This window comes from Streptomyces sp. NPDC051909 (genome assembly GCF_040681095.1).
In the GTDB taxonomy this organism is placed as follows: Bacteria; Actinomycetota; Actinomycetes; order Streptomycetales; family Streptomycetaceae; genus Streptomyces.
This window is the reverse complement of the sequence record NZ_JBFAYA010000011.1, coordinates 109,577-164,754: the sequence shown is the minus strand read 5'-3', so window position 1 is coordinate 164,754 and position 55,178 is coordinate 109,577. Positions and strand designations below refer to the sequence as shown.

The window sequence follows — 55,178 nt, the reverse complement described above, 5'->3', positions numbered from 1 at the left end:
CGGCCGTCCTGTCGTACGCGCACGGCAAGGGCCGCGAGGTGGTGTTCCGGGCCGCCGGGACCAGCCTCAACGGACAGGCGCAGGGCGAGGACATCCTGGTCGACGTGCGCCGGCACTGGGCGGGCGTCGAGGTCCTGGACGGCGGCGCCCGGGCCCGGATCCGGCCCGGCACGACCGTGGTGCGGGCGAACGCGGCGCTCGCGCCGTACGGCCGGGTGCTCGGCCCCGATCCGGCGAGCGCCATCGCCTGCACGGTCGGCGGGGTGGTCGCCAACAACGCCTCCGGCATGACGGCCGGCACCACCCGGAACGCGTACCGGACGCTCGCCTCGCTCACCTTCGTGCTGCCGAGCGGCACCGTGGTCGACACCGCCGACCCCGCGGCCGACGAGGAACTGGCCAGGGCCGAGCCGCGACTGTGCGCCGGGCTGCTCGCCCTGAAGGCGGAGATCGAGGCGGACCCGGAGCTGACGGCCCGGATCCGCGCCAAGTACGCGATCAAGAACACCAACGGCTACCGGCTCGACGCCTTCCTCGACGGCGCCACCCCGGTGGAGATCCTGCGCGGTCTGATGGTGGGCTCCGAGGGCACCTTCGGCTTCATCGCCGAGACCGTCTTCGACACCGTCCCCCTGGACCGGATGGTGTCCACGGCGCTCCTCTTCTTCCCCTCGCTGCCGGCCGCCGCGGCCGCCGTGCCCCGCTTCAACGCGGCGGGCGCGCTTGCCGTGGAGCTGATGGACGGCAACACCCTGCGCGCCTCCGTGAGCGTGCCCGGGGTGCCGGACGACTGGGCGCAGCTGCCGAAGGAGACCGCCGCGCTGCTCGTGGAGTTCAGGGCGCCCGACGAGGCCGGGCTGCGGGCGTACGAGGATGCGGCTGCCGCGGTCCTGGCGGACCTGGCGCCGGTCGCGCCGGTGGCCTCGGTGGACAACGCCTTCACCCGCGACCCGGGCACGATCGGCGGGTACTGGAAGGCACGCAAGGCCTTCGTGACGGCGGTCGGCGGCTCCCGCCCGTCGGGCACGACACTGATCACCGAGGACTTCGCGGTGCCGCCGGAGCGGCTCGCCGAGGCCTGCGCGGAGCTCCTCGACCTACAGGCCCGCCACGGCTTCGACGCAGCCGTGGCCGGGCACGCCGCACACGGCAATCTGCACTTCCTGCTCGCCTTCGACGCCGGCGACCCGGCCGACGTCGAGCGCTACGCGCACTTCATGGACGACTTCTGCAAGCTCACCGTGGAGCGCTTCGACGGCTCGCTGAAGGCCGAGCACGCCACCGGCCGCAACATCGCGCCGTTCCTGGAGCTGGAGTGGGGCGCCAAGGCGACCGAGCTGATGTGGCGGACCAAGGAGGTCATCGACCCGGACGGACTGCTCGCCCCGCGGATCGTCCTGGACCGCGACCCGCAGGCCCATCTGCGCGGCCTGAAGACGATCCCCACGGTGGAGCGGGTCGCGGACCCGTGCATCGAGTGCGGCTTCTGCGAACCCACCTGCCCCAGCCATGATCTGACGACGACACCGCGCCAACGGATCGTGCTGCGCCGGGAGATGATGCGGCAGTCGGACGGATCGCCCGTCGAGACCGCCCTGTTGGGGTCGTACGGCTACGACGCGGTCGACACCTGTGCCGGCGACTCCACCTGCCGTCTCGCCTGCCCGGTCGGCATCGACACCGGCGCGATGATGAGGGAGTTCCGGCACGAGCGGCACTCCCCGCGCGAGGAGCGCGTCGCGGCGCTGGCGGCGCGGAACTTCAAGGCCGTGGAGGCCTCGGCGCGGCTCGCGGTGGCGGCGGCCGCGCGGATGGGCGACGGGTTCCTGGAGTCGGTGACGGGCCTGGCGCGCAAGGCGGCGCGGCCCGACCTGGTGCCCGAGTGGCTGCCCGAGATCCCCGGGGCGGCGCGCGGTCGGCTGCCGCGCACCCACCGGCCGGCCGCGGTCGCCGTCTACTACCCGGCCTGCGTGAACCGGATCTTCGGCAATCCGCGGGAAATCGACGGCCCGTCACTGCCGGAGGCGATGGTGGCGCTGTCGGCCCGCGCCGGGCGGCCGGTGTGGATCCCGGACGACGTGGCGGGCACCTGCTGCGCCACCATCTGGCATTCCAAGGGCTACGAGCGCGGCAACGAGGTGATGGCCAACCGGATCGTGGAGGCCGCCTGGGGCTGGACCGCCGGGGGCCGGCTGCCGCTGGTGGTCGACGCCTCCTCCTGCGCCCTGGGCATCGCGCACGAGGTCGTGCCGTACCTCACCGACGACAACCGCGAACTGCACGCCGAACTCACCGTCGTGGACTCGCCGGTGTGGGCGGCCGACGAACTGCTGCCGCGCCTGGACGTGCGCCACCGGGTCGGGTCCGCGGTGGTCCACCCGACGTGTTCCATGCGGCATCTGGGCGACGAGGAGAAGCTGACGGCGCTCGCCGGCGCCTGCGCCGAGGAGGTCGTCGTCCCGGCCGACGCGGGCTGCTGCGCCTTCGCCGGCGACCGGGGCATGCTCCATCCGGAACTGACGGCCTCGGCCACCGCGCGGGAGGCCGCCGAGGTGACCGCCCGGCCCTTCGACGCCCATCTCTCGGCCAACCGGATGTGCGAGGTCGGCATGGACCGGGCGACGGGCCGCACGTACTACTCGGCGCTCATCGCGCTGGAGCGCGCGACCCGCCCGTGAATCCGCGGGCCGACGAATCGTTGGTACAGTTCCGGGTCTCGTCCCTGCGTACGGCTGTTCGACGCCCAGGGGACCACAGCGAGGAGAGACCGACCGTGGGGACTGACGTCGACGACGCCGCCTCCGTGGAGTTCCATGCCTTCTTCGAGCGTCACTACGCCGAACTGGCCCGCCTCGCCCATCTGTTGACGGGCGAGGCGGACGCCGCCGACGACCTGGCGGCGGACGCGCTGCTCGCGCTGTGGCACCGCTGGGACCGGGTGCGGGCGGCCGAGCATCCGGTGGCGTACGCACGCGGGGTGGTCGCGAATCTGGCCCGCACCCGGATCCGCGGCGCGGTGCGCGAGCGACGGCGGATCGCCCTCTTCTGGTCGCAGCGCGAGGAGAAGACCGAGAACCCGGACGTCGCGGGGGTGGTCGACGTGCAGGCCGCGCTGCGCAGGCTGCCCTTCCGCAAGCGTGCCTGCGTGGTGCTGCGGCACGCCTTCGACCTCTCGGAGAAGGACACGGCGCTGGCCCTGGGCGTGTCGGTGGGTACGGTGAAGAGCCAGACCTCGAAGGGGATGGCCGAGCTGCAGCGGCTGCTCGGAACACGCGGAGCGCCGCAGCAGCTGCACGCGGCGATGGCGCGCGGCGGCGAGGCCGGAGGAAGGGACCGATGACGCGGGACGTGGACGACGAGCTGCGTGCCCGGCTGCACGAGGCGGCCGAGGCGCATCGGCCGGACCGCGCCCGCATCCTGGCCAGGGTCGAGCGCGGCATGGCCGAGCGGGCCGGGGCGGACGGTCGCGCGCCCCGCCGCCCCGCTTCCCCCCGGCCCGCGTTCGGGCGGCTGCGGATCGCGGGCGTCACGGCCGCGGTCGCGGGCGTGCTCACGGTCGGCGGCTTCGCGGTCGCCGCCGCGGTGCGGGAGGAGCCCCGCACGCCGCAGAGCACGGTCTCCATGCCCCCCGCACCCGCACCGACGGCGACGAGCCGCCCGCCCGTCTCCCCGGCGACACCGACGACCGGCCCCGAGGACGAGCCGACGGACGGCGCGCAGCGGCCCGGCCCGACCACCGCCGCACCCCCCTCGAACGGCCCGGCCCCGGGCCCGTCCGCCCCGTCCGCGCCCTCGAACCGAACCTCCGGCGCCACGGACGGCCCGCTGTGGTCGGACGGCTCCGTGGACCCGCACAGCAACGAGTTCTGGGCGCAGAGCAACGTCACGCTGAAGACGACCGCGGCCCTCTCCGCGCTCACCGTGCGGCTCCAGGTCGCCCAGAACGGCCAGGTCGCCTCGACGGGTGCCTGGCGCTCGCTGCCGGAGCAGGACTTCACCCTCACGGTCGAGGAGCGGGACGGGTTCCTGGTCTACACGTGGGTGCTGAAGGAGGGCCGTACGGTCCCGGCGGGCGAGTGGGTGTTCGCGGGACAGTACGACCACCGGCGTGGCGCACGGGACGCGGCGGACGACCGCTACACGGCGACGGCTACAACGGCCGCCGGGGCCGAAAGTCTGGCCGTGTCCGGTGACTTCGCGCCCCACGGCGACGACTAGGCCGTGTCTTTCGGATCAGGCCGGATCAGGGAGCGGCGGCTGGTGCGTGCGATCGCAAGGCGGAGGAGGGAGTCCATGCGGTGGGGGCACCTCCCCGGCCGCAAGGCCGAGGGGGACATCGGCGACCGACGACAACGCGGCGAGCGTGCGTGCCAGGCGTCGCGAGCCCGGCAAGATCCGGAAGACACGGCCTTAGACGCCGGGGTGCTCAGCAGCGCCGCAGGTCCTCGACCAGCGTGCCCTGGACGGTCTTCAGGGACCGGTCGTAGCAGCCGGCGGAGCCGTGGCTGCGGTAGCGCTCGGCGCTGGTGCCGACCGCGTGCCGCTGCTCGCGCGGGACGCCGAGGGTGAAGGAGGCGTCGCCGGTGTAGGTGTCGTCGAGCCGCGACCAGGACAGCCGCTCACCGCCGCGGACGACGTCGACGGAGGCGCGGTCGCCGATGGTGAGGACGGTCCGCAGCCGGTTGTCGGCGTCGACGGTGATCTCGCCGTCCATCGTGTACGCGCGGTGGGTGCGGGTCGCGGTCCGGCCGACGGTGACCGTCTCGTCGTCGGTCCAGGAGGCGGTGAGCGCGTCCGGGTTCTCGTCGGCGCCCCAGCGGTGCGCGGAGGTGTTCTCGACGGTGCGGGTGACTGTGGTGGCGACCCGGCCGTGCGAGGTGTTCAGGTGCCCGGCGACGGTGAGCGTGTGTCCGCCGCCCGCCTCCAGGACGTCCGGCGAACCGGGCTTGTACACCGCGGAGTTGCGCGGGGTTCCGGCCTCGTGCCGGTCGAGGGCGCCGGTGACGACCTTGCTGCCCTCGTCCTGCCACAGCAGGACGTTGGCGGGCACGCTCCAGCCGCTCTGCCCGGCGGGGACGCCGGCGACGGAGACCTCGACACGGTGGGCCCGCCCGTCGTTGAGGACGGCCGCGAAGGGGGTGAGGTCGTAGACGACCGGCTGCACGTCGAAGGCGCGCGGGGCGGGCGTCACGTACCAGAGGAACGGGTTGGACCAGCCGCCGGTCCACACGTGCGGGAAGGGCGCGGCGATGCCCGCGAGCCTGCCGTCGACGGAGATCCGGACCTCGCGGTACGGGCCGTCGGCGGCCTTGCACGAGTAGGGCGCCGCGTCGGGGACGGTGAGGTACCAGAACTCCTCGCAGCCGCCGCCCGAGCCGGTGGCGTACACCTCGGCGAGGACGCGTTCGGTGTTGCGCGGGGTGGTGAGGGTGCCGTCGGTGAGCGGCAGCACCCGGTCGGGGGTGCCGGCGGCGGGCTTCACCGGGCCCTGGGCGGTGTGGAAGGTGAGGGTGACACGGACGTCGATGACGCCGGTGTACGTCTCGTTGACGACGTTGCCGATGAGCATCTCGACGGGCTGGGGGCGGCTCAGGAGGTCGCGGTAGCGGGTGACGTCCTTCTCGACCGTCCAGGCGATGCCGTCGGGCGAGGGTTCCGGGGTGGAGGTGCGGAAGATCTCCACGCCGCCGACGCCGAGGTGGCCGAGGCGGTCGTACTGACGTCCCTTCACCTTCCCTTCCAGGCGCAGCACGACCTTGTTCCAGCGGGTGCCGCACTCCTTGGGCGGCGCGTAACTCCCCTGGTACGGCGTGAAGTCGCGGAACTGTGCCTCGGCGAGCGTGACCTGGCAGCTGCGGGTGCCGGGGACGGCGACCGGCGGGGCGGCGGTGACCGGGTCGTGCCAGTCGGTGGTGAACTCGGCCGGCGGGGTGGGCGCCTCGTCCGCGTGTGCCGCCGGGGCGGCGAGCAGCAGTCCGGCGGCCAGGGTGAGGCCGCTGATCATGCTCATGATCTTCCGTTGTCTCATGGGTCGGCAGTGAAGCGCGGGTCGGCTGGGGCGCGCCAGAGGGCGTGGGCCCGCCTTGGCGGGATCTGTTCGGAGTTGCGGGAAAATGAATTGCCGGGATGGGGCGCGCGGCGCAAGCCTTGCAGGGTCCGGGGTTCCAAGGCCCCGTCGCGACCGTTGGGGCGTCATGCAGATCAAAGACCTTCCGTACGCCGACCCGGGGGTGCCGGATGTCCGATCGGGCTTCCGCTTCCTCCTCTGGCTCGGCCGGAGACAGCTGGGCGGGCAGCTGAAGTGCCTGTTCTGGGGCCTGCTGCTGCAACTCGGCATCGCCGGGCTGCCGCTCGGCGTCGGACTGTCCGTGCAGGCGGTGGTGGACCGCGACGGCGCCGGGTTCGCCCTCGGGGTGGGCCTGCTGATCGCCTGCGGCCTCTCCATCGCGGTCGGCGACACGATGGTCCACCGGGTGGCCGTGACCAACTGGATCACCGCCGCCGCCCGGGTCCAGCAGCTGCTCGCCCGCAAGACCGCGGAGCTCGGCTCGGTCCTGACCCGCCGGGTCGCGGCGGGCGAGGTCGTGGCCGTGTCCACGGGCGACGTGGAGAAGATCGGCTGGTTCGTCGAGGCGGCCTCGCGCTTCGCGTCCGCCGCCGTCGCCCTCGTGGCCGTCTGCGTCGGCCTGGTCCTCTACCAGCCGGAACTCGGCCCGCTGGTCGCGCTCGCCGTGCCCGTGCTCGCCCTCGCCGCGCTGCCGCTGCTCCCCCGCGCCACCCGGCGGGCCGACGAGCAGCGCGAGAAGGCCGGGCGGGCCACCGAACTGGCCTCCGACACGGTCGCCGGGCTCCGGGTGCTGCGCGGCATCGGCGGCGAGGAGCTGTTCCTCGGCCGCTACCGGGCGGCCTCCCAGGAGGTGCGCCGGGCCGCGGTGCACAGTGCCCGGATGTGGGCGCTGATCGCGGCCCTCCAGGTGCTGCTGCCGGGCCTGCTGCTCGTCGGTGTCGTGGTGTACGGCGCGGGGCTCGCGCTCGACGGACGGATCTCGGTGGGCGCCCTGGTCACGGTGTACGGCGCGGTGGCCCTGACCCACCACCCGTTGCGCACCTTCGAGGAGATCGCCATGGCGTACTCCTTCTCACGCCCCTCGGCCAGGCGCGCCGCCCGGGTGCTCGCCCTGTCCCGTACGGCCTCCGTGCGGGCCGGGACGGCCGACGAGGTCCCGGACGGGGACCTGTACGACCCCGTCACCGGGGTACGGGCGCCCGCGGGCGCGTTCACGGCGATGGTGTGCGGCGACCCGGACGCGGCCGGCCGGCTCGCGGACCGGCTCGGCGGGCATCCGGCGGAGCCGGACGAGAGGCACACCTCCGTCCTGCTCGGCGGGGTCGCGCTCGACACGCTGCCCCTGGACACCGCGCGCCGTGCCGTCCTGGTGCAGGACAAGGACCCGGTGCTGCTCTCGGGCACCCTCGCCGAGCTGCTCGACGTGCCGTCCTCCGGCGCGGTGTCGGCGGCCGACGCGCTGGACGCGGCCCGCTGCGCGGACGTCCTGGACGCCCTCGCGCAGGCCTCCGTGGACACCGGCGGCGACCCGATGCGGACCCGGATCACCGAGCGCGGGCGGTCGCTCTCCGGCGGGCAGCGGCAGCGCCTGGCGCTTGCCCGTTCGCTGGTCACCGACCCGGCGGTGCTCGTCCTGGACGACCCGACCTCGGCGGTCGACGCGCACACCGAGGCACGGGTGGCGGACGGGATCAAGCGGCTGCGGGCGGGCCGGACCACCGTGGTCCTCGCCTCCTCTCCGCTGCTGCTCGACCTCGCGGACCGGGTGGTCCTGGTCGACGACGGCACGGCCGTCGCCGTCGGCACCCACCGCGAGCTGCTCGCCGGCGAACCCCGCTACCGGGCGGTCGTGACCCGCGAGACCGACACCGAACCCGCCCCCGACGACGCGCCCGCGGACGGCCTCGACGACACCCTCGACGACGGCCTCGTCCCCCTCGGCGAACTGGAAGGAGAGAGCGCGTGATCCGCGTGGCACCGCCCGCCTACGACCCGGCCGCGCCCCGGTCGGCCACCACCCTGCCGGTCGCCGGCGCGGTCACCGTCCGCGGCTACGTACGGGAGCTGCTGCGCCGTCACCGGCGCGCGTTCGCCGCGCTCGTCGCGGTCAACGCGGTCGCCGTGACCGCGTCGATGGCGGGGCCGTATCTGCTCGGCTCGGTCGTGGACGGGCTCACCGCCGGCGCCTGGGAGCTCCATCTGGAGCGCACCGCCGCCCTGTTCGCGGTCGCTCTCCTTGTCCAGGCGCTCTTCACGCGCCTGGTCCGGCTGCGCGGCGCGATGCTCGGCGAGGAGATGCTCGCCGACCTGCGCGAGGACTTCCTGGTGCGTTCGGTGGCCCTGCCGCCGGGCGTCCTGGAGCGGGCGGGCACCGGCGATCTGCTGTCCCGGATCACCACCGACATCGACCGGCTCGCCAACGCGATGCGCGAGGCGGTGCCGCAGCTCGTCATCGGCGTGGTGTGGGCGGGCCTGCTCGTCGGCGGCATCGCGGTCACGGCACCGCCGCTCGCCCTCGCGCTGCTGATCGCCGCACCGCTGCTGATCACCGGCTGCCGCTGGTACTTCCGGCGGGCGCCCGCCGCGTACCGCTCCGAGGCCGCCGGTTACGCGGCCGTGGCCGCCGCCCTCGCGGAGACCGTGGACGCGGGCCGCACGGTCGAGGCGCACCGGCTCGGCCGGCGCCGGGTCGAGCTGTCGGACCGCCGGGTGTACGAGTGGACCCGGTGGGAGCGGTACACCCTGTATCTGCGCTCGGTGCTGTTCCCGGTCGTCACGCTCACCCACACCGTGGTGCTGACCGGGGTGCTGTCGATCGGCGGGCTCCTCGTCTTCTGGGGCCGGATGGACGTGGGGCAGCTGACCACGGGCGCGCTGCTCGCGCAGATGCTGGTCGACCCGATCGGGATCGTGCTGCGCTGGTACGACGAGCTCCAGGTCGCCCAGGTGTCGCTGGCGCGCCTGGTGGGCGTGCGGGAGATCGAGCCGGCGGCGGGCGAGGAGTCCGTACGGCCCGAGGGGCGTGCGGTGCGGGCGGACGAGGTGCGCTTCGGCTACCGGGAGGGCGTGGACGTGCTGCACCGGGTGTCGATGGACGTCGCCCCGGGCACCCGGCTCGCCCTGGTCGGCCCGTCCGGTGCCGGGAAGTCGACGCTGGGCCGGCTGCTCGCGGGCGTGTACGCACCGCGCGCGGGCACGGTCACCCTCGGCGCGGCCGAGCTGGCCCGGATGCCGGCCGAGCGGGTCCGCGAGCACGTGGCCCTGGTCAACCAGGAGCACCATGTCTTCGTGGGCTCGCTCCGGGACAACCTGCTGCTCGCCCGGGCGGGCGCCGGGGACGCCGAGCTGTGGGCGGCCCTTGCGGCGGTCGACGCCGAGGACTGGGCGCGGGCCTTCGAGTCGGGCCTGGACACCGAGGTCGGCTCGGGCGGCCAGGCGCTCACCCCGGCCCAGGCCCAGCAGGTGGCGCTGGCCCGGCTCGTCCTGGCCGACCCGCACACCCTGGTCCTGGACGAGGCGACCTCGCTCCTCGACCCGCGCGCGGCCCGGCATCTGGAGCGCTCGCTCGCCCGGGTGCTCGACGGGCGCACGGTCGTGGCCATCGCGCACCGGCTGCACACGGCGCACGACGCGGATCTGATCGCCGTGGTGGAGGACGGGCGGATCAGCGAGCTGGGCAGCCACGAGGAGCTGGTGGCGGCGGAGGGCGCGTACGCGGCGCTGTGGCGTTCCTGGCACGGCTGAGGTGCCGGTACGGGAACGGGGCCGCACCGGATCGTCCGGTGCGGCCCCGTTCCCGTGCGGCTAGGGCGTGTGTCGAAAGTCCCGTCTGCCGGCGGGCGGACGACGCTACTTTCGACACACGCCCTAGAAGAAGCCGAGTGCCGAGGCTCCCCCGACCCCGCCGAGCAGCATGAAGACCGGCATGAGGACCTTCAGCTCGACCCAGCTGCCGGCGCGGAAGCGGATCGCCTTCGGCGGGCCGATCGGGTACCAGCGCTTGCGGCCGACGGGGATCGGCCACAGGATCGGGCAGCCGGAGACGGTCAGGGCGTCGCCGATGTCGTGGACGAGGGCGCCCAGCACGATCGGCAGGCCCAGCCACAGGTACTCCTGGCCGGGCTGGGTGAACAGCCAGTCCGAGCCGTTGCCGGGCTGGTCCAGGACCCCGGCGAGGATCCAGGCGCTGGTGGCGCCGAGCAGCCACACCAGGACGTCGCTGGACATCCGCGCGGCCCGCCACAGCAGGCCTTCGACGGCGAGGACCAGATGCACGAAGAGGATCGCGAGGACCGCCCAGCGGCCGCCGGTGACGGCCGCGACCGAGCAGCCGCCGCCGATCAGAACGGCCCACACCCAGGTGTGGGTGAGGGTGCGGTGCCCGCCCGAGCGCCGAGGGTCGGCGGTGGAGCGGGTGGACTTGTAGACGGCGTACGACAGCTTGTCGACGATCTCGCACAGCCACCGGGAGACCGGCCCGAAGGCCCGCGAGATGGTGGCCGCCTTGTGGTCGAGGTCGGGCGCGAGGGCCGCGCCCGCGCAGATGAGCGCGCCGACGACGAGAACCGGCCACGGCATCGGGTGGTCGAAGGCCGCCGCGGCCGCTCCGACCCCCAGCCAGGCCGCCGCTCCGGACAGCGAGTGCGCCGGTCCCATCATGGTCGTTTCCCGCCCCGTCTCTCGCCGTGATTCGCCGTTTCTGGTGCCCCGGCGCCCAGTTGACGCCCGGTCGGCAGTCCGGCCGCACGGCCGGCCGACGCGTCAGCCTATCCTCCGTGATCTTCGATCCGATGGCCGGTTCCCTCATCCGAGGGGAATCCAGGCAAGATGGGGTCGTGACCCTTATCGATCAGCTGCCGCCGACCGCCGACCCCGACGCCCTCTTCGAGGCCTTCTCCTCATGGGCGGAGGGCCGGGGCATCAACCTCTACCCGGCCCAGGAGGAGGCGCTGATCGAGGTGGTCTCCGGGGCCAACGTGATCCTCTCCACCCCCACCGGCTCCGGAAAGTCGCTGGTCGCGGCGGGTGCGCACTTCACGGCGCTGGCCAATGACCAGGTCACCTTCTACACCGCGCCGATCAAGGCGCTGGTGTCGGAGAAGTTCTTCGAGCTGTGCAAGATCTTCGGCACCGAGAACGTCGGCATGCTGACCGGCGACGCGTCGGTGAACGCGGACGCGCCGGTCATCTGCTGCACCGCCGAGGTGCTCGCCTCGATCGCGCTACGCGACGGCAAGGACGCCGACATCGGCCAGGTCGTCATGGACGAGTTCCACTTCTACGCGGAGCAGGACCGCGGCTGGGCGTGGCAGATCCCGATCCTGGAGCTTCCGCAGGCGCAGTTCGTCCTGATGTCGGCGACGCTCGGCGACGTGTCGATGTTCGAGAAGGACCTGACCCGGCGCACCGGCCGTCCCACCTCGGTGGTCCGCTCGGCGACCCGGCCGGTCCCGCTCTCGTACGAGTACCGGCTCACGCCCATCACGGACACCCTCACCGAGCTCCTGCAGACCAGGCAGGCGCCGGTCTACATCGTCCACTTCACGCAGGCGCAGGCGGTGGAGCGCGCCCAGTCGCTGATGAGCATCAACATGTGCTCGCGCGAGGAGAAGGACGCCATCGCCGAGATGATCGGCAACTTCCGCTTCACCACGAAGTTCGGCAAGAACCTCTCCCGTTACGTGCGGCACGGCATCGGCGTGCACCACGCGGGCATGCTGCCGAAGTACCGGCGCCTGGTGGAGAAGCTGGCGCAGGCTGGCCTCCTGAAGGTCATCTGCGGTACGGACACCCTGGGCGTCGGCGTCAACGTGCCGATCCGCACGGTGCTGTTCACCGCCCTGACCAAGTACGACGGCAACCGGGTGCGCACGCTGCGGGCCCGTGAGTTCCACCAGATCGCGGGCCGGGCCGGCCGGGCCGGCTTCGACACCGCCGGTTTCGTGGTGGCGCAGGCGCCCGAGCACGTCATCGAGAACGAGAAGGCGCTCGCCAAGGCCGGCGACGACCCGAAGAAGCGCCGCAAGGTGGTCCGCAAGAAGGCCCCGGAGGGCTTCGTCGGCTGGACCGAGAGCAGCTTCGAGAAGCTGATCGCCGCCGAGCCGGAGCCGCTGACCTCCCGCTTCCGGGTCACCCACACCATGCTGCTCTCGGTGATCGCGCGTCCCGGCAACGCCTTCGAGGCGATGCGCAAGCTCCTGGAGGACAACCACGAGCCGCGCCGGAACCAGCTCCGGCACATCCGCCGGGCCATCGCGATCTACCGCTCGCTCCTTGACGGCGGCGTCGTGGAGCAGCTCGACACCCCGGACGCCGAGGGCCGCACGATCCGGCTGACCGTCGACCTCCAGCAGGACTTCGCGCTCAACCAGCCGCTGTCGACCTTCGCGCTCGCCGCGTTCGACCTGCTCGACCCGGAATCCCCCTCGTACGCCCTCGACATGGTGTCGGTGGTCGAGTCGACCCTCGACGACCCGCGGCAGATCCTGCACGCCCAGCAGAACAAGGCGCGCGGCGAGGCGGTCGGCGCGATGAAGGCCGACGGGGTCGAGTACGAGGAGCGGATGGAGCGGCTCCAGGAGGTCACGTATCCGAAGCCGCTCGAAGAGCTGCTCTGGCACGCGTACAACGTCTACCGCAAGTCGCACCCGTGGGTCGGCGACCACCCGGTGTCGCCGAAGTCGGTCATCCGCGACATGTACGAACGGGCGCTGTCCTTCACGGAGTTCACCTCCTTCTACGAGCTCGCGCGCACCGAGGGCATCGTCCTGCGCTATCTCGCGAGCGCGTTCAAGGCGCTCGACCACACGATCCCGGACGACCTGAAGACGGAGGACTTGTCGGACCTGATCGCCTGGCTGGGCGAGATGGTGCGCCAGGTGGACTCCTCGCTGCTCGACGAGTGGGAGCAGCTGGCCAACCCGGAGCTGGAGTCCGCGGAGGAGGCGCAGGAGAAGGCCGACCAGGTCAAGCCGGTCACCGCGAACGCGCGCGCCTTCCGGGTCCTGGTGCGCAACGCGATGTTCCGGCGGGTGGAGCTGGCGGCGCTCGACAACGTGGACGAGCTGGGCGAGCTGGACGGCGAGGCCGGCTGGGACGCGGACGCGTGGGGCGAGGCGATGGACGCGTACTGGGACGAGTACGACGACCTGGGCACCGGCCCGGACGCGCGCGGCCCCAAGCTGCTCGCCATCGAGGAGGACCCGGCGCACGGCGTCTGGCGCGTCCGGCAGACCTTCGCCGACCCGAACGGTGACCATGACTGGGGCATCAGCGCGGAGGTGGACCTGGCCGCCTCGGACGAGGAGGGCCGGGCGGTCGTGCGGGTGACCTCGGTCGGCCAGCTGTAGACGCCCGTAGCCGTTTCCAGAGGAGGACCAAGGTGACCAACCCCGCCGAGAGGCTCGTGGATCTGCTCGACCTGGAGCGGATCGAGGTGAACATCTTCCGCGGCCGCAGCCCGCAGGAGTCGCTCCAGCGGGTCTTCGGCGGGCAGGTCGCCGGCCAGGCCCTGGTGGCGGCCGGGCGCACCGTGGAGGACGACGAGCGCCCGGTGCACTCGCTGCACGCCTACTTCCTGCGGCCGGGCCGCCCGGGCGTGCCGATCGTCTACCAGGTGGAGCGGGTGCGCGACGGGCGGTCCTTCACCACCCGGCGGGTCACGGCGGTGCAGGAGGGCCGGACGATCTTCAATCTGACGGCCTCCTTCCACCTCCCGGAGGAGGGCGCCTTCGAGCACCAGCTCCCGCCGCGCCACCTGACCGACCCGGAGAGCCTGCCGAGGCTCCCGGACGAGATCCGCGACCACCTCGGCTCCCTGCCGGAGGCCCTGGAGCGGATGGCCCGCCGCCAGCCCTTCGACATCCGCTATGTGGACCGCCTGCGCTGGACGAAGGACGAGGTCACCGGCGCGGACCCGCGCAGCGCGGTCTGGATGCGCGCGGTGGGCCCGCTGGGCGACGACCCGCTGGTGCACACCTGCGCGCTCACCTACGCCTCGGACATGACCCTGCTCGATGCGGTCCGGATCCCTGTCGAGCCGCTGTGGGGCCCGCGCGGCTTCGACATGGCGTCCCTGGACCACGCGATGTGGTTCCACCGCCCCTTCCGCGCCGACGAGTGGTTCCTCTACGACCAGGAGTCCCCGATCGCCACGGGTGGGCGCGGACTGGCGCGGGGGCGGATCTACGACCGCGAGGGGCGGCTGCTGGTGTCGGTGGTGCAGGAGGGGCTGTTCCGGAAGCTGTAGGGGCTGCTCAGGTCCCCGGCAGGGTGTCCTGCTCCACCTCGTGGCGGCGGGTGCGGATGTCCGGGCCCGCCGGGTGCAGCTTGGCGTCGCAGGCCGGGCCCAGGCCCGTACGGCGGGACTCAGGGCCGGTCAGGGGGCGGCCGCAGAGGCGGCAGCGCACGGGGCGGATTTCGGCGGGGGCGGAATCGATGTCGATTGCCAGTGGTTCGTCTCCCATGCTGAGATCAAACCCCATCGGTGTGACAAGGAGCTCCCATGAGCCTGTACGACATCCCGCTGACGACCCTGACCGGTGACCCGGTCTCGCTCGCCGACTTCCGCGACAAGGCCGTCCTGGTGGTCAACGTGGCCTCCCAGTGCGGTCTGACCCCGCAGTACGCGGGCCTGGAGCGGCTGCAGAAGGAGTACGGGGAGCGCGGCTTCACCGTGCTCGGCGTGCCGTGCAACCAGTTCGCGGGCCAGGAGCCGGGCAGCGCCGAGGAGATCGGGACGTTCTGCTCGGCGACGTACGGGGTGAGCTTCCCGCTGCTGGCGAAGACCGAGGTCAACGGGGACGGCCGGCACCCGCTGTACGCGGAGCTGACCAAGGCCGCGGACGCCGACGGCGAGGCCGGTGACGTGCAGTGGAACTTCGAGAAGTTCCTGATCGGGCGGGACGGCGCGGTCACCCGCTTCCGTCCGCGCACCGAGCCGGAGGCCGCGGAGATCGTCAGCGCCATCGAGGCCCAGCTTGCCTGACCCGGGGGTGGTGGAGCGGCTGCGGGCCGCGGGCTGCGTCTTCGCCGAGGAGGAGGCGGAGCTGCTGCGCGCGGCGGCGGCCGGTCCGGACGCGCTCGACGCGATGGTCGAGCGGCGGGCGGCCGGCCTGCCGCTGGAGCACGTGGTGGGCTGGGCCGAGTTCGGGGGGCTGCGGATCGAGGTCGACGGCGGGGTGTTCGTGCCGCGGCGGCGTACGGAGTTCCTGGTGGCCCAGGCGGTGCGGCTCGCCCGGCCCGGCGCCGTCTGCGTCGACCTGTGCTGCGGCTCCGGCGCGGCGGGGGCGGTGCTGCTGGCGTCCGTCGAGGACGCCGAGGTGCACGCCTCCGACATCGAGCCGGCGGCGGTGCGCTGCGCCCGCCGCAATGTGGAACCGCGCGGTGGCCGGGTGTACGAGGGCGACCTCTTCGACCCGCTGCCGGCCGCGCTGCGCGGCCGCGTGGAGGTCCTGGTCGCGAACGTCCCCTACGTGCCGACCGAGGACATCGCCCTCCTCCCGGCCGAGGCCCGCGAGCACGAGCCGCTGGTCGCCCTCGACGGCGGCACGGACGGCCTGGACGTGCTGCGCCGGGTCGCGGCCGGCGCCGCGCAGTGGCTGGCCCCCGGCGGGCACCTGCTGTGCGAGACGAGCGAGCGCCAGGCGGACCGGGCGCTCGCCGCGGTCGCCGCGCACGGCCTGACGGCCCGGGTCGTCACGGACGAGGAGCTGTACGCGACGGTCCTGGTGGCGACCCGCCCGTAACGGCGCGGATCCCGTGACGGCGCGGATCAGGAGTCACGGCGCTTCAGGCGGCAGCGGGCCGGGCCCAGGGCCTGGAGGGTGATCGCGGAGTCGAGCGGCACATGGGTGTCGATCGCCTCCAGCTCGTGGCCCTGGAGGATCATCGCGAGCGCGATCACCGACTCCAGCATGGAGAAGTGCTGGCCGATGCAGGCGCGGGGGCCGCCGCCGAAGGGGAAGTACGCGTAGCGCGGGCGGGCGGCCTCGGCCTCGGGGGTGAAGCGGTCGGGGTCGAAGCGCTCCGGGTCGTCCCAGTAGCGCGGGTGCCGGTGGGTGACCCACGAGGAGACGATCACGTCGGCCCCGGCGGGGATGGTGTGGCCGCCGATCTCGGTGGCCGCCACCGCCCGGCGGCCGATGGCCGGGGCCGCCGGGAAGAGCCGCATGGCCTCCTTCAGGACCTGGGTGAGATACGGCAGGGCGTCCACGTCGGCCGCGCCCGGGGTACGGCCGGCGAGGACCCGGTCGAGTTCCTCGTGGGCGCGCGCCTGGTGCTCGGGGTGGCGGGCGAGCAGGTGGAGCGCGAAGCCGAGCGAGGTCGCGGTGGTCTCGTGGCCGGCGAGCAGGAACACCAGGACCTGCTCGCGCAGTTCGGCCGGGTCGAAGCCGCTGCCGTCCTCCTCGCCGGCGGCGACGAGGAGGGTGAGCAGGTCGCGGCCCTCGCCCGCCGTGCCGGCCGCGCGCCGCTCGGCGATGATCCGGTCGCAGACGGCGTACAGCTCCTCGTGGGCGACGGCGGCCCGCCGGTTCGACGGCGTCGGCCAGGAGCGGGGCGGCTTGCGGGGCGAGTAGCCGCGCCGGGACACGTACGCGCCGAGCACCGGGAAGCAGCGCTCGACGATGCCGACGGCCTCGTCGACGTCGGTGCCGAAGAGGATGCGGGCGACGGCGCGCAGCGCGAGTCCGGTCATCTCGTGGACGACGTCGACGGTCTCGGCGCCACGGGCGCGCCAGCCGTCGGTGAGCCGGGTGACCTCGTCGGCCACGGCGGAGGCGTAGGTGTCGACGCTGCGGCGGGTGAACAGCGGCTGGACGAGCCTGCGTTGGCGCAGGTAGTCCGCGTCCTGGCTGGTCAGCAGGCCGTTGCCGAAGGACTCCCGGATCTCCTGGTAGAAGGCGTTGTCCTTGCGGAAGTTGGCGGCCTCGCCGGCCAGCACCTGCTGGGCGCCCTCGGCGGAGAAGACGCAGTGCACGGTGGCCCGCATGCCGGGTGGTCCGGCGGTGATCCGGACGACGTCCCCGTGGTCGCGGCGGGCCTTGAGGAAGGTGCCGAGCGAGTCGTTCTTGAGGTCGAGCAGCGAGCCGAGCAGCGGAAGTCCGGTGAGTTCGGGAATCGCGGACGTGGTGCCGGTGGTGGTACTGGAGTGGATCGCCATCGTGCCGTCTCCCCCTTGTGAGCTTCGGTGGCGCGTCGATTCTGCCCCAGGCGGGCGGCGCTGTCCGCCCGGTTGTCAGTGGTGTCTGCGAGGCTTCCCGCATGAACGCGAACGAGGCAGAAGGACCGGAGCCGGTCCTGCAGCTCACCATCGACTGCGCGGACCCGCGCCGACTGGTCCCCTTCTGGGCCGCTGCGCTGCGGTACGTGCCGGAGCCGCCGCCGGAGGGGCATGCGACGTGGACGGCGTACTGGCGGGCGATCGGCGTGCCCGAGGAGGAACTCGGGGACGGCGCGGGCGAGTTGCCGGAGTCGATCGTGGACCCGAAGGGCGTCGGCCCGCGGGTCTGGTTCCAGCAGGTCCCCGAGCCGAAGACGGTGAAGAACCGGCTGCACCTCGACCTGAAGGTGGGCGGGGGCCGGGCGGTGCCGCTCCCCGTCCGCCGGGCCCGGGTGGACGGGGAGGTGGCGCGGCTGACCGCTCTCGGCGCCTCGGTGCTGCGCACGATGGACGAGCCGGACGGGATGGACTACTACGCGGTGGTGCTCCGGGACCCGGAGGGCAACGAGTTCTGCGTCGTATGAGCCCTCCGGGCCCGGGCGGCCCGGGGCCTGGACTCCCCGGGGGCCGGTGCGCCGGGTGCCGCGGGTCAGCGGATCGGCATGCCGGAGAGGGTGCGGGCGATGACCAGGCGCTGGATCTCGCTCGTGCCCTCGAAGATGGTGTAGATCGCGGCGTCGCGGTGCATCCGCTCGACCGGGTACTCGCGGGTGTAGCCGTTGCCGCCGAGGATCTGGATGGCCTGGGCGGTGACCTTCTTGGCGACCTCGCTCGCGTAGAGCTTGGACATCGAGCCCTCGGCGGAGGTGAACGGCTTGCCGGCGGTGGCCATCCAGGAGGCGCGCCAGACGAGGAGGCGGGCCGCGTCGATCTGGGTGCGCATGTCGGCGAGCTGGAAGGCGACGCCCTGGTTGTCGATGATCGGGCGGCCGAACTGCTCACGGGTCTTGGCGTAGTCGAGGGCGACCTCGTACGCGGCGCGGGCGGTGCCGACGGCCATGGCGCCGACGGCGGGGCGGGAGGCCTCGAAGGTGGCCATGGCCGCGTTCTTGACGCGCTCGCCGTTGCCGGCCTGCTGGGCCTTCTCGCGGGCCCGGGCGAGGCGCTCGTCGAGCTTCTCCTTGCCGCCGAGCAGGCAGTGGCCGGGGACGCGGACGTTCTCCAGGACGACCTCGGCGGTGTGCGAGGCACGGATGCCGTGCTTCTGGAACTTCTGGCCCTGGGAGAGGCCGGGGGTGTTCGGCGGCACGATGAAGGAGGCGTGGCCCCTGGAGCCGAGCCCGGGGTCGACGACGGCGACGACGACGTGGACGTTGGCGATGCCGCCGTTGGTCGCCCAGGTCTTGGTGCCGTTGAGCACCCACTCGTCCTTGGCCTCGTCGTAGACGGCGCGGGTGCGCATGGAGGCGACGTCCGAGCCGGCGTCGGGCTCGGAAGAGCAGAAGGCGGCGACCTTGACGTCGTCGGCGTCTCCGTACATCTGCGGGACCCAGGTGCCGATCTGCTCCTCGGTGCCGTTGGCGAGGACGCCGACGGCGGCGAGGCCGGTGCCGACGATCGACAGGGCGATGCCGGCGTCGCCCCAGAAGAGCTCCTCCATGGTCATCGGGATGCCGAGGCCGGTCGGGTCGAAGAACTGCTGCGCATAGAAGTCGAGGGAGTAGATTCCGAGCTTGGCGGCTTCCTGGATGATCGGCCAGGGGGTCTCCTCGCGCTCGTCCCACTCGGCGGCCGCGGGGCGCATCACGTCGGCGGCGAAGCCGTGGAGCCAGTCGCGCACCTGCTTCTGGTCGTCGTTGAGTTCGAGCGTGAACTCGGCCATGATCCCTCCCGGCGGTGTGTTACTTGCGGTAACACTATCTTGTTACCGACGGGTACAGCGTGTCAACCAGCAACGGAGCGTTCCTGTCCGGCCCTCTCGGGCAGCGGCCGGACGGCACCGGGTGCCGTCCGGGTGTTACGTTGCGACAGCCTCAGGAATTTCGTACGGGCGGGGAGACACGCTGATGACCACCACACACCGGAGCACCACCGAACAGCAGAAGCCGGCCGACCAACGGCGGCGGGAACTGCTGGAGGCGGCGGACCGCGTGGTGCTCCGCGACGGCCCGCAGGCCTCGATGAACGCGATCGCCGCCGAGGCGGGGATCACCAAGCCGATCCTCTACCGCCACTTCGGCGACAAGGGCGGCCTCTACCGGGCCCTCGCCACCCGCCACACCGACGCGCTGCTCTCGGCCCTGCGGGCCGCGCTCGACGCGCCGGCGGACCGGCGGCAGCGGGTCGAGTCGACCCTGGACACGTATCTGGCCTCCATCGAGGCCATGCCGCAGGTCTACCGCTTCCTGATGCACCCGGCCGAGGAACCGCACCAGGCCGAGCAGGGCTTCGACGTCGGCCGGCACTCCGCGCCGCTCCTTCGCCGGATGGGCGAGGAGCTCGGCCAGGTCATCGCCGAGCGCATCGACCTCGGCCCGGGCGGCGAGGCCCAGGCACGCATCTGGGGCCACGGCATCGTCGGCATGATGCACGCGGCCGGCGACTGGTGGCTCGGCGAGCGCCCCTGCTCCCGCGCCGAACTCGTCCGCAGCCTCGCGGACATCCTCTGGGGCCGCCTGGCCCAAGCCCAGGACCGCGCCGACGGGCCCGGTTTCTGAGAGGCTCTGCCCGCCGGCCTGACCGGGGTGCCCACGACCAGAGCCGAGGCCTCAAAGAAATCAGCCCTCCAGCACCTCCACGCCTCCCTGTCCCCACGGCTCCTTGCGGATCTTCCGCAGCAGTCTCCGCCGCGACCAGCCCGTCACCAGGTCCGCGTAGACGCCGCCCGCCAGGTGGTCGCATTCGTGCTGGAGGCAGCGGGCGAAGAAGCCGGTGCCCTCGACGCGGACCGGGGTGCCGTCGACACGGACGCCCTCGACGACCGCGTGGTCGTAGCGCGGGGTCGGGGCCTCCAGGCCCGGGAGGGACAGACAGCCCTCGGGGCCGCGGAACACGTCGCCGTCGGCCTCGACCAGGCGCGGGTTCACGACATGGCCCAGGTGCCGGACGTCCTCGTCGTCCGGGCAGTCGTAGACGAAGACCCGCAGCCCCTCGCCCACCTGGTTGGCGGCGAGGCCGACGCCGTTCGCCGCGTACATCGTCGCGAACATGTCCTCGACGAGCCGGGCGAGTTCCGGGCCGAAGTCGGTCACGGGCTCGCAGGGGGCGTGCAGCACGGGGGCGCCGAGGAGGGTCATCCCCCGGACGCGGCCGGAACTGCCGGGGATCGGGCGGTTTCGCATGGGCGCAAGGGTACGTTCAGGGGTCGATGTGGCTGGTCGGCGGTGCCGCGGTTCGGGCTGCTGGCCGGATCTCGATAGGCTGAGCCCGGACCGACGCAAGGAGGAACAAGGACGATGTCAGGGAACGCCGCTAATCCAGAGCCGCTGTCGGCGCGCGCCAAGCTCGCCGTGACCGCGGGCAAGGCCGCCGCCGCGGTGTCGCGTGCGGCCGGCCGCGGCAGCGGATCGGTGATCGGCGGCCGGGTGGCGCTGAAGCTCGACCCCGATCTGCTGGGACAGCTCGCGCAGCACCTCGATGTCGTGCTCGTCTCGGCGACCAACGGCAAGACCACCACGACCCGCCTGATCGCCGAGGCCCTGCGGGCCGCGGGTCCGGTGGTGTCGAACGCGCTCGGCGCCAACATGCCCGCCGGTATCACCTCCGCCCTGGCCGGCGGCTCGGAGTCCAAGTACGCCGTGATCGAGGTCGACGAGAAGTACCTGGCCGGTGTGGCCCGGGACACCTCGCCCAAGGCGATCGCGCTGCTCAACCTCTCGCGCGACCAGCTGGACCGCGCCGCCGAGACCCGGATGCTCGCCGAGAAGTGGCGCGAGGGCCTCAACGGCAGCAAGGCCGTGATCATCGCCAACGCCGACGACCCGCTGATCGTCTGGGCCGCGTCCTCCTCCCCCAACGTGGTGTGGGTGGCCGTCGGGCAGGAGTGGAAGGACGACGCCTGGTCCTGCCCCGCCTGCGGCGGTGTGCTGCAGCGGCCCGGTGACGACTGGTTCTGCGGCGAGTGCGGCTTCCGCCGCCCCGCGCCGAGCTGGGCCCTCAACGGCGACCACGTGCTCGACCCGCACGGCTCCGCCTGGCCGATCCGGCTCCAGCTGCCCGGCCGCGCCAACAAGGCCAACGCCGCCACCTCCGCCGCGGTCGCCGCGGTGTTCGGGGTGCCGCCGCAGGTCGCCCTCGAGCGCATGTACCAGGTGCAGGCCGTCGCCGGCCGCTATGACGTGGTCACCTTCCAGGGCCGTGAGCTGCGGCTCCTCCTGGCCAAGAACCCGGCGGGCTGGCTCGAAACGTTTTCCCTGATCGACCAGCCGCCCGCCCCGGTGATCCTCTCCGTCAACGCCCGCGGCGCCGACGGCACGGACACCTCCTGGCTGTGGGACGTGGACTACGGGCGCCTGGCCGGCCACCCGATCATGGTGATCGGCGACCGCAAGCTGGACCTGGCCGTGCGTCTGGAGGTCGCGGGCGTGGACTTCCGGGTCTGCGAGACCCTCGACGAGGCCGTCACGGTGGCCCCGCCCGGGCAGATCGAGCTGATCGCCAACTACACCGCCTTCCAGGACGTCCGCCGCCGCGTCGGCAACTGACCCCGGCCCCGACACGACTCGCAGAAGGACTTGCAGCATGAGTGACAGCAGCCTGCGGGTGGTCTGGGTCTACCCGGACCTCCTCAGCACCTACGGCGACCAGGGCAACGTCCTCGTCGTCGAACGCCGCGCCCGTCAGCGCGGCCTCAGCGTCGAGCGCCTCGACGTGCGCAGCGACCAGCCCATCCCGACCTCCGGCGACATCTACCTGGTCGGCGGCGGCGAGGACCGCCCGCAGCGGCTGGCGGCCGAGCGGCTGCGCCGCGACGGCGGTCTGAACCGCGCGGCGGCCAACGGCGCGATCATCTTCTCGGTGTGCGCCGGCTACCAGATCCTGGGCCACGAATTCATCAACGACCTGGGCGAGCGCGAGCCGGGCCTCGGCCTGCTCGACGTGACCACGGTCCGCGGCGAGGGCGCCCGCTGCGTCGGCGACGTGCTCGCCGACATCGACCCGCGGCTCGGCCTGCCCCAGCTCACCGGGTTCGAGAACCACCAGGGCGTCACCCACCTCGGCCCGACCGCCCGCCCGTTCGCCCGGACCGTGTTCGGCAACGGCAACGGCACCGGCGACGGCACCGAGGGCGCGTACAACGACACGGTCTTCGGCACGTACATGCACGGCCCGGTCATGGCGCGGAACCCGCAGATCGCGGACCTGATGCTGAAGCTGGCGCTCGACGTCAACGCGCTGCCGCCGACCGACGACCGGTGGTACGAGGCGCTGCGCGCCGAGCGCATCACGGCGGCCTCGCAGCCCGCCTGACGCTCCACCAGGCCCGCACGTCTGAGCGGGCTAGCGCACATTGGATTCGTAAGTAAAGACGGTGTCCAATCTGCGGACATCCGGTTCGGCCCCGCCACTTTCCACCGATAGGGTGGCGGGGATCCAGCCGGACGACGTGGTCCGGGAGTCGGCCCACGTTGCAAAGGTTTTTGGGCTATGCGCATTGGTGTGCTCACCTCCGGCGGAGACTGCCCCGGTCTGAACGCCGTCATCCGGTCCGTCGTGCACCGCGCCGTCGTCGACCACGGTGACGAGGTCATCGGCTTCCACGACGGATGGAAGGGCCTCCTGGAGGCGGACTACCGCAAGCTCGACCTCGACGCGGTGGGCGGCATCCTCGCCCGCGGCGGCACCATCCTCGGCTCCTCCCGGGTCCAGCCGGCCCACCTCGTCGACGGCGTGGAGCGGGCCAAGGGTCATGTCGCCGACCTCGGCATCGACGCGATCATCCCGATCGGCGGCGAGGGCACCCTCAAGGCGGCGAACCTGCTCTCCGAGGCCGGGCTGCCGATCGTGGGCGTCCCGAAGACCATCGACAACGACATCGCCTCCACCGACGTCACCTTCGGCTTCGACACCGCCGTGACCGTCGCCACCGAGGCCCTGGACCGGCTAAAGACCACCGCCGAGTCCCACCAGCGCTGTCTGGTCGTCGAGGTGATGGGCCGGCACACCGGCTGGATCGCCCTGCAGTCCGGCATGGCGGCCGGCGCGCACGCCATCGTGGTGCCCGAGCGTCCCTTCGACATCGACGAGCTGACCGCCCGGGTCGGCGCCCGCTTCGAGGACGGCAAGCGCTTCGCGATCGTCGTGGTCGCCGAGGGCGCCAAGCCGCGCGAGGACGGCTCGATGGACTTCAAGACCGCCGGCACCGACATCTACGGCCACGAGCGCTTCACCGGCGTGGCCAACCAGCTCTCCGTGGAGCTGGAGCGGCGGCTCGGCAAGGAGGCCCGCCCGGTGATCCTCGGCCACGTCCAGCGCGGCGGCACCCCCACCGCGTACGACCGGGTCCTCGCCACCCGCTTCGGCTGGCACGCGGTCGAGGCGGCGCACCGCGGCGACTTCGGCAAGCTGACGGCGCTGCGCGGCACGGACATCGAGCTGGTGCCGCTCGCGCAGGCCGTGGAGACCCTGAAGACGGTCCCGGCCGACCGCTACGCCGAGGCGGAGAACGTGCTCTGACGGAGACCGCGCGGGGGCTTCCTCGCCACGAACCGCCCCCGGTCGCGATCGCGGCCGGGGGCGGTTCTAGTCTGGTCCGGACATCAAGCGCGACAACAGCGCGAATCGGGCGCCAGGAGTAGATAAATGGATCACAGCGGGCACGGCATGCCCATGGATCTGCCGCCGTTCACGCTGGGGCGGGGCCTGGAGTTCTCCCCCGACCTGTTCTTCCTGATCGGCTGTGTCGTCGGGCTCGGCCTCTACGGCTGGGGCGTGGCGCGGCTGCGGAGGCGCGGGGACGCCTGGCCGGTCGGCCGGACGGTGTTCTTCACGGTGGGCGTGCTGACCATCGCACTGGTGATGTGCACCAGGCTGAACGACTACGGCATGGTCATGTTCAGCGTGCACATGGTGCAGCACATGGTGATCTCCATGCTGTCGCCGATCCTGCTGCTGCTCGGCGCGCCGGTGACGCTGGCGCTGCGGGCGCTGCCGGTGGCCGGCCGGGGGTCCCTGGGCCCGCGCGAGCTGCTGCTCAAGCTGCTGCACAGCCGGTACATGCGGATCATCACGCACCCGGCGTTCACCATCTCGATGTTCATCGCGAGCCTGTACGCGCTGTACTTCTCGCCGCTCTTCGACTTCCTGATGGGCTCCAAGACCGGTCATGTCGCGATGATGATCCACTTCCTCGCGGTGGGCCTGGTGTTCTTCTGGCCGATCATGGGAGTCGACCCGGGTCCGCACCGGCCGGGCTATGTGATGCGGATGCTGGAGCTGTTCGCCGGCATGCCGTTCCACGCCTTCTTCGGCATCGCCATGATGATGGCCGGCGAGCCGCTGGTCGAGGTGTACACGAACCCGCCGGCCTCGCTCGGCATCGACGCCCTCGCCGACCAGCAGGCGGCCGGCGGCATCGCCTGGGCGTTCAGCGAGATCCCGTCCGTGCTCGTGCTGATCGCGCTGACCTACCAGTGGTACCACTCCGAGCAGCGGCAGGCGGCCCGCAAGGACCGGGCCGCGGACCGGGACGGCGACAAGGAGCTGGAGGCGTACAACGCGTACCTGGCCTCGCTCCAGACACGCGGACGGTAGTTCCCGCGCACGCTCCCGCCACATTCCCGCACCGTTCCCGCGCACAGAGCGCGACGGGCGTACGACAGCGCGTCCGAGGTATGGCGCGCGCCCCTCCTCCGGGGTCACGATGGGCGGGAGGTGGAGGAGGGCGGAGCGATGATGTCCGGTCCCACGAAGACGATGGGTGTGATCACCTTCGCCGCCCTGGTGCTGATCACCACCTACACGGTGGCGCTCGGCAGCAGCGGCTGGCTCTGGTTCGGCTGGGTGGTGCTCGGCGTGGCCACCATCGGGATGGCCGCCGCGGACGCCGGCGAGCCGCACGCCCGGCCCGTACGACCCCGTCGCCCCAAACCGCACTCCTGAGGCTCAGCCCGTCCCCGTCAGCAGCACCCACACCTGGCCCGGCGCGAAGTTCAGCGGCGCCCCCTCCGGGGTGGTGAAGGTCGTGCCCCGGTCCTCGTCCGGACGGCTCCAGCGGGCCGGATACGCCCGCCCGTCGCGCAGCACCTCCGCCGTACCGGAACCGGTGGTGACGGTGTACGGGGAGACGGCGCCCAGGAAGTCGTGGAAGCGCGAGGCCCGCACGGTGACGTGCTGCACCACGACGGTGGCCGGTGCGAGCGGACCGTCCGCGCGCCCGTCCATGGCGACGTGCCAGGCCTTCGCCTCGGGCGCCCAGGTGAACGTGTAGCGAGCGGCGGGGAAGCGCACGGTGCGGCTGTTGACCGGGGTTCCGTCTCCCGGGGCCGGGCCGAAGCGGAAGCCGATGTCCTTGGCGTGGGTGGCGTCCGGCGCGGTGGCGAGGGCGCGGGCGGGCCGCACGTACAGGTTGTGCGGAGCGCTGCGGGCCGGGTCGCGCCGGAAGGCGCCGGGGGTGGTGCCCTCGGAGACCAGGTGCAGCGGCGCGGCCTTGAGCAGCGGGGTGAGCGCGCTCTGCGCGCCCGAGTAGGCGAGGACGGGGCTGCCGAACTGGCGCAGCAGGGCGAGGTCGGACTCACGGGCGCTGCGGACCGGGCCGACGAGTTCCGGCGGCCGGGAGGAGTAGACGGCCATCAGCCGGGTCTGGCCGGACTCCACCTGCTCGACGTAGACGAGGTCGGCCGCGGCGAGGCCGGTGTGCGGGCGGGCGGCGGGCACGTTGTCGATCTTCACGGCGAGCACGGGGCCGGACCGGGCGGGCAGCCCGGTGAGCGGCGAGATGCCGACGGGCGGGGTGGCGGGCGCGGGTGTGCGGGTCGGTGCCGGCGGTGTCTCCGACGGGCCCGAGCCGGAGCAGCCGTACAGTCCGGCGGCCGTCACGGCGCACAGTACGGCGGTGGCGGCGGCGCCGGGACCTCTGTGCCCGCGCGCGCCTGTCATGGTCAAGTTCCTCCCCACCAGTGGACCACGCGGGCGGCCTTGGTTACAAAGGCAGGAAAGGGGGTCTCGGATGTTCTACTACGTGCTGAAGTACGTGCTGCTCGGGCCGCTGCTCAAGCTGCTGTTCCGGCCGCGGGTGGAGGGGCTGGAGCACATTCCGGAGGAGGGTGCGGCGATCGTCGCCGGGAACCATCTGTCCTTCTCGGACCACTTCCTGATGCCGGTGGTGCTGAGCCGCCGGATCACCTTCCTGGCGAAGCAGGAGTACTTCACGGGTCCGGGTCTGAAGGGCCGGCTGACGGCCGCGTTCTTCCGCAGCGCGGGCCAGATCCCGGTGGACCGCTCGGGCAAGGAGGCGGGCCGGGCGGCGATCCGCGAGGGTCTCGGCGTGCTCGCGAAGGACGAGCTGCTCGGCATCTACCCGGAGGGCACCCGCTCGCACGACGGGCGCCTCTACAAGGGCAAGGTGGGGGTCGCGGTGATGGCTCTGACGGCCGGGGTGAAGGTGGTCCCGTGCGCGATGCTCGGCACCTTCGAGATCCAGCCGCCGGGCCGGGTGCTGCCGCGGATCCGCCGGGTCACCATCCGCTTCGGCGAGCCGCTGGACTTCTCCCGCTACGCGGGCCTCGCCGACGAGAAGGCGGCGGTCCGCGCGGTCACCGACGAGATCATGTACGCCATCATGCGCCTGTCCGGGCAGGAGTACGTGGACGAGTACGCGGCGAAGGTGAAGGCGGGCGGGGGCTCCTAGCAGGCCGCGGGGTCCGGAGGTTCCCGATCGCCGCACGCTGTCGGCGGATCCGCGCACGGCGAAAGCGGCTGGGCGGGCCCGCCGGCGGGTCGTAGCGTCCCCCGCATGACCAAGGGAAACGCGTTCGTGCTGGGAGCGACGGGACAGATCGGGCGGGCGGCCGTGCGGGCGCTCGTCGCGGACGGATGGGAGGTGACCGCCGCCTCGCGCCGGGGCGTGCGGGACGAAGGGTGGGGTGCGGAGGTCCGCACGGTGCGGGTGGACCGGGGTGAGGAGGGGGCGCTCGCGGCGGCGCTCGGCGCCGGGACGGACGTCCTGGTGGACGTGGTGGCCTTCGACGCCGGGCACGGGCGGCAGCTGACCGGCCTGGCGGACCGGATCGGTTCGGCGGTGGTGATCTCCAGCGCGGCGGTCTACGAGGACGAGCAGGGACGGAACTTCGACACGCAGGACGAGCCGGACGGCTTCCCGCTGTACCCGGTGCCGATCCCGGAGACCTGGCGGACGGTCGCGCCGGGCGACTCCTCTTACGGCACCCGGAAGGTGGCCCTGGAGCAGGAGGTGCTCGGGGCGGGCGACAGGCTGCCGACGACGGTGCTCCGCGCGACGGCCGTGCACGGCCCGTACAGCCCGGGTCCGCGCGAACTGTGGTTCGTCAAGCGGGCGTTGGACGGGCGGCCGGTGCGGATCCTCGCCGAGGGCGGCCGGTCCGTGTTCCATCCGGTGCACGTGGACAACCTGGCCGAGCTGATCCGGCTCGCGGCCTCGAACCCGGGCACGCGCGTGCTCAACGGGGCCGACCCGGAGGCGCCGAGCGTGGCCGAGATCGGTGCGGCGATCGACGCGGCGATGGGGGTGACCAGCGAGACGATCCTGTTCGACGGGCCGCCCGGGAAGGACTGGGTCGGCTACACGCCGTGGACCACGCCGCGTCCGATGGTCGCCGACATGGCGGCGGCGGAGCGGGAGCTGGGCTACCGGCCGGTGGTGGCCTCGTACGCGGAGTCGCTGCCCGGCACGATCCAGTTCCTGGCCGCGACGGTCGCGGAGAAGGACTGGCGGCAGGCCTTCCCCGGTCTCGTGAAGTACGGCGTCGACTTCTTCGACTACGCGGCCGAGGACGCCTGGCTGGCCTCACGCGGCTGAATCCGTGAACGGCGGAGGGGCGGTCGCCGTCCGGCGACCGCCCCTCCTGGTCCTACGGGGTGTGACGGGGTGTCACGGCTTCGGCGTGGCGTGCGGCTCGCACGTCACGTCGGCGCTGTCGACCTTGCCGGTCAGCAGGTACGTCTCGACCCGCGGGTTGATGCAGGCGTTCACCAGGCTGGTGACGCCGTGCGAGCCGGCGTTCTTCTCGGTGATGAGGCGCGAGCCCTTGAAGCGCTTGTGCAGCTCGACGGCGCCGGCGTACGGGGTGGCGGCGTCACGCTCGGACTGGACGATGAGCACCGGCGGCAGACCCTTGCCCGTCTTCACCTCGGTCGGCCGCTGGCGCGGCGCGGACCAGGTGGCGCAGGGCAGGTTCATCCAGGCGTTGGCCCAGGTCATGAACGGGTACTGCTCGTGCAGGCGCGAGTTGTCCCGGTCCCACTTCTTCCAGCTGGTCGGCCAGGGCGCGTCGGCGCACTCGACGGCCGTGTAGACCGCGTTGCCGTTCTCCGCGGAGATGTTGCCGGCGGTGTCGGTCGGGTCCGACGCCGCCGAGTCGATCAGCGGCTGCGGGTCGCCCGCGGCGTAGGCGCTCCAGGCCTCCGCGACCGGGACCCACATGGAGTCGTAGTACGGGGCGTTCTGGAAGAAGCCGATGAGCTCGGCCGGGCCGACCTTGCCGCCGAGCGGCTCCTTCTTGGCGGCGGCGCGCAGGGTCACCCACTGCTGCTGCACCTCGGCGTAGGACTTGCCGAGGTGGAAGGCGTCGTCGTGCTGGGCGACCCAGGTCATCCAGTCCTTGAGGCGGCCCTCGAAGGCGATGTCCTGGTTCAGGTTGGCCCCGTACCAGATCTCCTTCTTGGACGGGTCCACGACGCTGTCCACGATCATGCGGCGGACGTGGCTCGGGTACAGGGTGCCGTAGACGGCGCCGAGGTAGGTGCCGTAGGAGACGCCGATGAAGTTGAGCTTCTTCTCGCCGAGCGCGGCCCGGATGACGTCGAGGTCGCGCGCGGTGTTGCGGGTCGTCATGTAGGGCAGCATGTCGCCGCTCTTCTCGGCGCAGCCCTTGGCGTACTCGGCGGCCAGCTTGCGCTGGGCGAGCTTGTCGGCCTCGCTGTCCGGGACCGGGTCGGCCTTGGGGCCCTTGACGAACTCGGTCGGGTCGACGCAGGAGATGGGCGCCGAGTGTCCGACACCGCGCGGGTCGAAGCCGACGAAGTCGTAGGCCTTGGCGGTGTTCACCCAGAGCGGGGCCTTGGTGGTGACACGGCGCGGGAAGCGCAGTCCGGAGCCGCCGGGGCCGCCCGGGTTGTAGAGCAGGGCGCCCTGCTTCTCCTGCGGCGTGCCGGTGGCGCGGGCGCGGTCGACGGCGAGCTTGATCTGCTTGCCGTCGGGCTTGGTGTAGTCGACCGGGACGGTGACCCAACCGCACTGGATGGGCTTCTCCAGGCCCCAGTCGGCGGGACAGTCCTGCCAGTCGATGCCGGCCTTCGCCGCGCGGGCGGCGGCCACGGCAGCGCCGCGGGCCTCGTCGTCGCCGCTGTGACGGGTCTGCGCGGTCGCCGGAGTGGCGAGCGCGGTCGCCATCAGCGTGCCCGCTATGAGAGTGCCGGCAGAGCCGAGCACTGCACTACGTCGCAAGTGGTTCCTCCCCCTCGGTGGGCGCCGCCCCCTTGACAGCGCCGTGTGGGTCGTCCGGGGGATCCTCGCGTCAACAGGGCCTCGGGTTAAAGGGCGTACACGTGTTCTTTGCCGAACCGATAAGCGGTGACGGGTGTACCGCTCAGAGGTGAACCTCCGAACAGGAAGCGCAATCCGACTCAGAACAGGGCGAATAAACCCAGAGCCTCGTCGAGGACCCGGCGCAGGACGAGGGCGTCCGGGGCGACGGCGGTGACGAGCACGGCGGGGCCGGCGAGCGGGGCGAGCACCGCGTGCTCGCCCAACAGCCGGGTCTCGGCCGGCTTGTCCGCGAACTCCGGATCGACGACGAGGAGCTGTCCGGTGGCGCGGTGTCCGGCGAGCACGGCGGGGCCGTCCCAGCCGCCCGGCGCGCCCGGGCCGCAGCCGAGCTCCTGGTCGAGCAGCGGGCGTCCGGCGCGGCGGACGGTGAGCCGGCTGGTGAGGGTGCCGGGTTCCTCCCGGTGCCGGCCGAGGACCTGTTCCTCGCGGAGCACGAGGCGTGCCGTGGGGTCGAGGTCGACGGTGGTGCGCATCCGCAGCACGGAACCGGTGGCGCACACCAACTGCTCGGGCAGCCAGCGCAGTTCGGCCCCGGCTCCGACGGTGAGCCCGATCTCGTACGAGGCGGGGGCGCCGGTCCGGCCGGGCAGGGCGACGGTCGCGGCGGCGGAGTCGACGAGCAGCCGCGCCCCGTCCCGTACCTCCGCCTCCAGGCGGAGCCGGTCGCCGCCGAGCGGGGCGCTCATCGCGCCGACGACGGTGACCCGGGTGTGCGGGCCGGTGGCGCGGGTGCGGCGCAGGGCGAGCGGCCCGTCGCTCTCCAGGACGGGCAGGGAGCCGCCGGGGGCGGCGACGATCCGCGCGCTCGCGGTGAGGCCCGTGCGGTCGTTCACGCGGTCCACGCGGCGAGCCGCTCGCGGACCCAGTCGGCGACGGGGGCTACGCCCTGCTCGGAGCGGAGCGAGGTGAAGGCGACGGGCAGTTCGCCGCGCTGCTCCTTCGCGTCCCGGGCCATCCGCTCCAGGTCGGAGCCGACGTACGGGGCGAGGTCGGTCTTGTTGATCACGAGGAGGTCGGCGGTGGTGACGCCGGGGCCGCCCTTGCGCGGGATGTCGTCGCCGCCGGCCACGTCGATGACGAAGATCTGGGCGTCGACGAGGCCCTTGGAGAAGGTGGCGGTGAGGTTGTCGCCGCCGGACTCGACGAGCACGAGGTCGAGCGGGCCGACGCTCTCCTCCAGGTCCTCGACGGCTTCGAGGTTGGCGGAGATGTCGTCGCGGATCGCGGTGTGCGGGCAGGCGCCGGTCTCGACGGCGGTGATCCGCTCGGGCGGCAGGACGGCCTCGCGGAGCAGGAACTCGGCGTCCTCCCGGGTGTAGATGTCGTTGGTGACGACGGCGAGGGAGAGCGTGTCGCGCAGGGCGCGGCAGAGGGCGGCGACGGTGGCGGTCTTGCCGGAGCCCACGGGGCCGCCGAGGCCGATCCGCAGGGCTCGGCGGGTGCCGTCCGGCCGGTGGGCGTCGGCGGAGACGGCGGGCGTGTGCTCGTGGGAGTGGTCGAGGTGCATGGGGGGACTCCAGGGTTCTCAGGAGGCGAAGAGGCGGACGGGCCAGGACGCGTGCTGCTCGGCGGTGAGATCGAGCAGCGGCGCGGACGCGGCGGGCAGCGCGTCCAGGCCCTCACGGAGCGCGGCGTCGGCGGCCTCGGTCGCACGGGCGGCCACCGCGTCGAGCTCCGGCGCGAGCCGGGCCAGGACGCCGGTGGCCTGGAAGGGGTCGAGGCCGAGCAGGCGGACCACCGCGGTCGCGGGGCCGCCGACCGTCTCGTACGCGACACAGTGCGCGGCGTCCTCGGGGCCGAGTCCGGCGGCCCGGGCGGTGGTGCCGAGCACGATCGGCTGGTGGGCGCCGCGCGGGAACGCGGCGGCGAGCCGGTCGAGTTCGGGTCCGGGCCAGGCGGCGCGGGCGGCCCGCATCAGCTGCCGGCCGAGGCGCCGGCTCGCGGCCCGCAGGGCGGGTGACGGGGTGCGGGCGTCGGCGGCCTCGTCGAGGGCGTGCGGATCGGCGCCGAGGGTCGCGGCGGCGGCGAGGGCGGCCGAGGTGAGGCCGGTGGTGTGCAGCCGCCCGAGACAGAAGGCTTCGAGCCCGGCGGCGTCACGGATGCGCCCGGCCTTGACTGCGGCCTCGGCGCCGCCGGAGTGGGCGTGCCCGCCGGCGGGGAACCGCCCGTCGGCGAGCACGAGGAGAGCCGATCGCGTCATCAGAAGAGGAAGTAACGCTGGGCCATGGGAAGTTCGGCGGCGGGTGCCGGTTCGACCGGTTCGCCGTCGATGGTCACCGTGAAGGTGTCGGCGTCGACCTCGACCCGGGGCAGGGCGTCGTTCTCGCGCATGTCGGCCTTGGTGATCCGGCGGGTGGAGCCGATGGCGGTGAACTCCTTGTGCAGGCCGAGCCGCTGGGGCAGGTCGTCCTCGATCGCCGCCTGGGCGACGAAGTTGACGGAGCCGGCCGCGGCGGCCTTCCCCAGCGCGCCGAACATCGGCCGGGGCAGCACGGGTTGGGGGGTGGGGATGGAGGCGTTGGCGTCGCCCATCTGCGCGTACGCGATCTGGCCGCCCTTGAGGACGACGAGCGGCTTGACGCCGAAGAAGGCGGGCTCCCACAGCACCAGGTCGGCGAGCTTGCCGGGTTCGACGGAGCCGATGAGGTGGCCCATGCCCTGGGCGACGGCCGGGTTGATCGTGTACTTGGCGACATAGCGGCGGGCCCGGTGGTTGTCGGCGGCGCCGTCGCCGGGCAGCGCGCCGCGCCGCTTCTTCATGACGTGGGCGGTCTGCCAGGTCCGCATGATCACCTCGCCGATGCGGCCCATGGCCTGGGAGTCCGAGGAGATCATCGAGATGGCGCCGAGGTCGTGCAGGACGTCCTCGGCGGCGATGGTCGAGGGCCGGATCCGGGACTCGGCGAAGGCGAGGTCCTCCGGGACGGCCGGGTTGAGGTGGTGGCAGACCATCAGCATGTCGAGGTGTTCCTCGATGGTGTTGACGGTGTGCGGCCGGGTGGGGTTGGTCGAGCTGGGCAGTACGTGCGGCTCGGAGACCACGGTGATGATGTCCGGGGCGTGCCCGCCGCCCGCGCCCTCGGTGTGGTACGCGTGCAGGGTGCGGCCGGCGACGGCGGCGAGGGTGTCGCCGACGAACCCGGCCTCGTTGAGGGTGTCGGTGTGAACGGCGAGCTGGGCGCCGGTCTCCTCGCAGACGCCGAGGCAGGCGTCGATCACGGCGGGGGTGGCCCCCCAGTCCTCGTGGATCTTGAACCCGAGGGCGCCGCCGCGCAGTTGGGAGTGCATGGCCTCCCGGGACATGGTGTTGCCCTTGCCGAGCAGCCCGATGTTGACCGGGAAGGTGTCGAGGGCCTCGAACATCCGGGCCATGTGCCAGGGGCCGGGAGTGACGGTGGTGGCCTTGGTGCCCTCGGCCGGTCCGGTGCCGCCGCCGACGAGGGTGGTCACACCGGTGGCGAGGGCCTGGTCGACGACGGTCGGCGAGATGAAGTGGACATGGGTGTCGACGGCTCCGGCGGTGACGATCCGGCCGTTGCCGACGATCACCTCCGTCTCCGGGCCGATGACGAGCTCCGGGTGCACCCCGTCCATGGTGTCGGGGTTGCCGGCCTTGCCGAGAGCGGTGATGCGGCCGTCGCGGATGCCGATGTCGGCCTTGACGATCCCCCAGTGGTCGATGACGACGGCACCGGTGATCACGGTGTCGGGGGCGCCCTCGGCGCGAGTGGCCCGGGCCTGCCCCATGGACTCGCGGATGACCTTGCCGCCGCCGAAGACGGCCTCCTCGCCGGCGCGGCCGGGACCGCCGGAGCGGTCCTCCTCGATCTCGACGAGCAGGTCGGTGTCGGCGAGCCGGATCCGGTCGCCGGTGGTGGGGCCGAACAGGTCGGCGTACACGGCACGGTGCAGCTCAGGCACGGGCGTCTCCGTTCGTCCGGATCTCGTCGAGGGGTCCGGCGGTCTCGCCACGCAGACCGGGCACGATCCGGCGGCCGGCGATCGGCACCAGCTCGACCTCGACGGGGATGCCCGGCTCGAAGCGGACGGCGGTGCCCGCGGCGATGTTCAGGCGCAGTCCGCGGGCGGCGGCGCGGTCGAAGTCGAGGCCGGGGTTGGCCTCGGCGAAGTGGTAGTGGGAGCCGACCTGGACGGGCCGGTCGGCGGCGTTGAGGACGGTGAGACGGGTGACGGGGCGCCCCTCGTTGAGGGTCACCGGCCCGTCCCCGTAGAGGATCTCGCCGGGGATCATGGGTCGCGGTCCGCCTTCAGACGATGGGGTCGTGGACGGTGACGAGCTTGGTCCCGTCCGGGAAGGTGGCCTCGACCTGGACGTCGTGGATCATCTCGGGGATCCCGTCCATGACCTCGTCGCGGGTGAGCACCTTGCGGCCGGAGGCCATGAGCTCGGCGACGGTCCGGCCGTCGCGGGCGCCTTCGAGGACATGCGAGGTGATGAGGGCGACGGCCTCGGGGTGATTGAGCCGCACACCGCGGGCGCGGCGCTTCTCGGCCACGTCGGCCGCGACATGGATGAGCAGGCGTTCCTGCTCGTGGGGGCTGAGTCGCACGCTTCCACCTCACTGTCGTCACCGGGCTTGGTGCCCCGGACAGCAGCGGACCCTACCGACCTTCAACACTCTGTTGACCTGCGGAGACGGTTCGCCGCGCCAGAGACTGCACGTTAGGGCGGAAGTTTTTCCGGCTCGTTAACTGAGGCTTTGCGCGGGCATTGAACGAGCGCTTGTTCAGGACCGGGGCGCGCCGGGGTCCTGGTGGTGGGCGGCGATGCCGAACCTGCGCCGTTCGCCCGCGGCGGACGCCGAGCCGCCGATCCGCGACACCGAGCTGATCACCGGCTCCTCGACCGGCTCCCGCAGCGCCTCGAGTCTCTCCAGGTCGGCGGCGGAGACCAGGGCGACGAGCGGCTTGCCGTGGCGGGTGACGACCACCCGCTCGTCGCCGTACACGACGCGGTTGATCAGGTCCGCGAGCTCGGCGCGCGCTTGCGTCACCGGAATCTCGTAAGTCATGCTCCTCATCTTACGGTCTGTACGTCCTGTACATTTTTTACAGAAGGAGGAGCGTCATGCACGACAGCACGCGGAGCACCATGCGGTACGTCCTTCCGGAGTTCACCGAGCGCACGAGCTTCGGAACCCGCACCCTCGACCCCTACTCCAAGCTGCTCCAGGAGCGGGTCGTCTTCCTGGGCACCCCGATCGACGAGACCTCGGCCAACGACGTCATCGCACAGTTCCTGCACCTCGACTACGCCTCACCCGGCCAGGTGATCAGCCTCTACATCAACTCCCCCGGCGGCTCGGTGAGCGCCATGACCTCGGTGTACGACACGATCCGCACGGTCTCCTGCGAGGTGGAGACCACCTGCCTCGGCCAGGCCGTCGGGCCGGCCGCGGTGCTGCTCGCGGCGGGTTCGCCCGGCCGCCGGCTGGCCCTGCCGGGCGCCCGGATCGTGCTCCAGCAGCCCTCGATCGACGAGCCGTTGCAGGGACAGCCCAGCGATCTCGACCTCCAGGCACGGGAATTGCTGCGCCAGCGCGAGCTGATCGCCGGAATGCTCGCCGCCCACAGCGGTCGGGACCGGGAGCGGATCGACACCGACCTGGACCGCACCACCGTGCTCGACGCGCCGGCGGCCCTCGCGTACGGCTTGGTGGACCACGTCGTTCGCAGCCGCCGGGCGTCCGCCGGCGCCGGGGAGGAGTGAGGCCGCCGTGGTGCCGGAGCTGCCGCCGCTGCCCGCGCTGACGCGCGCCGAGGGCGAGTTCGTGGACGCGTACCTCGAAGTCGTCGATCTGCTGGGGAGGATCAATCCATCCAGGACCTCGCATACCTATGGGGCGCTGCGCGCGGCCCAGGCCCTGGTCGGACGGGCGACGGCGCTCCGGGACGCGCTGACGCTCATGCATCTGCGGGGCGAGAGCGAGGTGCACGTGGACACATTGGCGCGTGCGCTAAGGGTGTTGGACGGTGAGCGGCGCTCGGGCCGCGTCACCCTGCCCGGGGAGAGGGCGAGTTGACACCTGAGCGTGTCGTGTCGAGGTCCACACGGGGCACGGGGACCGCAGAATCGCTCCCCCTTTCGGCGTAGTCGACGAATCGACATGGAGCTCAGGTGAGTTGCGCAACAGGTGTACGCATCTGGCGGAATCGGGCGTCCTGTCGCTGGTGAACGGCTCGTGGGCCAAACCTCTGACGATCGCGAAACCTGACTGTCCACCCGAATGGATCAGTCGTGAGGAGCCTCACATATCGCCGTTTCGGCTCGGTTTTCGCCCTCGGTGTGGGTCAAGATCCCTGTCGACGACAAGCCCCCGCCACCCACGGCGGGGCGGTCCGGGCGGACGCCGAGTCCTGCCGCCGTCCCGGACGTCTGGTCGACAGGAGTGGACCGGCAGGAGTGGAGGACCCGAGCAACACGGGCCGCCCGAGCAGTACGGGGCGACCCTCGGGGTGAAGCCGCAGCCGCGGCCGGGCATCTTCGCCAGCCCGAACCCGACAGGTCATCCTTCGCAGGCGGCTGACGAAGGGTTGCGCATGACTGCGCAGATGCATGTCCCGTCCCTGCTGTCCCGGGCCGGAGCCGTCTCGGCTCTCACCCTCGCCGCCGTCGGCGGCACGCTCCTCGCACCGGGAGCGGTGCCAGAGGCCCAGGCGGCGACCTCCTACGCGGGCAAGGCGCTGAACGTCGCCGCCTCCAAGAAGGGGGCGCCCTACAAGTACGGAGCCGCCGGCCCCAGCCGCTTCGACTGCTCGGGCCTCACGCTCTACTCGTACAAGCAGGCGGGCAAGACGCTGCCCCGCACCGCGCAGCAGCAGTACAACAAGACCCGGCACATCGCCGCGTCGAGCCGGCAGGTGGGCGACCTGGTGTTCTTCCACTCCCGCGGGAGCGTGTACCACGTCGGGATCTACGCGGGTAGCAACAAGATCTGGCACTCACCCAAGACCGGGTCCTGGGTGAAGCTCGACAAGATCTGGACCTCGAAGGTCTACTACGGCCGGGTCAAGTGACCCGCCCGGACCGCCGGGAGGTCGGGCCCGCGCCGGCGGTACCGGACCGCCGGGAGGTCAGGCCTGGGTCAGCGCAGCCGTCCACGGCAGGTTGATCCACACCGTCTTGCCGCCCTCCGCCGTCGGGGTCACCGAGAGCCGGCCGCCCGCCTCCTTCGTCAGGGAGCGGATGATCACCATCCCCCGCCCGTTGTCCTGCTGCACGGCCGCCGGAAGGCGGCGCGGCCAGCGGGGGTGGCTGTCGGTGACCCCGATGTGCAGCTGCTCGTCACGCTCCAGACGCACGTCGACGGTGAAGGTGGGCGACTGGCCGAAGGTGTGCAGCACCGCGTTGGTCGCCAGCTCCGAGACGATCAGCCGGACGGCGTCCGCCGTGTCGGTCGCGCCGTCGAGCCCCCAGGAGGCGAGCACCTCCGCGACGTACCGCCGCGCGGCGGAGACCGAGGCGGGGTCGCTCGGCAGCGTGACGGTTGCTTCCTGGTGGTCTGCCATGCGACGCCGTCCTTCTCCCACCGGGCCACGCCCGGAATGCACTGCGCGTCAGCCTGCCACCGAAGTCACCGCGCCGTGCGCCGATCCACCAGATATACGGATATCTGTCGCCCGAAGCGGTGAACCGTCCGACGGGCGACCGGATCGCCCGCTCGTCAGAGCGCGCCGGGCGGGGCCGTCCGTACGATCGTCGCCACCGCGCGCTCGATCTCCGCGTCGGTGAGGTCCGCGCGGGCCGTCAGACGCAGCCGGGAGATGCCGTCGGGCACCGACGGGGGCCGGAAGCAGCCCACGCCGAGGCCGAGTTCGCGGCAGTCGGCGGCCCAGCGCAGGGCCTCCTCCGGGCCCGGGGCGCGTACCGAGACGACGGCCGCGTCGGGGCGCGCGGCGGTCAGTCCGGCGGCGGTGAGCAGCCGGTGCAGGGTCAGGGCGACGGTGCCGGCGCGGGCCGGGAGGGCGGGCTCGGCTCCGATGAGGCGCAGGCTCGCGAGGGCGCCGCCGGCCGCCGCGGGGGCGAGTCCGGTGTCGAAGATGAAGGTACGGGCGGCGTTGACCAGGTGCTCGATCACCCGGGCCGGGCCGAGCACCGCGCCGCCCTGGCTGCCCAGGGACTTGGACAGGGTGAGGGTCGCGACCACGTCGGGGTCACCGGCGAGGCCCGCCTCGTGGAGGGTGCCGCGCCCGCCGTCGCCGAGCACGCCGAAGCCGTGGGCGTCGTCGACGACCAGACCGGCTCCGTGCTCGCGGCAGGCGGTGGCGAGAGCGGCGAGCGGTGCCCTGTCGCCGTCCACCGAGAACACCGCGTCGCTGACCACGAGGGCCGGGCGGCCGGGGTGGGCGGCCAGCGTCTTGGCGACCGCCCGCGGGTCGGCGTGCGGCACGACCGTCGTCTCGGCCCGGGCCAGCCGGCAGCCGTCGACGATGGAGGCGTGGTTGTCGGCGTCGGAGACGATCAGGCCGTCGCGCACGGACAGCGCGGTGAGCGCCGCCAGGTTGGCCGCGTAGCCGGAGGAGAAGACGAGCGCCGCCTCGAAGCCGCAGAAGTCGGCGAGCTCCCGTTCGAGCCGGGCGTGCAGCCGGGTGGAGCCGGTGACCAGGCGCGAGCCGGTGGCGCCGGCGCCCCAGCGGAGGGCGGCCTCGGCGGCGGCCTCGGTGATCTCGGGGCGGCGGGTCAGGCCCAGGTAGTCGTTGCTCGCGAGGTCGAGGAGTTCGGACTCGGCGGCGCGGGGCCGCAGCGTGCGCACCAGTCCGGCCGCCGCGCGCTGCCGGGCCGCCGTCTCGGTCCAGTCGAAGGCGGCCGGGCGCGGGCCCGTCCCCGCGGCGGGGTCCGACGGGTCCTCGGCATACGGCGGCATGGCGGGTCCTTTTGTAGGCAGCGCACAGACCCTAACCGGAACCGGCCGAGGTCAGGATGTGGCCATGCACACACCTCGATCGGCGTCGTTTGTTCGGATCCTCCTTGGCCAGGGGGTGTGCCGTAGGCCAGGATCAGCCCTTATGGACCTGCTGAACACGCTGGTGGAGAAGGGGCTGCGGCGCGAGTCGCCGACCCGTGAAGAAGCGCTCGCCGTGCTGGCGACCTCCGACGACGACCTGCTCGATGTGGTGAGTGCCGCCGGCAAGGTGCGCCGCCAGTGGTTCGGGCGACGGGTGAAGCTCAACTATCTCGTCAATCTGAAGTCCGGCCTGTGCCCCGAGGACTGCTCCTACTGTTCGCAGCGGCTCGGCTCGACCGCCGGGATCCTCAAGTACTCCTGGCTCAAGCCCGACGAGGCCTCGGCCGCGGCGGCGGCCGGTGTCGCGGGCGGCGCCAAGCGGGTCTGTCTGGTGGCGAGCGGCCGCGGGCCGACGGACCGGGACGTGGAGCGGGTCGGCAGGACCATCGAGGCGATCAAGGAACAGAACGAGGGCGTGGAGGTCTGCGCCTGCCTCGGGCTGCTCTCCGACGGCCAGGCCGAGCGCCTGAAGGAGGCCGGCGCCGACGCGTACAACCACAACCTGAACACGTCCGAGGGCACGTACGGCGAGATCACCACCACCCACACCTACGCGGACCGGGTGGACACCGTGCAGAAGGCGCACGGCGCGGGTCTGTCCGCCTGCTCGGGTCTGATCGCGGGCATGGGCGAGACCGACGAGGACCTGGTCGACGTGGTGTTCGCGCTGCGCGAGCTGGACTCGGACTCGGTGCCGGTCAACTTCCTCATCCCCTTCGAGGGCACCCCGCTCGCCAAGGAGTGGAACCTCACCCCGCAGCGCTGTCTGCGGATCCTCGCGATGGTGCGGTTCGTCTGCCCCGACGTGGAGGTCCGGATCGCGGGCGGCCGCGAGGTGCACCTGCGGTCCATGCAGCCGTTGGCCCTGAACATCGCGAACTCGATCTTCCTGGGCGACTACCTGACCAGCGAGGGCCAGGCCGGCAAGGCCGACCTGGACATGATCGCGGACGCCGGCTTCGAGGTCGAGGGCGCGGGCACCACCACGCTGCCCGCACACCGGGCGGACGTCGCCGCCGCGGCGGCGGGCGCGGGCTGCGGCTCGCACGCGGAGGCCGGGGGCGGCTGCGGCTCGCACGCGGAGGCCGGGGGCGGCTGCGGTCCGTGCGGCGGGCACGCCGGGACCACCGAGCAGGACGCGGCGGCCGAGGACGCGGCGGCCCCGGCCGACGCGTCGGGCGCGCGCACGGACCTGGTGGCGGTGCGCCGTCGCGGCGCCGGTACGGACCTCGCGCCGAATGCGTGACACCGGGACCACCGAACTCCTCGCCCTGGACCGGGCGCACGTCTGGCACCCGTACGGCCCGATGCCCGGCCGTACGGAACCGCTGGTCGTCGCGTCCGCGTCCGGGGTGAGGCTCCGGCTCGCCGAACCCGCCGAGGGGCACGCCGAGTTGGTCGACGGCATGTCCTCCTGGTGGTCGGCCGTACACGGCTACAACCACCCGGTGCTCAACGAGGCCGCGCGCGGCCAGCTGGACCGGATGAGCCATGTGATGTTCGGCGGGCTCACCCACGAACCGGCCGTGCGGCTCGCCGCCCGCCTGGTGGAGATCACCCCGGAGCCGCTGCGGCACGTCTTCCTCAGCGACTCCGGTTCGGTCTCGGTCGAGGTCGCCGCGAAGATGTGCCTGCAGTACTGGCGCTCGCTCGGCCGGCCGGCCAAGCGGCGGCTGCTGACCTGGCGGGGCGGCTACCACGGCGACACCTGGCAGCCGATGTCCGTCTGCGACCCCGAGGGCGGCATGCACGAGCTCTGGTCGGGGGTGCTCCAGAAGCAGGTCTTCGTGGACGCGCCGCCGGCGGAGTACGAGGAGTCGTACGCCGAGGGGTTGCGCGAGGCGATCGGGCGGCACGCCGACGAGCTGGCCGCGGTGATCGTGGAGCCGGTGGTGCAGGGCGCGGGCGGCATGCGCTTCCACAGCCCGGAGTATCTGCGGGTGCTGCGGGAGGCCTGCGACGCGCACGACGTGCTTCTGGTCTTCGACGAGATCGCGACCGGCTTCGGGCGCACCGGCGCGCTGTTCGCCGCCGACCACGCCGGGGTCTCCCCCGATGTGATGTGTCTCGGAAAGGCGCTGACCGGCGGCTATCTGTCGATGGCGGCCACGCTCTGCACGAGCCGGGTCGCGGACGGCATCTCGCGCGGCGAGGTGCCGGTGCTCGCGCACGGCCCGACCTTCATGGGCAATCCGCTGGCCTCCGCCGTGGCCCTGGCCTCGGTGGACCTGCTGCTCGGCCAGGACTGGCAGGTCGAGGTCAAGCGGATCGAGGCGGGACTTCGCGAGGGTCTCGCCGAGGCCGCCGCGCTGCCCGGGGTCCGGGACGTGCGGGTGTTCGGCGCGATCGGCGTGGTCCAGCTCGACCACGAGGTCGACATGACCGCCGCCACCCGCGCCGCCGTCCGCGAGGGCGTGTGGCTGCGCCCGTTCCGCGACCTGATCTACACGATGCCGCCGTTCGTGACGGGCGACGAGGACGTGGCGCGGATCTGCGCGGCGGTCCGGGCGGCGGCCGCGGCGGGCTGAGCGGCTCCGCGGGTACGTACAAGGAAAGGCTCCACCCCCATGACCGTCATCGTCGTCACCGGCACCGGCACCGAGATCGGCAAGACGATCGTGACCGCCGCGCTCGCCGCGGTGGCCACCGCCGCCGGGCGTTCCGTCGCCGTGCTCAAGCCCGCCCAGACCGGCATCGCGCCGGGCGAGGCCGGGGACGCCGACGAGGTCGTGCGTCTCTCCGGGGCGGTCACGGGGGCGGAACTGGGCCGGTTCCCCGAGCCGTTGGCGCCGGGGACCGCGGCCCGGCGGGCCGGGATGGCGCCGGTGCGGCCGGACGAGGTCGCCGAGGCGGCCCGGAAGCTGGCGGAGGAGCACGACCTGGTGCTCGTCGAGGGCGCGGGCGGGCTGCTCGTGCGCTTCGACGAGGACGGCGGCACGCTCGCGGACGCGGCGGGGCTGCTCGGCGCGCCGGTGCTCGTGGTGGCGCCGGCCGGGCTCGGCACGCTCAACTCGACCGCCCTGACGGCGGAGGCACTGCGTGCCCGGGGCATCGAGCAGCTGGGCGTGGTGGTCGGCAGCTGGCCGGCCGACCCCGGCCTCGCCGCCCGGTGCAACCTCGCGGACCTGCCGGAGGCGGCGGGCGCGCCGCTCCTCGGCGCGATCCCGGCGGGCGCGGGCGCGCTGTCGCCGGAGGCCTTCCGGGCGGCGGCGGCCGGCTGGCTGGCGCCTGAGGTGGGCGGCGTCTGGGACGCGGCGGAGTTCGCCGCGACGGCGCCGCTCTGATCTCCTTACCCTGGGCGGCATGCGACGCGCCCGTGTTCAGGAAATCGTCTTCGACTGCGCCGGTCCGGCCGCCCTCGTGCGGTTCTGGGCGGCGCTCCTCGGCGGGGCTCCGGTCGACCGGAGCCCCGACTGGTCGTACGTCGACCCGCCGGGGTTCGTACGGATCGCCTTCCAGCGGGTGCCGGAGGGCAAGGCGGTGAAGAACCGCCTCCATCTGGACGTGGAGGTGGCCGATCCGGCCGCTGCGGCGGACGAGGCGCTGGCGCTCGGGGCGCGCCGCTCCGGCGGGATCGTGACCGACGAGCAGGGCTCGTTCCAGGTGATGCACGACCCGGAGGGCAACGAGTTCTGCTTCGTGACGGGGTAGGCGGGTTCGCGGGGGTGGGTTCGGTGACGGCCCGAGGTCGTCGACGAGGGGATTCCGTCGCTCGGCACCTTCGTGCTGAACGCGGCCTTCTGGAACCCGGTACTGCTCGCCCGCGAGGTGACCACCACGGCCGCGCTGACCGGCGGCCGGCTCGAACTCGGGCTCGGCGCCGGTCACGTACCGGCCGAACACGAGCGCGCGGGCATCCCGTTCCTGCCGCCGCGCGAGCGGGTGGACCATCTGACCCGGGTGGTCGAGGAGTCGGCGGAGCCGCTGAAGGGCGCCGAGGGCACGCCGCGAGTCGGTCTGACGATCGGCGGCAACGGCGACCGGGTGCTGCGGCTCGCCGCCCGGCACGCCGATGTGATGGCCTTCTCCGACGGCCGGTTCGCGCTGCCCCCCGGGGGCCGGCCTCGGACAGTGTCCGACGCGATCAGAACTCCGTCGCCGGACAGGCCGACGCTCTGCTTGACTCACCCCATGAGCGATCTTCACATCCGCCACGCCACTCTCTCGGACATCGACACCGTGCTGCGGTTCTGGCGCGACGCCGCGGAAGGAACGAGCATCAGCGACGACCACGACGGAGTGACCCGGCTCATCACACGAGACCCCGAAGCCCTGCTCCTCGCAGAGCGCGACGGCCTCCTCGCCGGAACCGTCATAGCCGGCTTCGACGGATGGCGATGCTCCGCCTACCGACTGGCCGTACACCCGCACCACCGCCGGCAAGGCATCGCCACCGCCCTGCTGGAAGCCGCCGAACAGCGCTTCGCCGCCCTGGGCGGGCGGCGCGTCGACGCCATGGTCCTGGAAGCCAACGAACAGGCCCACCGCACCTGGGCCGCCACCGGCTACCATCGCGAGGACCACTGGCGACGCTGGGTCAAGCCCCTGTAGACGATGCCGGTGAGCAGCGGGGATTCGACGCCGGACGGCGTCAGTCGGGCTTCCGGAAGCCCCAGCGCCGCCGCGGGCGCGCCCTCGGCTCCTTGAACAGCTGACCGCCGAGCAGCTTGGCGGCCGTCATGTCGCCTTCGGCCGCGGCCCGCCTGTACCACTGCTCGGCCTCTGCCTTCCGCCCGCTGTGGAACAGCAGGAACCCCAGGTTGACCATGGAGGTGACGTCGCCCGCCTCGCCCGCACGCCGCAGCCACGGCTCGGCCTCCCGTAACCTGCCGCTCTCGCAGAGCCGGGCGGCCAGCGCGATGACGGCGAGGGGGTGACCGGCCTCGGCTGCCCGCCGGAACCACTGCTCGGCCTCGTCGGCCCGCCCGGTGTTCTGCAGCAGCACGCCGAGGTCGTACCGGGCGCGGACGAACCCCGCGTCCACGGCGCGGCGGTACCACTGCTCGGCCTCCCGCATACGGCCGGCCTTGTAGAGGAGCGTCCCGAGGTTGCTCATCGCAACCGCGTCACCGGCCTCGGCGGCCCGTCGCAGGAACGGTTCCGCTTCGTCCGCGCGGTTGTTCTCGTACAGGACGACGCCCAGGGTGCCGGCGGCCCGCAGATGGCCCGCCTCCGCCGCCCGGCGGAACCACCGCACAGCTTCCTGGGCCCGCCCGGTGGACTCCAGGGTCAGGCCCAGCTGGTACATGGCGGCGGTCTCGCCCGCCTCGGCGGCCTTCCGCAGCCACGGCTCCGCCTGGGCTCCCCGGCGCGACTTGGCCAGCAGCTCGCCGAGCAGGCCCATGGCCGTGACGTCGCCGGCGCGGGCGGACCGCTCCAGCCAGGGCTCGGCCTCCTCGGCCCGGTCCCGGGTGAGCAGGGCGCCGGCGAGCAGGACGATGGCCGTGGGGTGCCCGGTTTCGGCGGCTCGCCGCAGCCAGGGCTCGGCCTCGTCCATCCGGTCGGCCCGCTCCAGCAGATGTCCGAGGTCGATCATCGCGGGTACGTGGCCGGCCTCGGCCTCCTCCCGGTAGACCCGCTCGATCTCCTCCTGCGCGTCGGGCCCGCCGCCTGCCCCCTTCGCCTGCCGCTTGGCCGCGGCCAGGCGCATCTCGGCGGCCTCCTCGCCCCGGCCGAGTCGCTCCAGCAGGTCGGCGGCGAGCGCGTAGCCGCCCATCAGGTCGGGGGTGAACGATTCCGGGTCCCGTTCGGCGAGCTCACGGTAGGCACGGACCGCCCGGGCCGCCGCCACGAGCCCGTCGTCGAGCTCGGTGTTCAACGACGACCTGACGAACGCGTACCCCCACAGGGCACGGGCCAGCTCCGGGAGGTGGGCTTCGGGGTCCGACCCGACCAGCTCCTCGGCCAGGCCGACGGCCCACCGCGAGCAGTCCAGGGCGTCCTCGCGCCGATCGGCCTGGGCGAGGAAGCCGGCGTGGTTGCGCAGGGCCGCGACCAGGCCGGGACGGTGCGCGTCGGGGGTCTCGTCGGCCAGCCTGTCCCAGACGTCGATGGCCTGCTGAGAGCAGACCAAGGCATCCTCGACCAGCCCGAACCTCCACAGGTGGCCGGAGTGGGCGGACAGCGCGCCGGCGAACGCCGGCAGGTGGGCCCCCGGATTGACCCCGGCCAGCTCGCTCAAGTGCTCGACGGCCACCGCGGATCCGGCCACCGCCTCCGCCAGTTCGCCGGCCGCCGCATGCCGGATCGACTGGTTGAGCGACAGTACGGCCTCCATGGGCCGGGTGACGGCGGGATCGCTCTCGCCCAGACTCCGGTAGTGCTCCGTGGCACGGCGTGAGCACTCGAGGGCCTCCTGGTGCCGCCCGGCCTCGGACAGCAGGATGGCGTGGTTGGCCAGTGCCATGCCCAGCGAGAGCCGGTGGGCCGCGGGGAACGGGAGGGACGCCGGCAGCGGCGACCCGAACAGCTCGACGGCGCGCGTGGAGCACGCCAGGGCTTCGCTCGGCCGGCGGACGTCGACCAGCCGGTTCGCGTGGTTGGACAGCGCCTCCGCCAGCAGCGGCAGATGGGCCTCCGGGTCGGCCCGGACCAGCTCCTCGTAGAGGCCGACGGCCTGCCCGGACCGCTCCAGGGCCTCCGCGTGCCGACCGGCGTGCGCCAGACCGATCGCGAGGGCGGACAGCGCCCCGGCCCGCTCGTGCGAAAGGGGCTGCGCGTCGGAGGGGAGGTCCACGGCCCGCTGCGCGTACTCCAGAGCCTCCGCCCACCGCCCGGCACCGCGCAGGCGCAGGTCGAGGTGCCGGTACAGGCGGGCCCGTTCCGCATCGGTCGAACCGGGCTCGGTGAGGGTGGCCAGGCGCAGGGCGACCGAGGCGAGGCCGGTGTCCAGGTCGACGTGCGGCAGGCCGCCCAGCCTGTGGAACGCGGCCAGTTCGATGGCGTCGAGGACCTCCCTGTCGGCGGCGGTGATGGCGCTGAGGGCCACCAGAGCGGCGCTGCCCGCGTCGAGGGCGATGTCCGGCCGGTCGCGCAGCAGGGGGTGGAGGACCTGGTCGGCCAGATGGGGCCACCGGTCGGCCGCCGAGGCCAGCAGGGTCACGGCGCGAGGCGCGTGGGCGGCGGAGCCGGGTGCCGTCAGCAGCGCCTTCGGCACCCCTGTCGCCCAGGCGTCGGCGCGGTAGCCGGTGATCGGGTGGCCGGGCACGGTCAGGGCCAGGAAGTCCTCGGCCAGCCGGTCGGGGTAGAGCGGTTCCAGCACCGTCCGCGGGTCCAGCGGCGGGTAGCAGCGCGCGTGGTCGCGCAGCAGCGAGCGTACGGTCCCCGGCTCGGTGGTCACGCCCGCCCGTTCCAGCGCCGCCCCGGCCTCCTCCCAGGTCGAGGCACCGGTCAGGGCGGCGACGAACGTCACGCTCGCCATGTCGTCCGGTGAGGTGCGGAAGTCCAGTCCGGCCGGGCCGTTCTCGTACAGCCGCCGCCAGTTCTCGTGCTCCCGCTCCAGCAGGTAGGCCGACAGCCCGGCCGGGTCCCGAGCGGGCGTGCGGCCGTGGACGTGGGCGTCCACGGCGACGAGGGCGGCCATGTGAACGGTGAGCGTGAGCCCGAAGGCGGGATCCGCCAGTGGCACGCCCGAGGGGGCCGCGGCCGCGTCGGGTCGCCCGTACAGTTCGGCGAACCGGGTGCGTGCGGCGGCGAACATGCCTTCCCGGCCGGCGGGTTCCTCCGGCAGCGCCGCCAACTCCCGCTCCGAGGCGGCGGCCCGGTCGCCGATCATGGACTTCACCGCCGGCCACGCATGCGCCGTACGGGCCAGCAGCAGGACCCGTACCGGTACGCGCTGTCCGCGGGCGTCGGTGCGCGTACCCCCGTCGAACATGCTGTTGGCGAACAGCCAGGCCAGGTCCCGCAGGGGCCACCGGTCGGCATAGTCCACCAGGACCAGCAGCCCGCGGAGGTTCCCGGTGCGCGCGTCGTGGCTCCCCGCGGACTTCGCCAGGACGGTGCCGCCGTGCCGGACGACGATCGTCTTCCATCCCTGGCGGGCGGACCGAGCGGCCAGGTGATCGGCCAGGCGGGTCTTGCCCCGGCCCCCCGGGCCGTGCAACCAGCGGACGGCCAGCGCACTGCCGCTGCCGCTGCCGCTCCTGCCGTCGTTCCCGCCGTCGTTCTCCCCGTCCCTGCGGCCGTCGCTGCCCGGGCCCCGCCATCGGATCAACTCGCGCAGCTCGGCCTCGCGTCCGGTGAAGGGCACGACCGCGTTGCCGGCATTGAGCAGCCGGCTGGGCTGCTCGATCCACGCGGGGTCGGGATCGCCGCCGGCCGGCTCGTGCTCCGCGAGCAGGTACACGGGCCGACCGTCGCCGTGGACATGTACGTCCGCGTTGATCGCCCCGTAGGCGAACCCGTCGAAGGCGTAGACGTTCTGGACGATCCTGGTGCCCGGTGCGCCACCGTCAGGCGTGCCGTCTCCGCCGGGCGAACGGGGAGCCGTCATGCCTGGGCCCCGGAAGGCGGAAGGGAGCCGGTACCGGGGGCAGGTGCGCCGTGGTTGTGGATGTTGCCGCCGATCACGCCCTGCGCCGTGGAATTGGGGGCGCTCGCCGTGATGTGCTGGGTGGTCGTGGCCACCCGCGGGTTCTCGCGCCGCATCTCGGCCAGGAGCTGCTCCAACTCGCGGCGGGCCTCGGGGTCGGTCAGCAGCAGGTCGCGCAGCCGGGTCTCCCAGACGATCGCCACGCGCGCCTCGGCGGCGGAGTCCTCGGTCTCCGCCTCGGCCAGTTCCCGGGCCGAGCGTTCCAGCTCCGCCGTCATCCGCTCCTCGCCGCCCGAACGGCGCCAGAGCTGGGGGATTCTGCGCGCGGCACCCACCAGCCCGGTGGCCAGTGCGGTGACAAGCACGGTGCCGCCCTCGTAGGCGAGGTTCTCCATCACTTCCGACATGGCCGTCGTCCCTCCCGTGCTCCCTCGGCGGCGGTCCCCGTCAGCCGCTCCTGGCCCCGACGCTACGAGCCGACCGCGCACCGACGCAGGAGGATCCACGAATTGGCAGGTCATGGGCGCCGTACGCCGGTGGCCACGGGGGCTGCCCCAGCGTCGCCGGTGATCCTTGCGGGCCGCCCCCCTTTGCCGCTCCTTTACCATGGTGTCCGTATCCGATCACCAGCACTCCGATCGCCTGCACTCCGATCATCCGACCGAAAGGTGTGAGCGTCCGCCCATGGGCGAGCCTCCCAGTAGCCGTTCCCCGATCCGCCCCCGCGGCCGAGACCGCGCGGTCCTCCCCTCCCTGACTGATCATGGGACTCACCCGGGGACGGAGGTGAACCGATGACCGAGGTACTGCTGCTCCTGGTGGCGCTGCTGCTCGCCGTCGCCTGTGGCGCGTTCGTGGCCGCGGAGTTCTCGCTGACCACCGTCGAGCGTGGCGAGCTCGAGGCCGCCGTGGAGCGTGGCGAGCGCGGCGCGGCCGGCGCCCTGAAGGCGGTCCGGTCGCTCACCCTCCAGCTCTCCGGCGCCCAGCTCGGCATCACCGTGACCAACCTGGTCGTCGGCATGCTCTCCGAACCGTCGATCTCGAAGCTGATCGAGGGCCCAGTCGAGGCGCTCGGTCTGTCCCCGGAGGCCGCCTCCTCGGTGGCCCTGGTCATCGGCACGGGCCTGTCGACCGTGGTCCTCATGGTCGTCGGCGAGCTGGTGCCCAAGAACTGGGCGATCTCCTCGCCGCTGGCCGTCGTCAAGGTCGTCGGGACCCCGCAGCGGTACTTCACCGCCGCCTTCAAGCCGCTCATCAGCCATCTGAACAACACGGCCAACCGCATCCTGCGCCGCCTGGGCCTGGAGCCCACCGAGGAGCTGGCCTCCGCCCGCTCCCCGAAGGAGCTGGTGGCCCTGGCCCGGCACTCCGCCAAGGAGGGCGCACTGGAGGCGGACACCGCCGAGCTGTTCGTGCGCACCCTGAACCTGGCGGAGCTCACCGCGGAGAACGTGATGACCCCGCGTGTCCAGGTCACCGCCCTGGAGGTGCAGGCCACCGCCGAAGACGTGCTCAACGCGACCCGCGCGACCGGTCTGAGCCGCTTCCCGGTCTACCGCGGCAGCCTCGACGCGGTCGTCGGCATCGCGCACGTCAAGGACGTGCTCGCGATACCGGCCGACGAGCGGCCGCGCCGCTCCGTCGGCGACATCGTGCGCGAGCCGCTGCTCGTGCCGGAGAGCCTGACCGTGGACCGGCTGCTCGACCGTCTGTCCGGGAAGCAGACGATGGCCGTCGTCATCGACGAGTACGGCGGCACGGCCGGCGTCGCGACCCTGGAGGACATCGTCGAGGAGGTCGTCGGTGAGGTCCGCGACGAGCACGACCCGCACGAGACGCCGGACCTGGCACCGGCGGGCGAGGACACCGACGGCCGCGCCCTGTGGTCGGCGGACGGCGCCGCCCGCACCGACCAGCTGGAGCGGATCGGGCTGAGGGTGCCGGAGGGCCCGTACGAGACCCTGGCCGGCGTGCTCGCCACGGTCCTCGGCCGGATCCCGGTGAACGGCGACAGCGTGGAGCTGGCCGGCTGGCGCCTTGACGTGGTGGACGCCTCCGGGCGGCGGGCGGCCCGCGTGCTGCTGCACGCCCCGCTGCCGGACACCGGTGTCACGGACGGGAGGGCCGGCCGATGATCGTGGTGCAGTTGCTGATCGGCCTGGCGACCCTGGTCGTGAACGCCTTCTTCGTCGGCGCCGAGTTCGCCCTGATCTCGGTGCGCCGCAGTCAGATCGAGCCGCTCGCGGAGTCCGGCGACCGCCGGGCGCGCAGCGTCGTCTGGGGCCTGGAGCATGTCTCGGCGCTGCTCGCGGCGGCCCAGCTCGGCATCACGCTGTGCACCCTGGTGCTCGGCATCGTGGCCGAGCCGGCCATCGCGAGCATGCTGGAGCCGCTCTTCGACGCGGTCGGCGTGCCGCACGGCCTGGTGCATCCGATCTCGTTCGTGATCGCGCTGACCGTCGCCACGTATCTGCACATGCTGCTCGGCGAGATGGTCCCGAAGAACATCGCGCTGGCCGAGCCGGCCCGCTCGGCGCTGCTGCTGGGTCCGCCGCTGGTGGCCCTGGCGCGGGCCCTGAAGCCGGTGATCTTCGCGATCAACGCCTTCGCCAACGGCATCCTGAGGCTGCTGCGGGTGGACGCCAAGGGCGAGGTCGCGGCGACCTTCTCGGACGACGAACTGGCCCGGATGGTGACCGACGCCGGTGACGCGGGGCTGCTCGACGACCGGGCCGCCGAGCGGCTGCACGACGCCCTGGAGCTGGGCCGGCGCCCGGTGCGGGACGTCGTGATGCCGCTGGAGAAGGTCGTGTACGCGGAGACGGGCACCACGCCGGAGCAGTTGGAGGCGCTGTCCGCGCGGACCGGTTTCTCGCGCTTCCCGGTGGTCGACGAGGGCCGCCGGATCCTGGGCTACCTCCATGTGAAGGACGCCCTGGACGTCACCCCGCGCGACCTGCGGTTCCCGGTGACGGCGCTGCGGCCGATCGCCCGGGTGCGGGCGGCGACGCCGCTGGACGACGTGCTGACCGCGATGCGGCGCAGCCGGACCCATCTGGCGGCGGTCATCGACGAGGACGGCAAGCTGGCCGGTCTGGTGACGATGGAGGACGTGCTGCGCGAGCTGGTGGGCCGGCCCGCCGGGGGGTGAACCGGGTGATGCGCGAAGGGCCCCGGGACAGTCTCGTCCCAGGGCCCTTCGGCGTGTCGAAGGCGGGGGCGGACGCGGGGGGCGGCGGGTCGGAGGCGGGAAGCGGACGCGGGTCGGAGCTCCGTCGCAGGCTCGCCCCCGGCTCCTCACAGGGCGGTCGCGGCCCGCCAGGCGTCGAGCACGGTCCGGTCGCCGTGGTGGGTGAAGCGCGGGTCGTCGGCCCCGTACCGCCCGTAGACGAGCAGCAGCAGATCGCCGGCGGTGCCCTCGACGGTCGCGGTCACGGCGCCCTCGGCCCGCCGCTGCCAGGTGAAGCCGCCCCCGCCGAGGGTGAGCGTCCAGGCCGCGCCGGAGTCGGTGGCGGCGAGCCGGATGCTCGCGCCGTCCCGGTCGAGCTGGGCGACGGGCTCGGCGACCCAGGAGAAGTACGGCAGGTTCTCCAGGAACTCCTCGATGCCGTCGGCCGCCGTGTCCGGGTCGACCGGGCCCGGCGCGCGGCCGAGCGCGAGCTCGGCGTCGGCGTGGTGGACGACGGCCTCGAAGAGCAGCCGGCGCGGGAAGAACCGCACGTGCGGGTCGGCACCGTGCGACCACATGGCGGTGTCGGGGTCGGCGGCGCGCAGCGTCCGCAGGCTCGCGGCGGCGCTCTCGGCGAGCCAGTCGGGGTACGCGGCGGGGTCCTCCGGCAGGTCGAGCGGCACGTCCCTCGACCACACGCGCTCGGTGGCGCGGGTGCGGACCAGGTGCTCGATCCAGCGGTGGGTGGTGCCGTGGTGCTCGATCAGATCGGCGAGGGTCCAGCCGGGGCAGCTGGGCACCGGGGTCGCCGGGTCGGCGCCGCGGACGAGCGTGACGAAGCTCTCCACGCGGGTGGCCACGTCGTCGAGCCGGGCCGGGTGGACGTCCTCGGTGAGCCCGAAGCCCTGCGACACCTTGAGCAGCTCGTCGCGCCGTGCCCCGGGCGGCTGCCGCAGTGCGGCGTCGCGGAGAAGTCCGTCGAGGCTGCGCCGGTCGGCCGCCGGAAGTCCGCCGAGGACGTATGCCGTGCTCTCCAGCCACTTCACGGCCGTGTCGGGGTCGAGCACCTGGTCGTCGGCGGTCTCGACCGCCGTGACCAGCTCGGCCAGGGCCTCGGTCAGCGCACTCAGCAGCGCCTCGCTCATGGGGTTTCCCCTCCCGGTTCTCCTGTCGGCGCCGGGACCATACCGCGCGGTACGATCGCTGGGCCATGGAGATCAATGCCACGTACACCAGTCTCGTCGCCGTGGGCGACAGCTTCACCGAGGGTATGTCGGATCTGAAGCCGGACGGTTCCTACCAGGGGTGGGCCGACGTCCTCGCGGGCCGGCTCGCGGCCCGCACGCCCGGCTTCCGCTACGCCAATCTGGCCGTACGCGGCAAGCTCATCGGGCAGATCGTCGACGAGCAGGTCGATGCGGCGGCGGCCATGAATGCGGACATCGTCACACTGGTCGGCGGGCTCAACGACACCCTGCGCCCGAAGTGCGACATGGGCCGGGTGCGCGCCCTGCTCGGCGAGGCCGTCGAGCGGCTCGCGCCGTCCTGCGGGCAGCTGGTCCTGATGCGCAGCCCCGGCCGCAACGGCCCCGTCCTGGAGCGTTTCCGGCCCCGGATGGAGGAGCTCTTCGGGTACGTGGACGAGCTCGCCGCCCGGCACGGCGCCCTGGTGGTCGACCTGTACGGCGCCCCGGCGCTCGCCGACCCGCGGATGTGGGACGTGGACCGGCTGCACCTCACCGGCGAGGGCCACCGCCGGGTGGCCGAGGCGGTCGGCGAGACCCTGGGCCTGCCGCCCGCCTTCGACTGGCGCGCCCCGCTGGCCCCGGCACCCCGCCCGGGCTGGGCCAGCCGCCGGGCCGCCGACGCCCGCTTCGCCAAGCAGCACCTGGCCCCCTGGATCGGCCGCCGCCTCACCGGCCGCTCCTCGGGCGACGGCCGCCCGCCGAAGCGGCCGGAGCTGCTGCCGTACGAGGAGCCCGCGGTCTGAGGAGCCTGCGGTCGGGGGAGCCTGCGGTCGGGGGGGCCGCGCCGCGGCCTGGGGCGTGACCTCCGTCTCGTAGCAAGCTCCAGCCCGGACCGTGGCGCTGGCCTGCAGAAACCGCCAGTAGAATCTGGACACGTGACTGCTGTGACTGCGAAGCCCCGCATCCCCAACGTCCTGGCCGGCCGCTACGCCTCCGCGGAGCTCGCCGTCCTCTGGTCCCCCGAGCAGAAGGTGAAGCTGGAGCGCCGGCTGTGGCTCGCGGTGCTACGTGCCCAGAAGGACCTCGGGATCGAGGTGCCGGACGCGGCGCTCACCGACTACGAGCGCGTGATCGACCAGGTCGACCTGGCGTCGATCGCCGAGCGCGAGAAGGTCACCCGGCACGATGTGAAGGCCCGCATCGAGGAGTTCAACGCCCTCGCCGGCCATGAGCACGTGCACAAGGGCATGACCTCGCGCGACCTCACCGAGAACGTCGAGCAGCTGCAGATCCGGCTCTCCCTGGAGCTGGTGCGGGACCGCACGGTCGCCGTCCTCGCCCGCCTGGGCAAGCTGTCCGGCGAGTACGCGGAGCTGGTCATGGCCGGCCGCTCGCACAACGTCGCCGCCCAGGCCACCACCCTCGGCAAGCGCTTCGCGACCGCCACCGACGAGCTGCTCGTGGCCTATGCGCGCCTGGAGGAGCTGCTCGGCCGCTACCCGCTGCGCGGTATCAAGGGCCCGGTCGGCACCGCGCAGGACATGCTGGACCTGCTCGGCGGCGACGCCGGCAAGCTCGCCGACCTGGAGCACCGGATCGCCGGGCACCTCGGCTTCGCGCACGCCTTCACCTCGGTCGGCCAGGTCTACCCGCGCTCGCTCGACTACGACGTGGTGACCTCCCTGGTGCAGCTGGCCGCCGCGCCGTCCTCGCTGGCCAAGACGATCCGGCTGATGGCGGGCCACGAGCTGGTCACCGAGGGCTTCAAGCCCGGCCAGGTCGGCTCCTCGGCGATGCCGCACAAGATGAACACCCGCTCCTGCGAGCGCGTCAACGGCCTGATGGTCATCCTGCGCGGCTACGCGTCGATGACCGGCGAGCTGTCCGGCGACCAGTGGAACGAGGGCGACGTCTCCTGCTCGGTGGTCCGCCGGGTGGCCCTGCCGGACGCCTTCTTCGCGCTCGACGGCCTCCTGGAGACCTTCCTCACCGTGCTCGACGAGTTCGGCGCCTTCCCGGCCGTCATCGCCCGCGAGCTCGACCGCTACCTGCCCTTCCTCGCCACCACCAAGGTTCTCATGGGCGCCGTCCGCGCCGGTGTCGGCCGCGAGGTCGCCCACGAGGCCATCAAGGAGAACGCGGTGGCCTCCGCGCTCGCCATGCGCGAGCAGGGCGCCGAGCGCAACGAGCTCCTGGACAAGCTGGCCGCCGACGAGCGGATCCCGCTGGACCGGGCGCAGCTCGACGCGCTGATGGCCGACAAGCTGTCCTTCACCGGTGCCGCCGCCGACCAGGTCGCCGCCGTGGTGGCCCGGGTCGAGGAGATCGTCAAGCAGCACCCGGAGGCCGCCGGCTACACCCCCGGGGCGATCCTCTGACCCGTTCCCCCCGGTTCTCCGCCGAGGAGCTTCAGGCCGCCCGCGACCGCATCGTGCCCGATGTGGTCGCGGGCGGCCTTTCGGTCCTCTTCTGCGGGATCAACCCGGGTCTGATGACGGCGGCGACCGGTCACCACTTCGCCCGCCCCGGCAACAGGTTCTGGCCGGTGCTGCACCTGTCCGGGTTCACCCCGCGCCGCTTCGCGCCCGCGGAGCAGGCCGAGCTCCTGCCGTACGGCCTGGGGATCACCAACGTGGTGGCGCGGGCGACCGCGCGGGCCGACGAGCTGAGCGCCGAGGAGTACCGCGAGGGCGGCCGGATCCTCACCGAGAAGGTGACGCGGCTCGCCCCGCGCTGGCTCGCGGTCGTCGGGGTCACCGCGTACCGCACGGCCTTCGGCGAGAAGCGGGCCGCGATCGGTCCGCAGGAGCGCACCATCGACGGCCCGTCGGGCTCGACCCGGATCTGGGCGCTGCCCAATCCGAGCGGGCTGAACGCGCACTGGACGGCCGAGACGATGGCCGAGGAGTTCGCCCGGCTGCGGGAGGCGGCGGGCGTGCCGGACCGGCGCGTGGACTGACTCCGTACGGCCGGAGCGACGGCCGGAGCGCCCGTCAGGGCGGGTCGACGGTGGTGACGACGGCGAGGAGCTGGAACGGCAGCTCCTTGTCCCACTGGGAGACCCCGAGGGCGACCCACCGGTCGCCGGCCCGCCACAGGTGCAGGTCGGGTACGTGGTTGCTCAGGACGCCCCATGGCTCGGGTATGTGCTCGCCGGACATGCTCCGGTCGAGGACCGACCACAGGCTGAAGACCTGCGGCGGGCCCCAGCGGGCGCCGAGCAGCGCGGAGAGGCCGTCCCGCTCCGCTTCGTACTGCTCCTCGACGGCTAACCGGCGGGTGCCGTCGTCCTC

The 55,178-nt window shown here is 73.1% G+C and carries 52 protein-coding genes, 1 pseudogene and 1 riboswitch (2 of these 54 running past the window's edge); of the genes and pseudogenes, 32 read left to right on the top strand and 21 right to left on the bottom strand.

The window, feature by feature from the left end; genetic code table 11:
* The 3 genes from AB0M18_RS19590 to AB0M18_RS19580 all read left to right on the top strand — a co-directional run.
* Positions 1-2,678: the 3' portion of an FAD-binding and (Fe-S)-binding domain-containing protein gene (locus AB0M18_RS19590; protein ID WP_365759564.1), read on the top strand. The gene continues 247 nt to the left of window position 1, outside the view; the window shows 2,678 of its 2,925 coding nt (coding positions 248-2,925); the start codon falls outside the window, past its left edge; the stop codon is at positions 2,676-2,678.
* A 95-nt stretch (positions 2,679-2,773) separates the two neighbouring features.
* Positions 2,774-3,340 (top strand): SigE family RNA polymerase sigma factor, encoded by a 567-nt coding sequence (locus AB0M18_RS19585; RefSeq protein ID WP_365759562.1) that lies wholly within the window; start codon positions 2,774-2,776, stop codon positions 3,338-3,340.
* Positions 3,337-4,218 (top strand): hypothetical protein, encoded by an 882-nt coding sequence (locus tag AB0M18_RS19580; RefSeq protein WP_365759560.1) that lies wholly within the window; start codon positions 3,337-3,339, stop codon positions 4,216-4,218. The genes AB0M18_RS19585 and AB0M18_RS19580 overlap by 4 nt, the downstream gene beginning before the upstream one ends.
* 208 nt (positions 4,219-4,426) lie before the next feature.
* On the opposite strand, the gene AB0M18_RS19575 is transcribed toward AB0M18_RS19580, so the two are convergent.
* A complete protein-coding gene (locus AB0M18_RS19575; RefSeq protein WP_365759558.1) occupies positions 4,427-6,028 on the bottom strand; it encodes a peptide-N4-asparagine amidase in 1,602 nt (533 codons plus the stop codon).
* Positions 6,029-6,194: 166 nt separating this feature from the next.
* On the opposite strand from AB0M18_RS19575, the gene AB0M18_RS19570 reads away from it, so the two are divergent.
* Together AB0M18_RS19570 and AB0M18_RS19565 are read left to right on the top strand one after the other, a co-directional pair.
* A complete protein-coding gene (locus AB0M18_RS19570) occupies positions 6,195-8,033 on the top strand; it encodes an ABC transporter ATP-binding protein (protein ID WP_365759556.1) in 1,839 nt (612 codons plus the stop codon).
* Complete coding sequence (locus AB0M18_RS19565) at positions 8,030-9,811, top strand: ABC transporter ATP-binding protein (RefSeq protein WP_365759554.1); 1,782 nt, start codon at positions 8,030-8,032, stop codon at positions 9,809-9,811. The genes AB0M18_RS19570 and AB0M18_RS19565 overlap by 4 nt, the downstream gene beginning before the upstream one ends.
* 123 nt (positions 9,812-9,934) lie before the next feature.
* Here AB0M18_RS19565 and AB0M18_RS19560 read toward each other — a convergent pair whose 3' ends face one another.
* Positions 9,935-10,726 (bottom strand): metal-dependent hydrolase, encoded by a 792-nt coding sequence (locus AB0M18_RS19560; RefSeq protein ID WP_365759552.1) that lies wholly within the window; start codon positions 10,724-10,726, stop codon positions 9,935-9,937.
* A gap of 116 nt (positions 10,727-10,842) precedes the next feature.
* On the opposite strand from AB0M18_RS19560, the gene AB0M18_RS19555 reads away from it, so the two are divergent.
* Entirely contained in the window at positions 10,843-13,416 is a 2,574-nt protein-coding gene (locus AB0M18_RS19555) for a DUF3516 domain-containing protein (RefSeq protein WP_365759550.1), read from the top strand.
* A gap of 32 nt (positions 13,417-13,448) precedes the next feature.
* Positions 13,449-14,315: an acyl-CoA thioesterase II gene (locus AB0M18_RS19550; RefSeq protein ID WP_365759548.1), complete on the top strand. Its 867-nt coding sequence runs from the start codon at positions 13,449-13,451 to the stop codon at positions 14,313-14,315.
* Positions 14,316-14,322: 7 nt separating this feature from the next.
* On the opposite strand, the gene AB0M18_RS19545 is transcribed toward AB0M18_RS19550, so the two are convergent.
* Positions 14,323-14,532, bottom strand: a complete 210-nt coding sequence (locus tag AB0M18_RS19545; RefSeq protein ID WP_365759546.1) for a DUF6011 domain-containing protein — start codon at positions 14,530-14,532, stop codon at positions 14,323-14,325.
* A 38-nt stretch (positions 14,533-14,570) separates the two neighbouring features.
* On the opposite strand from AB0M18_RS19545, the gene AB0M18_RS19540 reads away from it, so the two are divergent.
* Together AB0M18_RS19540 and AB0M18_RS19535 are read left to right on the top strand one after the other, a co-directional pair.
* Positions 14,571-15,053: a glutathione peroxidase gene (locus tag AB0M18_RS19540; protein ID WP_365759544.1), complete on the top strand. Its 483-nt coding sequence runs from the start codon at positions 14,571-14,573 to the stop codon at positions 15,051-15,053.
* Positions 15,046-15,813, top strand: coding sequence for a putative protein N(5)-glutamine methyltransferase (locus AB0M18_RS19535; protein WP_365759542.1), 768 nt, complete (start codon positions 15,046-15,048; stop codon positions 15,811-15,813). Before AB0M18_RS19540 ends, AB0M18_RS19535 begins: the two co-directional genes overlap by 8 nt.
* A 26-nt stretch (positions 15,814-15,839) precedes the next feature.
* On the opposite strand, the gene AB0M18_RS19530 is transcribed toward AB0M18_RS19535, so the two are convergent.
* Positions 15,840-17,228: a cytochrome P450 gene (locus AB0M18_RS19530; protein ID WP_365759540.1), complete on the bottom strand. Its 1,389-nt coding sequence runs from the start codon at positions 17,226-17,228 to the stop codon at positions 15,840-15,842.
* A 101-nt stretch (positions 17,229-17,329) separates the two neighbouring features.
* On the opposite strand from AB0M18_RS19530, the gene AB0M18_RS19525 reads away from it, so the two are divergent.
* Positions 17,330-17,812, top strand: coding sequence for a VOC family protein (locus AB0M18_RS19525; protein ID WP_365759538.1), 483 nt, complete (start codon positions 17,330-17,332; stop codon positions 17,810-17,812).
* A 65-nt stretch (positions 17,813-17,877) separates the two neighbouring features.
* Here AB0M18_RS19525 and AB0M18_RS19520 read toward each other — a convergent pair whose 3' ends face one another.
* Positions 17,878-19,110, bottom strand: coding sequence for an acyl-CoA dehydrogenase family protein (locus AB0M18_RS19520; protein ID WP_365759536.1), 1,233 nt, complete (start codon positions 19,108-19,110; stop codon positions 17,878-17,880).
* A gap of 184 nt (positions 19,111-19,294) precedes the next feature.
* Here AB0M18_RS19520 and AB0M18_RS19515 point away from each other — a divergent pair, with 184 nt between their 5' ends.
* Complete coding sequence (locus tag AB0M18_RS19515; RefSeq protein WP_365759534.1) at positions 19,295-19,945, top strand: TetR family transcriptional regulator; 651 nt, start codon at positions 19,295-19,297, stop codon at positions 19,943-19,945.
* A gap of 60 nt (positions 19,946-20,005) precedes the next feature.
* On the opposite strand, the gene def is transcribed toward AB0M18_RS19515, so the two are convergent.
* On the bottom strand, positions 20,006-20,569 hold the full coding sequence (def, locus tag AB0M18_RS19510) for a peptide deformylase (protein ID WP_365759532.1): 564 nt from the start codon (positions 20,567-20,569) through the stop codon (positions 20,006-20,008).
* A 114-nt stretch (positions 20,570-20,683) separates the two neighbouring features.
* Between def and AB0M18_RS19505 the strand changes: the two genes are divergently transcribed.
* From AB0M18_RS19505 to AB0M18_RS19485, 5 genes are all read left to right on the top strand, one after another.
* Positions 20,684-21,931, top strand: coding sequence for a MurT ligase domain-containing protein (locus AB0M18_RS19505; protein ID WP_265866768.1), 1,248 nt, complete (start codon positions 20,684-20,686; stop codon positions 21,929-21,931).
* 37 nt (positions 21,932-21,968) lie between these two features.
* Entirely contained in the window at positions 21,969-22,697 is a 729-nt protein-coding gene (locus AB0M18_RS19500) for a glutamine amidotransferase (RefSeq protein ID WP_365759529.1), read from the top strand.
* A 177-nt stretch (positions 22,698-22,874) separates the two neighbouring features.
* The gene (locus AB0M18_RS19495) at positions 22,875-23,903 is read left to right on the top strand and encodes a 6-phosphofructokinase (RefSeq protein WP_265866770.1); all 1,029 of its coding nucleotides are present in this window, start codon (positions 22,875-22,877) and stop codon (positions 23,901-23,903) included.
* Between the two features lie 126 nt (positions 23,904-24,029).
* Positions 24,030-24,980 carry a cytochrome c oxidase assembly protein gene (locus AB0M18_RS19490; RefSeq protein WP_365759527.1) on the top strand — a complete coding sequence of 317 codons (951 nt, stop codon included), beginning with the start codon at positions 24,030-24,032 and terminating at the stop codon, positions 24,978-24,980.
* 138 nt (positions 24,981-25,118) lie between these two features.
* On the top strand, positions 25,119-25,328 hold the full coding sequence (locus AB0M18_RS19485) for a hypothetical protein (RefSeq protein WP_365759750.1): 210 nt from the start codon (positions 25,119-25,121) through the stop codon (positions 25,326-25,328).
* 3 nt (positions 25,329-25,331) lie between these two features.
* Here the strand turns inward: AB0M18_RS19485 and AB0M18_RS19480 are convergent, their stop codons facing one another.
* The gene (locus tag AB0M18_RS19480; protein ID WP_365759525.1) at positions 25,332-26,324 is read right to left on the bottom strand and encodes a DUF3048 domain-containing protein; all 993 of its coding nucleotides are present in this window, start codon (positions 26,322-26,324) and stop codon (positions 25,332-25,334) included.
* Positions 26,325-26,394: 70 nt separating this feature from the next.
* Between AB0M18_RS19480 and AB0M18_RS19475 the strand changes: the two genes are divergently transcribed.
* Entirely contained in the window at positions 26,395-27,075 is a 681-nt protein-coding gene (locus AB0M18_RS19475; protein ID WP_365759523.1) for a lysophospholipid acyltransferase family protein, read from the top strand.
* Positions 27,076-27,180: 105 nt separating this feature from the next.
* Positions 27,181-28,221: an NAD-dependent epimerase/dehydratase family protein gene (locus tag AB0M18_RS19470; protein ID WP_365759521.1), complete on the top strand. Its 1,041-nt coding sequence runs from the start codon at positions 27,181-27,183 to the stop codon at positions 28,219-28,221.
* Positions 28,222-28,293: 72 nt separating this feature from the next.
* Here AB0M18_RS19470 and AB0M18_RS19465 read toward each other — a convergent pair whose 3' ends face one another.
* The 8 genes from AB0M18_RS19465 to AB0M18_RS19430 form a co-directional block, all read right to left on the bottom strand.
* Positions 28,294-29,868 carry an alpha/beta hydrolase gene (locus AB0M18_RS19465; RefSeq protein WP_365759519.1) on the bottom strand — a complete coding sequence of 525 codons (1,575 nt, stop codon included), beginning with the start codon at positions 29,866-29,868 and terminating at the stop codon, positions 28,294-28,296.
* A gap of 179 nt (positions 29,869-30,047) precedes the next feature.
* On the bottom strand, positions 30,048-30,803 hold the full coding sequence (locus tag AB0M18_RS19460) for an urease accessory protein UreD (RefSeq protein WP_365759517.1): 756 nt from the start codon (positions 30,801-30,803) through the stop codon (positions 30,048-30,050).
* Positions 30,800-31,477, bottom strand: a complete 678-nt coding sequence (gene ureG, locus AB0M18_RS19455; protein ID WP_365759515.1) for an urease accessory protein UreG — start codon at positions 31,475-31,477, stop codon at positions 30,800-30,802. The genes AB0M18_RS19460 and ureG overlap by 4 nt, the downstream gene beginning before the upstream one ends.
* An 18-nt stretch (positions 31,478-31,495) precedes the next feature.
* Positions 31,496-32,170, bottom strand: a complete 675-nt coding sequence (locus tag AB0M18_RS19450) for an urease accessory UreF family protein (protein WP_365759513.1) — start codon at positions 32,168-32,170, stop codon at positions 31,496-31,498.
* A complete protein-coding gene (locus AB0M18_RS19445) occupies positions 32,170-33,891 on the bottom strand; it encodes an urease subunit alpha (protein ID WP_365759511.1) in 1,722 nt (573 codons plus the stop codon). The genes AB0M18_RS19450 and AB0M18_RS19445 overlap by 1 nt, the downstream gene beginning before the upstream one ends.
* Positions 33,884-34,222, bottom strand: coding sequence for an urease subunit beta (locus tag AB0M18_RS19440; protein WP_365759509.1), 339 nt, complete (start codon positions 34,220-34,222; stop codon positions 33,884-33,886). The genes AB0M18_RS19445 and AB0M18_RS19440 overlap by 8 nt, the downstream gene beginning before the upstream one ends.
* A gap of 16 nt (positions 34,223-34,238) precedes the next feature.
* Positions 34,239-34,541, bottom strand: coding sequence for an urease subunit gamma (locus AB0M18_RS19435; RefSeq protein WP_356069379.1), 303 nt, complete (start codon positions 34,539-34,541; stop codon positions 34,239-34,241).
* Positions 34,542-34,718: 177 nt separating this feature from the next.
* Complete coding sequence (locus tag AB0M18_RS19430; RefSeq protein ID WP_365759506.1) at positions 34,719-35,003, bottom strand: type II toxin-antitoxin system Phd/YefM family antitoxin; 285 nt, start codon at positions 35,001-35,003, stop codon at positions 34,719-34,721.
* 56 nt (positions 35,004-35,059) lie between these two features.
* Between AB0M18_RS19430 and AB0M18_RS19425 the strand changes: the two genes are divergently transcribed.
* The 3 genes from AB0M18_RS19425 (at position 35,060) to AB0M18_RS19415 (ending at position 37,008) form a co-directional block, all read left to right on the top strand.
* Positions 35,060-35,701, top strand: a complete 642-nt coding sequence (locus AB0M18_RS19425; RefSeq protein WP_365759504.1) for an ATP-dependent Clp protease proteolytic subunit — start codon at positions 35,060-35,062, stop codon at positions 35,699-35,701.
* 7 nt (positions 35,702-35,708) lie between these two features.
* Positions 35,709-36,014, top strand: a complete 306-nt coding sequence (locus AB0M18_RS19420) for a hypothetical protein (RefSeq protein ID WP_365759502.1) — start codon at positions 35,709-35,711, stop codon at positions 36,012-36,014.
* Positions 36,015-36,408: 394 nt separating this feature from the next.
* A riboswitch (cyclic di-AMP (ydaO/yuaA leader) is annotated at positions 36,409-36,528 on the top strand.
* Positions 36,529-36,531: 3 nt separating this feature from the next.
* On the top strand, positions 36,532-37,008 hold the full coding sequence (locus AB0M18_RS19415) for a C40 family peptidase (protein ID WP_365759500.1): 477 nt from the start codon (positions 36,532-36,534) through the stop codon (positions 37,006-37,008).
* A gap of 57 nt (positions 37,009-37,065) precedes the next feature.
* Here the strand turns inward: AB0M18_RS19415 and AB0M18_RS19410 are convergent, their stop codons facing one another.
* Positions 37,066-37,500, bottom strand: a complete 435-nt coding sequence (locus AB0M18_RS19410) for an ATP-binding protein (RefSeq protein WP_365759498.1) — start codon at positions 37,498-37,500, stop codon at positions 37,066-37,068.
* Between the two features lie 155 nt (positions 37,501-37,655).
* Complete coding sequence (locus AB0M18_RS19405; protein WP_365759496.1) at positions 37,656-38,855, bottom strand: 8-amino-7-oxononanoate synthase; 1,200 nt, start codon at positions 38,853-38,855, stop codon at positions 37,656-37,658.
* Between the two features lie 142 nt (positions 38,856-38,997).
* On the opposite strand from AB0M18_RS19405, the gene bioB reads away from it, so the two are divergent.
* From bioB to AB0M18_RS19375, 6 genes and pseudogenes are all read left to right on the top strand, one after another.
* Positions 38,998-40,242, top strand: a complete 1,245-nt coding sequence (gene bioB / locus AB0M18_RS19400) for a biotin synthase BioB (protein ID WP_365759494.1) — start codon at positions 38,998-39,000, stop codon at positions 40,240-40,242.
* Complete coding sequence (locus AB0M18_RS19395; protein WP_365759492.1) at positions 40,235-41,524, top strand: adenosylmethionine--8-amino-7-oxononanoate transaminase; 1,290 nt, start codon at positions 40,235-40,237, stop codon at positions 41,522-41,524. Before bioB ends, AB0M18_RS19395 begins: the two co-directional genes overlap by 8 nt.
* 39 nt (positions 41,525-41,563) lie before the next feature.
* Positions 41,564-42,280, top strand: coding sequence for a dethiobiotin synthase (gene bioD, locus AB0M18_RS19390; RefSeq protein ID WP_365759490.1), 717 nt, complete (start codon positions 41,564-41,566; stop codon positions 42,278-42,280).
* 19 nt (positions 42,281-42,299) lie between these two features.
* Positions 42,300-42,647 carry a VOC family protein gene (locus tag AB0M18_RS19385; protein ID WP_365759488.1) on the top strand — a complete coding sequence of 116 codons (348 nt, stop codon included), beginning with the start codon at positions 42,300-42,302 and terminating at the stop codon, positions 42,645-42,647.
* A 72-nt stretch (positions 42,648-42,719) separates the two neighbouring features.
* A pseudogene (locus AB0M18_RS19380) lies at positions 42,720-43,010 on the top strand (LLM class flavin-dependent oxidoreductase); the annotation flags it as partial.
* A gap of 117 nt (positions 43,011-43,127) precedes the next feature.
* Complete coding sequence (locus AB0M18_RS19375; protein WP_365759743.1) at positions 43,128-43,547, top strand: GNAT family N-acetyltransferase; 420 nt, start codon at positions 43,128-43,130, stop codon at positions 43,545-43,547.
* 40 nt (positions 43,548-43,587) lie between these two features.
* Here the strand turns inward: AB0M18_RS19375 and AB0M18_RS19370 are convergent, their stop codons facing one another.
* Entirely contained in the window at positions 43,588-47,490 is a 3,903-nt protein-coding gene (locus AB0M18_RS19370) for a tetratricopeptide repeat protein (RefSeq protein WP_365759486.1), read from the bottom strand.
* Complete coding sequence (locus tag AB0M18_RS19365) at positions 47,487-47,936, bottom strand: hypothetical protein (protein ID WP_365759484.1); 450 nt, start codon at positions 47,934-47,936, stop codon at positions 47,487-47,489. The genes AB0M18_RS19370 and AB0M18_RS19365 overlap by 4 nt, the downstream gene beginning before the upstream one ends.
* Before the next feature lie 387 nt (positions 47,937-48,323).
* Here AB0M18_RS19365 and AB0M18_RS19360 point away from each other — a divergent pair, with 387 nt between their 5' ends.
* Together AB0M18_RS19360 and AB0M18_RS19355 are read left to right on the top strand one after the other, a co-directional pair.
* A complete protein-coding gene (locus tag AB0M18_RS19360; protein WP_365759482.1) occupies positions 48,324-49,664 on the top strand; it encodes a hemolysin family protein in 1,341 nt (446 codons plus the stop codon).
* A complete protein-coding gene (locus AB0M18_RS19355) occupies positions 49,661-50,680 on the top strand; it encodes a hemolysin family protein (RefSeq protein ID WP_365759480.1) in 1,020 nt (339 codons plus the stop codon). Before AB0M18_RS19360 ends, AB0M18_RS19355 begins: the two co-directional genes overlap by 4 nt.
* Before the next feature lie 146 nt (positions 50,681-50,826).
* Here AB0M18_RS19355 and AB0M18_RS19350 read toward each other — a convergent pair whose 3' ends face one another.
* Positions 50,827-51,843: a maleylpyruvate isomerase family mycothiol-dependent enzyme gene (locus AB0M18_RS19350; RefSeq protein WP_365759478.1), complete on the bottom strand. Its 1,017-nt coding sequence runs from the start codon at positions 51,841-51,843 to the stop codon at positions 50,827-50,829.
* Positions 51,844-51,908: 65 nt separating this feature from the next.
* On the opposite strand from AB0M18_RS19350, the gene AB0M18_RS19345 reads away from it, so the two are divergent.
* The 3 genes from AB0M18_RS19345 to mug all read left to right on the top strand — a co-directional run bounded on the left by AB0M18_RS19345 (position 51,909) and on the right by mug (position 54,844).
* A complete protein-coding gene (locus AB0M18_RS19345) occupies positions 51,909-52,688 on the top strand; it encodes an SGNH/GDSL hydrolase family protein (protein WP_365759476.1) in 780 nt (259 codons plus the stop codon).
* Positions 52,689-52,820: 132 nt separating this feature from the next.
* A complete protein-coding gene (gene purB / locus AB0M18_RS19340; RefSeq protein ID WP_365759474.1) occupies positions 52,821-54,263 on the top strand; it encodes an adenylosuccinate lyase in 1,443 nt (480 codons plus the stop codon).
* Between the two features lie 53 nt (positions 54,264-54,316).
* Positions 54,317-54,844 (top strand): G/U mismatch-specific DNA glycosylase, encoded by a 528-nt coding sequence (gene mug, locus AB0M18_RS19335; protein ID WP_365759472.1) that lies wholly within the window; start codon positions 54,317-54,319, stop codon positions 54,842-54,844.
* A gap of 34 nt (positions 54,845-54,878) precedes the next feature.
* Here mug and AB0M18_RS19330 read toward each other — a convergent pair whose 3' ends face one another.
* Positions 54,879-55,178, bottom strand: partial view of a hypothetical protein gene (locus tag AB0M18_RS19330; RefSeq protein WP_365759470.1) — the 3' portion only. 138 nt of this gene lie beyond the right edge of the window; 300 of the gene's 438 nt are visible here — the last part of the coding sequence; its start codon lies beyond the right edge, outside the window; the stop codon is at positions 54,879-54,881.

Bases quoted from the DNA above. Each gene is read 5' to 3' on its own strand.
- def (WP_365759532.1), bottom strand. From the start codon at position 20,569: ATGCGAAACCGCCCGATCCCCGGCAGTTCCGGCCGCGTCCGGGGGATG.
- AB0M18_RS19515 (WP_365759534.1), top strand. From the start codon at position 19,295: ATGACCACCACACACCGGAGCACCACCGAACAGCAGAAGCCGGCCGAC.
- AB0M18_RS19430 (WP_365759506.1), bottom strand. From the start codon at position 35,003: ATGACTTACGAGATTCCGGTGACGCAAGCGCGCGCCGAGCTCGCGGAC.
- AB0M18_RS19495 (WP_265866770.1), top strand. From the start codon at position 22,875: ATGCGCATTGGTGTGCTCACCTCCGGCGGAGACTGCCCCGGTCTGAAC.
- AB0M18_RS19480 (WP_365759525.1), bottom strand. From the start codon at position 26,324: ATGACAGGCGCGCGCGGGCACAGAGGTCCCGGCGCCGCCGCCACCGCC.
- AB0M18_RS19520 (WP_365759536.1), bottom strand. From the start codon at position 19,110: ATGGCCGAGTTCACGCTCGAACTCAACGACGACCAGAAGCAGGTGCGC.
- AB0M18_RS19405 (WP_365759496.1), bottom strand. From the start codon at position 38,855: ATGCCGCCGTATGCCGAGGACCCGTCGGACCCCGCCGCGGGGACGGGC.
- AB0M18_RS19350 (WP_365759478.1), bottom strand. From the start codon at position 51,843: ATGAGCGAGGCGCTGCTGAGTGCGCTGACCGAGGCCCTGGCCGAGCTG.
- AB0M18_RS19370 (WP_365759486.1), bottom strand. From the start codon at position 47,490: ATGACGGCTCCCCGTTCGCCCGGCGGAGACGGCACGCCTGACGGTGGC.
- AB0M18_RS19415 (WP_365759500.1), top strand. From the start codon at position 36,532: ATGACTGCGCAGATGCATGTCCCGTCCCTGCTGTCCCGGGCCGGAGCC.
- AB0M18_RS19545 (WP_365759546.1), bottom strand. From the start codon at position 14,532: ATGGGAGACGAACCACTGGCAATCGACATCGATTCCGCCCCCGCCGAA.
- AB0M18_RS19485 (WP_365759750.1), top strand. From the start codon at position 25,119: ATGATGTCCGGTCCCACGAAGACGATGGGTGTGATCACCTTCGCCGCC.
- AB0M18_RS19500 (WP_365759529.1), top strand. From the start codon at position 21,969: ATGAGTGACAGCAGCCTGCGGGTGGTCTGGGTCTACCCGGACCTCCTC.
- AB0M18_RS19375 (WP_365759743.1), top strand. From the start codon at position 43,128: ATGAGCGATCTTCACATCCGCCACGCCACTCTCTCGGACATCGACACC.
- AB0M18_RS19560 (WP_365759552.1), bottom strand. From the start codon at position 10,726: ATGATGGGACCGGCGCACTCGCTGTCCGGAGCGGCGGCCTGGCTGGGG.
- AB0M18_RS19345 (WP_365759476.1), top strand. From the start codon at position 51,909: ATGGAGATCAATGCCACGTACACCAGTCTCGTCGCCGTGGGCGACAGC.
- AB0M18_RS19540 (WP_365759544.1), top strand. From the start codon at position 14,571: ATGAGCCTGTACGACATCCCGCTGACGACCCTGACCGGTGACCCGGTC.
- AB0M18_RS19475 (WP_365759523.1), top strand. From the start codon at position 26,395: ATGTTCTACTACGTGCTGAAGTACGTGCTGCTCGGGCCGCTGCTCAAG.
- AB0M18_RS19395 (WP_365759492.1), top strand. From the start codon at position 40,235: ATGCGTGACACCGGGACCACCGAACTCCTCGCCCTGGACCGGGCGCAC.
- AB0M18_RS19490 (WP_365759527.1), top strand. From the start codon at position 24,030: ATGGATCACAGCGGGCACGGCATGCCCATGGATCTGCCGCCGTTCACG.
- AB0M18_RS19570 (WP_365759556.1), top strand. From the start codon at position 6,195: ATGCAGATCAAAGACCTTCCGTACGCCGACCCGGGGGTGCCGGATGTC.
- bioD (WP_365759490.1), top strand. From the start codon at position 41,564: ATGACCGTCATCGTCGTCACCGGCACCGGCACCGAGATCGGCAAGACG.
- AB0M18_RS19440 (WP_365759509.1), bottom strand. From the start codon at position 34,222: ATGATCCCCGGCGAGATCCTCTACGGGGACGGGCCGGTGACCCTCAAC.
- AB0M18_RS19410 (WP_365759498.1), bottom strand. From the start codon at position 37,500: ATGGCAGACCACCAGGAAGCAACCGTCACGCTGCCGAGCGACCCCGCC.
- AB0M18_RS19580 (WP_365759560.1), top strand. From the start codon at position 3,337: ATGACGCGGGACGTGGACGACGAGCTGCGTGCCCGGCTGCACGAGGCG.
- AB0M18_RS19530 (WP_365759540.1), bottom strand. From the start codon at position 17,228: ATGGCGATCCACTCCAGTACCACCACCGGCACCACGTCCGCGATTCCC.
- AB0M18_RS19525 (WP_365759538.1), top strand. From the start codon at position 17,330: ATGAACGCGAACGAGGCAGAAGGACCGGAGCCGGTCCTGCAGCTCACC.
- AB0M18_RS19360 (WP_365759482.1), top strand. From the start codon at position 48,324: ATGACCGAGGTACTGCTGCTCCTGGTGGCGCTGCTGCTCGCCGTCGCC.
- AB0M18_RS19470 (WP_365759521.1), top strand. From the start codon at position 27,181: ATGACCAAGGGAAACGCGTTCGTGCTGGGAGCGACGGGACAGATCGGG.
- AB0M18_RS19450 (WP_365759513.1), bottom strand. From the start codon at position 32,170: ATGACGCGATCGGCTCTCCTCGTGCTCGCCGACGGGCGGTTCCCCGCC.
- bioB (WP_365759494.1), top strand. From the start codon at position 38,998: ATGGACCTGCTGAACACGCTGGTGGAGAAGGGGCTGCGGCGCGAGTCG.
- AB0M18_RS19385 (WP_365759488.1), top strand. From the start codon at position 42,300: ATGCGACGCGCCCGTGTTCAGGAAATCGTCTTCGACTGCGCCGGTCCG.
- AB0M18_RS19425 (WP_365759504.1), top strand. From the start codon at position 35,060: ATGCACGACAGCACGCGGAGCACCATGCGGTACGTCCTTCCGGAGTTC.
- AB0M18_RS19355 (WP_365759480.1), top strand. From the start codon at position 49,661: ATGATCGTGGTGCAGTTGCTGATCGGCCTGGCGACCCTGGTCGTGAAC.
- AB0M18_RS19575 (WP_365759558.1), bottom strand. From the start codon at position 6,028: ATGAGACAACGGAAGATCATGAGCATGATCAGCGGCCTCACCCTGGCC.
- AB0M18_RS19365 (WP_365759484.1), bottom strand. From the start codon at position 47,936: ATGTCGGAAGTGATGGAGAACCTCGCCTACGAGGGCGGCACCGTGCTT.
- AB0M18_RS19505 (WP_265866768.1), top strand. From the start codon at position 20,684: ATGTCAGGGAACGCCGCTAATCCAGAGCCGCTGTCGGCGCGCGCCAAG.
- ureG (WP_365759515.1), bottom strand. From the start codon at position 31,477: ATGCACCTCGACCACTCCCACGAGCACACGCCCGCCGTCTCCGCCGAC.